The sequence below is a fragment of the uncultured Fluviicola sp. genome (genome assembly GCF_902168135.1).
Lineage (GTDB): Bacteria > Bacteroidota > Bacteroidia > Flavobacteriales_D > Crocinitomicaceae > Fluviicola.
The window spans coordinates 1-57,671 of record NZ_CABHOL010000046.1 but is presented as its reverse complement, the minus strand read 5'-3'; the positions used below and the strand labels follow the sequence as shown (position 1 = coordinate 57,671).

The following is a 57,671-nucleotide window of genomic DNA, read 5'->3' as shown; positions in this document are numbered from 1 at the left end:
AAGCGGTTTACCAGTTCGTCGGAAGTCAGATCTATATTTACGACCTCATCAGCGAGCTGCAATACGCTGTCAGGAATTCTCTCGGAAACTTCAATGCCGGTAATTTGCTTGATTTCTCCGTTCAGACTTTCAATGTGCTGGATATTTACGGCACTGATAACATTGATTCCTGCTTCCAGAATGTCCAGGATGTCCTGCCAGCGCTTTTCGTTTTTGGAACCTTCGATATTGGTGTGGGCCAATTCATCCACAATTACCACCTCCGGACGAAGGTTGATAATTGCCTGTAAATCCATTTCTTCGAGATTCTTGCCTTTATAAAAGAGTTGTTTTCTCGGGATAATAGGCAGTCCAATTACCAATTCCTCTGTTTCCTCACGTCCGTGGGTTTCAATGTAACCGATTTTTACATCAATTCCATTTCGTAGCAGGGAATGTGCTTCCTGGAGCATACGGTATGTTTTACCGACTCCGGCACTCATACCGATGTATACTTTGAACTTTCCTCGTCGGGAACGCTGGATGAGCTCTAAAAAGTGCTTTACATTGTTTTCCTTTTCTGTCATGACCGAGTGTAAACTTCAAAACAGCCGCACCGGAAAGATACGACTGTTTAAACCAATAATAACCTACTTTCGTTTAGATTCTGAACAGGATAGCAAATACCAGTCGAGTCTCTGATTTTACAAGATCAGGTCTCCAGTCTGAAGGAAGCGGTGTAGTGGTGTAACCTGTTGGAGAGGTTACACCTCCGTGCCCGGCAAAGTAAGGAACACTCGACTGACGATGAATCAACTCTGCGCGGAATGTAATACTCTGATTTGGCATCCAGTCGAAATTGGTTGAAATGTCCCAGCCTTTGAACTGATCTCCGGGATTCGCGCTGAAAGGATATGCTCCTGCAGTTTGGGTAGGATCGTTTGGATTAGGAAGCGGACTTGCTTGTCCGGTCGGGTAAAGTACCAGGTATCGCCCCGGGTTTGTCATAACACCACCACCGATTGTCCATGCAAATTTATTCTTTCCGAACCAGATTCTGTTGTAGAACATGAGACTGGCAAAGTACTGAGCTGGTCCTTCAATACTGTCTCCGTTTTTCAATCCGTTTACACCGCCTCCTTTTTCGAAACCAAAATCACCGGTCAGAGAGAACGCCATGCGGCTGATTCCTTTTGATTCCGGTCTGTTGTAGTACCTTACTAATAAACTATTGTCGGAATGGAAACGCTTACGGTCTTTCAATCCTGCTGCATCAGTTCCGTAATAATCATTGGTCAAAAGCTTCACGCTGCTGTTAGGAATCCAGGTAATATTTGCTCCGAATCCTGGCATGGCATTGAATTTTCCATAACTCTGCCAGCCGTTGATTAGCCACGGCTCGATCTTCAGTGTTTTTGACGGGTGGATTTGAACTCTCAATCCATTAAAGAACCACGGTGTGTTGTCTGAGGTAAAAGAAGCCTGGTATTCCCAGTTCTCATTCTGGTAGTAAGAGTTCAATCCGATGTAAGACATGAACATCCCCGCATCCACATTAATTCCGTACCATTTTTTAAAATGATAACCTGCGTAAGCTTCACTCAAATAACGGTAGACATTCGCCAATTCATACTGTCCTTTGTAAGGGCTGTAATCATTTCTTGGAACAACCGTTGATCTTGTGCCAAATTGGGTAACGATGCGTCCACGAGCACCCTTATAATTAAAATCCGCGCCCAAATTTGCAGATGATAACTGAACTTCATTGTGACGGGCCATAGCTGTAGAACCTACAACAGTGTTATCAATCGGGTTATTGAATGAATAATTGTAATTCACGTCAATCATGATAACCGGAGTGAAATATTTACTTGTCCAGATAGCGGAATCCCGACGATCTCCACCATTATGCCAGGTCATGTCGATCCCGTCGAAGGGAATTTTTTCTGCTGTTTCATTTTGCTGTGCAGCAAGTTGTAAACTGATTGCAACCGCAATACACGTAGTGATTTTTTTCATTTTGTTTTATTATTTGTGGTATCCGTTTTCTTGGATTATTTTACTGAAATTGTACAACTCCTCTGCTTCGAGAGTGTTTAATAGGTGAAATTTTATTGGTTATTCGTTTGATGCTTTTCCAATGCCAGGTTTAGCTCCAGGACATTGATTTTTTGTGGCCCGAAGACGTTTAGAAGAGGAGGTTCCATGTGTTTTTTGACCAGTGACCGAACTTCCTGTTCGTCCAATCCTCTTGCCCGGGCTACTCGTTTGATCTGCACTTCCGCTGCTTTTTGAGAAATATGCGGGTCCAGACCACTTCCGGAAGCTGTAACCATTTCCGCAGGCACCTCTTTTCGTTCCAGGTACGGATGACAGATTAGGAATGTGTCAATACGCTTTTCAACTTCCTCCAGATATACCGGGTTTGAAGGACCTTTATTACTGCCACCGCTTCCTGAACCATTATAACCAACAGCAGATGGTCTTCCCCAGAAATACCGGTTATCAGTAAATTGCTGTCCTTCCTGCGTGAATCCAACGGTTTTTCCTTTATAAGAAACAGTTCTGCCTTTTCCCTGGCCTGGAGTTAGTTTCCCGATTCCTGAAATGAGGAGCGGGTAGGCAACGGAAAGCAGGATCATACACCCGAAAGTAAAAATGTTAACAGAGATTATTTTCTTTATCATGATTTCTATTTTTTAAATGAAGAGTGAGATGAATAAATCGAGTAATTTGATCCCGACAAAAGGAATGACAACCCCTCCGAGCCCGTAGATCAACAAGTTGCGGCGAAGAATGGCGCTGGCTCCTATTGGTTTATACGCAACTCCTTTCAAAGCCAGTGGAATCAATGCCGGAATGATTAATGCATTAAAGATTACAGCAGAAAGAATAGCACTTTCCGGACTGTGGAGGTGCATGATATTTAATCCCTCTAACGATGGAATAGACACGATAAACAAGGCAGGAATTATTGCAAAATATTTTGCGATATCGTTTGCAATAGAGAAAGTCGTCAAAGTTCCACGTGTCATCAGCAGCTGTTTTCCAATTTCAACGATTTCGATCAGTTTTGTTGGATCATTGTCTAAATCCACCATGTTCCCGGCTTCTTTGGCAGCCTGGGTACCGCTATTCATTGCTACACCCACATCTGCCTGAGCCAATGCCGGAGCGTCATTGGTACCGTCTCCCATCATGGCAACCAGTTTCCCGCTTTCTTGTTCTTTCTTGATGTAAGTCATTTTGTCTTCCGGCTTGGCTTCTGCGATAAAATCATCTACACCTGCTTTTTCGGCAATGAATCTGGCAGTCAACGGATTGTCTCCTGTTACCATCACCGTCTTAACTCCCATTTTACGAAGTCTTTCAAAACGCTCCAGGATTCCTGGTTTGATAATGTCCTGTAATTCAACTACTCCGATTACCTGGTTATTCTCACAAACAACAAGGGGAGTTCCACCGTTACTGGAAATCGTTGTAACGGCTGTGATAGTCTCATTGGGAAAGATATTTCCTGCGGATTCTACGATGTTTCGAATAGCATCGAAAGCACCTTTGCGAATCGTGGTTCCTTCTAATTGTATTCCGGAGCTCCGGGTTTCTGCAGTGAATCGGATAAATGTTGCAGAAAATGCACTTTTGCGGAGCGTTTCTACATCTGTACCCAATTGCTGAGCCAGTTCAAGAATGGATTTCCCTTCCGGCGTATCATCTTTCAAGGAAGACAAAACAGCACATTTGATCAGGTATTTCTTGTCCCGGTCATTGGAAGGATGAAAAGCCGTTGCCTTGCGATTCCCGATGGTAATAGTACCGGTTTTATCAAGCAGCAGAACGTCTATATCACCGGCAGTTTCTACCGCTTTTCCGGATTTGGTTACAACATTAGCCCGCAGTGCACGGTCCATTCCGGCAATCCCTATGGCAGAAAGCAATCCGCCGATTGTGGTTGGGATCAGGCAGACAAACAGAGAGATGAATGCAGCGATTGTTATCGGTGTGTTAGCGTAATCGGCGAATGGTTTTAAAGTAACACATACAATGATAAAAATGAGTGTAAAAGCCGCAAGCAGAATTGTCAGTGCAATTTCATTGGGCGTTTTCTGACGGCTTGCACCTTCTACCAAAGCAATCATTTTATCCAGGAAGCTTTCACCCGGTTCTGTGGTCACTACCACTTTGATCTTATCCGATAAAACCTTTGTTCCGCCGGTTACACTGCTCTTATCTCCGCCGGCCTCCCGAATAACCGGTGCAGATTCACCGGTAATGGCGCTTTCATCGATTGTTGCAATTCCTTCAATGATTTCTCCGTCGGTTGGGATGGTATCTTCTGTTTCGCAGATGAAAATATCTCCTTTGCGCAGGGCGGAGGAATTGACCGAACGAATTTCACCGTTTTCCAATAGTTGTTTTGCCGGAGTTTCTTCCCTGGTTTTTCTCAGGCTGTCTGCCTGTGCTTTTCCGCGTGCTTCTGCCAGTGCTTCTGCAAAATTAGCAAACAACAAAGTGGCGAAAAGGATCAGAAAGATGGTAATGTTGTAACCGAAACTTCCCTGGTTTTGTGCTCCGGCAAGAATGGAAATGCAAACTGCAAGCATGACAGCTGTTCCAATCTCTACAGTGAACATGACCGGGTTTTTCCACATAATCTGTGGTTTGAACTTGATGAAAGACTCTTTGAAAGCATCTTTAACAAGTTGTCTGTCAAATAAAGCTATTTGTTGATTACTCATGATTTCTAATGAATTTGAGAGAAATATTCAGCGAATGGTCCTAATGCAAGTGCAGGAAAAAAGGATAGGGCAGCAACAATGAAAATCACAGCGAAAATCATAATTCCGAAAATCGGTGTGTCGGTTCGAAGTGTTCCTGCACTTTCCGGGATGTGCTTTTTGCCTGCCAGTAATCCGGCAATGGCCAGTGGCCCGATGATCGGTAAATAACGGCTTAACAGCAAGACGATCCCGGTGGTAATATTCCAAAAAGGATTATTATCTGACAAGCCTTCGAAACCACTTCCGTTATTTGCAGCGCTGGAAGTATATTCGTAAAGCATTTCCGAAAAGCCATGATATCCTGGATTGTTTAACCAGGCGGATGCATTTCCGTTGTACCAATATCCCATAGCTGTGTTGTGGGAAACCAGCCAGGATGAAAGTGCTGTTCCGGCAAGGATCAGCAGTGGGTGAAGAATTGCAATGAACGCTGCGATTTTCACCTCCCGGGCTTCTACTTTTTTCCCTAAGAATTCGGGTGTACGGCCTACCATTAACCCGGAAATAAACACCGCCAGAATAATGAAAATGTAGAAATTCAGGAATCCGACACCAACCCCTCCGTAAAAAGAGTTTGCCATCATCCCGAGCATGGCCATTCCACCGGTAATCGGGGTAAAGCTGTCGTGCATGGAGTTTACGGAACCGTTGGAAGTAACGGTGGTGGTAATTCCCCAATATGCAGACGCTTCAGCTCCGAGACGTACTTCTTTTCCCTCCATGCTTCCGGCTGATTGATCGATTCCCATTTCCGTGATTGCCGGATTTCCTTTGACCTCATTGGTAATGGATGGAAGGAACAATGCCAGAAATCCAACGGTCATAACTCCCATAATCATCCAAGCCATTCGCTTTCGTTTCAGGTAATAGCCCAATGCGAAAACCATAGCGATCGGGATCAATACAATGAGAATGTTCTCCACCATGTTTGTCAGGTAAGTTGGGTTTTCCAGCGGATGGGCAGAGTTGACCCCGAAAAATCCGCCTCCATTTGTACCGGCTTGTTTGATAGCGACCATTGCGGCCGCGGGCCCTCGGGAAACGATTTGTTCTTCTCCCTGCAGCGTTGTGATTGTTTGTTTTCCTTCCCAGGTCATGGGAGTACCGCTTACAACCAGGATAACCGAGGCAACAAAAGAAACGGGCAGTAGGACACGTGTACAACTTTTGATGAAGTAGTTGTAAAAATTGCCCAGCTGATTGCTTTGTCTGTTTCGCATGGCATTGAAAACCATGGCGCAGGCCGCCATTCCTGTTCCGGCTGTCACAAATTGCAGGAACATAATGCCGCCAATTTGTGAGAGGTAGGAAAGTCCTGTTTCACCTGAATAATGCTGCAGGTTGCAATTCACCAAAAAGGAAATGGTTGTATTGAATGCAAGGTCAGGTGACATCGAAGGATTGTGATCCGGGTTCAATGGAAGCCAGCCTTGGTTCAATAACACTAAAAAGCAGATAAAGAACCAAACCAGGTTAATGCCCAGGAGCGCGTAAATGTGCTGCTTCCAGTTCATTTCCCGGTTTCCGTCCAAACCGCTGATACGAAAGAGAAAGCGTTCAACCGGGTTAAAAACAGGATCAAGCAGGGTTTTCTCTCCCAGGTAAACCTTCCCGATATACCTTCCCAAAGGAATAGCGATCGCAACGGTAAGAATAAACATGGCAATAACGCCAAATAATTGGGTATTCATGGATTAGAATTTTTCAGGTTTGAGAAGTACATAGCCGAGGTAAATGAACACGGCTATCGCAAGAATAAATAATGCTGTCATGATTATACCTTTTCAAAAAATTGAACGGCTTTGTAACACAGCCAAAAGAGCAGGAGTGTTATTGTACAGAGTAATGTTGCTTCCATAAACAGCCGTTTAAACCCCGAAAGCATTTACTTGCTTTACGTACTCTTTCTCCAATAATTCCGGAAGAGGAATGTTTAAAGCTGTTCTGTTCATTTCCATAAAACAGCTGTAGGAAAACAGGAAACCGTTTATGACAGCATTTCTCATTTCTGCCGTTCCTGTGCGTAACTGGTGTTCAGCGATAGCAAGGCAATCATTTACGCGTTTGAAATTTCCTTTCAACACATACTGTTTGGTTAATTCAGCCAAATGGTTCATTCGTCTGTAATTGGTTCTATTGTGCATCATTTTTTAAAATTTTAAATGCGCAATGCCAATTGCCGTTCCAATTAATGGCACACAGATTCAATGAGCTGATAAATAGGAGTTTTAGAAAACGGAGGGGATTTTGAGTATAAAAAAAGCCTATCAAAATGATAGGCTCTTATCAAAATGATAGCTTATGACTTATAATTTGTATTCTTCAATTTTCCGGTACAGGGTTGCAATGCCGATTTCCAATAAGCGTGCTGCTTCGGCTTTATTTCCCTTGGTGTGATTGAGGACTTTTAAAATGTGCAATTTCTCAACGCTCGCCATGGAGAATGCGGATAAGGTGTTATTCTTTTGTTCGTGAACAAATTGAATTTCGGGTGGAAGGTCATCAACTGTAAGAACATCATTGTCGGCCAAAATAACCGCGCGTTCTACAATATTCTTCAATTCACGGATATTTCCCGGCCAGGAATACAAGCTCAGTTTTTCCAGGAAACTCTCGTCAATACCTAAGGTTTTTCGGTTAGACTTTGCAGAGAATTGCTCTACAAAATGCTTCGTTAGCAGCTTAAGATCCTTTACACGATTTTTTAAAGAAGGTAGTTCTACCTGAAAAACGTTTAGCCTGAAATACAGATCTGATCGAAAACGCTGTTCTTCCGATTCTTTTTTCAAGTCTCTGTTGGTAGCAGCAATCAGCCTGAAATTGGAGTGGCTTGGTTTGGTGTCACCAATCTTTAAATATTCGGAAGTTTCTAATAATCTTAAAAGTTTTGCCTGTAATTCCAAGGGCATTTCTCCGATTTCATCCAGGAAAAGTGTTCCGCCGTTTGCTTCCTCAATGAGTCCTTTCTGATCTTTGACAGCACCTGTAAATGATCCCTGTTTGTGCCCGAATAGCTCACTTTCAAGGATTTCCTTGCTAAAAGCACTGCAATTGAGTGCTACGAAGCTATTGTTCGACCGGCTGCTTGCCAAATGGATGGCTTCTGCGAAAACTTCTTTTCCGGTACCCGTTTCTCCTGTAAGTAAAACGGTTGCATCTGTTACAGAAACCTTTCGGGCCAGTTCGATTGCTTTTAAAATGGCAGAGGAATTCCCGATGATCGAATCAAAAGTGTATTTTTTACCGACACGCTTTTCCAGGTCGCGGACACGGTTTCTGAGTGCTACTTTCTCAAATGCACGCGACAGTAATGGAATAATCTTGTCGTTGTCATTTCCTTTGACGATATAGTCAAATGCGCCGTCTTTCATGGATTGTACACTATCAGCAATATTTCCGAATGCAGTCAGGAGAATGATTTCGGTATCCGGAAAGCGTTCCTTAATTTTCGGAACAAGCTCAATCCCATTTCCATCAGGGAGTTTTACATCACAAAGAATGACATTTATTGGTTTTTGGGCCAGCTTTTTTAGTCCGGAAGCACAATCGCCGGTTTCACAGACTTCATATCCTTCCGAACGGATAATTCGGGCAAGTAAAGATCGGTGCTTTTCTTCGTCATCTATAATCAGGATATTTTTCACGGCACAAAATTAACAGTACAAATTTACATCAATGTTCTGCATTTTTTCACAGTATCTCAATTATTGATTTGTGATCTCCGGATGATAAGCTTTACCTGGTTTCTTCCAGGAAACCAACTACAAAATTTAACGTATTCCAATTTGTCTTTGCCTCTTCAATCCGTAATTTTAACCCATGAAAAAAATCAAATATTCCGTCCTGGATTTATCCGTGATTACCAAGGACGGCAATGCCGCAACAGCCATTAAAAGAACAGTAGATTTAGCAAAAAAGGCAGAAGAATTAGGGTACGAACGCGTTTGGCTGGCAGAGCACCATAATATGGAGTTTATAGCCAGTTCTGCAACTTCTGTTCTGATCGGTCATGTGGCCTCTCAAACGAAAAGTATCCGGGTTGGATCAGGAGGAATCATGCTTCCAAATCATGCCCCGTTAGCAATTGCAGAGCAATTCGGAACACTAGAAACCCTTTATCCTTCGCGCATTGACCTGGGATTGGGAAGGGCTCCCGGAACGGATCAGCAAACAGCCACGGCTTTGAGAAGAGGAGATCTGAATACAGCATACCAGTTTCCAAAAGATGTGACTGCGCTGCAAACCTATTTTAGTGAAAGTAACAGAACGGCTTCGGTACGCGCTTTTCCCGGTGAAGGATTGAATATTCCAATCTGGATACTTGGTTCAAGCACAGACAGCGCTTATTTGGCTGCAGAAATGGGACTGCCGTATGCATTTGCCTCACACTTTGCACCCAGACAATTCAAAATTGCTGTGCAGATTTACCGCAATAATTTCCGACCTTCTCAATACCTGGATAAACCTTATGTATTGGCATGCGTGAACGGGATTGCCGCTGATAGCAATGAAGAAGCAGAATTGTTATCCATGAGCTTGTATCAAATGTTTTCAGGCATCCTGACAAATTCCAGAAAGCCACTGTCTCCGCCCATTCCAAACTTACTGGATTCCTGGCCGCAAGAGTTATTGGATGCCGTTCGGGAAATGACAGCCTGTACATTTGTCGGAGATAAAGACACGCTGATTGAAAAGTTTAGCCGTTTTATTGATGAACACGGAGTAGATGAACTGATGATCACCGGAAATATTTTCGACAACGAGAAACGATTGAGGTCCTACGGCATTTTGGCAGAAGTTTTTAACGCCATTAATTTGTCTTAGATTTCGGGAAAATTGGTTAGATTCGGAGCAAATCAATGTTCATGTTTAAAAATCAATTTCCCGTTATTCCTGTCATTTTTCTCTGCGGATTTTTAATTGCTTGTGGAGGTAAAAATAACTCTGAAAAGCAGCCGGAGAAAGAGGTAGTTGTCCAAAAAAACGATTCTTCTTTCAGGGAAAAAGAAAGTGCATATGCGGAATTCCTTAGTAAATTCAAACTTATTTCGTTCGATACGCTAAGAGTGGAATATTATTATGACAGCAAAGACAAGAGGTTCAAAGGAGAGGAATTAACGCTCAAAGAAGCCAAAATACTGCCTATTGGCTTGACAGATAATTATTTCGGAAAGTTGTCCGGAGCATATGCTTGTTATCAATTTCCGATTGATTCGTCCCATATAGGATTAATTGCACGAATTCCTGGCGAATATGAAGCAACAACGGTTGGGTTCTTTATTTTCGACCGCAAAAAAGATCAGCTGTTGAAAGAGTATTTTAATCTTTCAATAAGTTTTGGTGATGCTGGTGATGCGGCTCAGCGCACTTCCTGGCTTTTTAAAGCAAAAAACAAGCAATTCCAGTCTTTGGTTTACGATTATAGTTCATACAATCACGAAGTAGAAGATACCACCGATCACACAATTGATGAATGGAGAAGTTACTATTTGATAAACTGTTCGTCTCCGAAATTTGACACCCTTTCGAAGAATGAAACCAGGCTGAAAAAACAATTTCGGAACCTTTTAAGGGCAGTCAATTAATTTTACATGAAAATGGGATAAAATGCCTTTTAAGAGCCAAAGAAATGAAGAATTTCGAGAAACCCGCTCATAATTCAAGCGAATTGATTAAGTTCATGTTCGCAAACTAAACTCAAAACAATCAATGGAAACTGGACCTATTAACGAATTAGCGAATTTATTACACTTAGAAGCGAGAGAAGCCGGTCAGGCGGGAAATTATCAGGTAGCAGTTGAAAAATTGCTGGAAGCTATGAGGATCGAACCATTATGGGCTTATCCGGTTTATGATCTTGCATTTACCTATCTGTTGATGGGGGATTTTGACAACGCTTTAAAATATTACCGGGAAACGGATGCTATCGAACCGGATGGTTTCTTCACAACCAAAACAGCCATTTATACACTGGAAGGAGAGAAGGCGGGATTGTTCCCCGAAGGATTGTATACTTTTTACATGCAGATCGAGTGGACGGAGGAACCCGAAAAGAAATACAGCATTGCTAAACAGATTGTGGATAATGTGCCTTTGTTTGCTCCGGCCTGGAAAGAGATTGTCTATTTACAGACAGATCCTGAAGAACGTTTGTACGCTATTGAGCAGGGGCTTGCCGGAAATCCGGATCGTGAAACCAAGGGAATTTTACTGTTGAATAAAGCGATGGTTTTCAATGAAAGAGGAGATAAGGAAACTGCGAAGCAATTGCTTTCGCAAATTATCGATTCGCAGGAAACAACTGTTTCCAATAGTGCGATTGCTAAAGTGGCACTGAAATCGATTAAGGACAATTAATGGTAATCTCGTTTAAGAATCATTTTAAACGATGATTGGAAGTGTGAAAAAAAATTTCGCCCTTATGTTGTTTGGTAAAACCACGTATAATATCCTGCAAACAATTTCGTTTTTAGTAAAGGATTCATTCAGTGGGTGGTAGGTGCTTAACTAATTCGTAATTAGGCATTAGTAATTGGAAATTGTTTAATAACCTGTTCATAAACTTTCCTAAAACTTTTCACTAGGCCTCCGATTTTCGCTAATTTTATAGAAACACAACTACAGCGTATGTTTGATTGGGAAGACGATAACGACAATTTTGAAAACCACCTGAATGATGATTTGGCTAAATTCGAATCACAATTGGCTACCAACTCGGTGGGTTTTTTTGATAGTGATCGTTTAGAAGCGATCATCGATCATTACCTGATGAACGGTAATTATTCCAAAGGAGAATTGGCTGCCGAAATCGGAACACAACAATATCCATTCAATACTTTATTCCAGATCCGCAGAGCTCAGGCCATGTCGGGATTGGGAAAGCTGAAAGAAGCACTGGAATTGCTGGATGCCGCTGAGCAGATTGATTCGGAATCCATGGAGCTTTACCTGACCAAAGCAACTATTTTCAGTCAGCTGAGAGACAGTAAAAGGGCTGTGAATTTTTTCCGTCGTGCGTTGGAATTGGCAGACCGGGAAGAAAAAGACGAGATTTTCCTGGACCTGGCAACCGAATTAGAGCAGTTAAAAGACTTTAAAGGGGCTGTAGAAGTATTGGAAGAAGCCATGCGCTCGAATCCAAAGAACGAGGGAGCCTTATACGAATTGGCATTCTGTTTTGATCAGCTCGGGAATAATGCCCGTGCGATTCAAACTTACAGACGCTTTTTGGACGATAATCCGTATTCATTTACTGCCTGGTACAACCTCGGGAATACTTATTCGAAAGAAGAGAAGTTCAATGATGCTATTACGGCTTACGAATATTGTGTAGCAATCAATGACCGTTTTTCTCCTGCTTATTTCAATATGGGAAATGCCCAGCTAACGATTGAGCAATACAAAGAATCGATCGAATCGTTTGAACGCTGCATTGAAATTGACGGAGATGACCCTTTAACTTATTGTTACCTGGGGGAAGCAAATGAACAGTTGAATAATCTGACCATTGCCTGGGATTTTTATCAAAAAGCATTGTCTATGTCTCCGACTCTGGCCGAAGCATGGCTTGGACTGGGAATCGTGAAGGATTTGCAGGGACAGCCGAAGGAAAGCCTTCACTACATTGAAAGAGCTTTGGAGCTGGAACCAAATATGGACGGCTATTATCACGTTTATGCAGGTGCACTTGAAAACGCGGAACTTTTGCCCGAAGCGGAAGAAGCATACCTGGCGTGCCTCACTTTAGACCCGGAAAATGAGGATTGTTTCTTCGACTATGTGGATTTCCTGTTGGAACACAAGGTGGGTGAAGCGAGAACTTTCGTGGAAAATTACATTTTAAAGCATCAATTGTTTTTCTCCATCTTACCGATTATTTACCTGAATTGGGTAGCTGAAAATCAGGAAGGTGCTAAGCTTGTGTTAGTTGAGTCCCTGAATAAAGATCCTGAAAAAACAAAAGAAGTTTTTATTCGCTATCCTGAATTGGCAGATGTCCAAGAATTAGTAAATTTGACTCGCTCTTAGAGCTATAGTTTGACATTTGTCGATAGTACTCAATTTATCAAAGAATGAATTTTAGTTTACCACATATTCCGGAACGTACACAACAGCCGCGTAATAACGGGATTACAATGATGATGGATAAAGGCCTGAGCTTAAATGAAGCCGAGAACTTTATCCAGGCAAACGGTCACTTAACGGACATTGTAAAGTTTGGTTTCGGAACCGCATTTGTTACAAACAACCTCGAAGAAAAACTCAAATTATACCGCTCTGCAGGTTTAAGGCCTTATTTCGGAGGAACTCTTTTTGAAGCTTTCTATGCTCGCGGACGTTTTGAGGACTACCTGCGTTTATTGGATAAGTACAATTTGGACCTTGCGGAGATTTCGGATGGGTCCATAATCATCAATCACGATGAAAAGTTGGAATTGATCCAGCGTTTGGCTAAAACAAGAACAGTACTTTCAGAAGTAGGATCGAAAGATTCCGGAATTTTGATCAGTCCGGGAAGGTGGATCAAAATGATGAGCTCCGAATTGGAAGCAGGTTCCTGGAAAGTGATCGCAGAAGGTCGTGAGGCAGGGAACGTTGGTGTTTTCCGTCCTAACGGAACAGCTCATACCATGTTGATCAATAAGATCATTGCGAAAGTGAAACCGGAAGATATCCTGTGGGAAGCACCGCAAAAAAATCAGCAGGTTTGGTTCATCAAACTGTTCGGAGCAAATGTAAATCTTGGAAATATAGCACCGAATGAAGTAATTCCGTTGGAATGCCTTCGTTTGGGACTGCGCGGGGATACTTTCTTTGAATTCCTTCCGGACGATTACGCACAGCGCTTAAAACAGGTCGATTCAGACGATCCTGAAGAGGAAGAAGAAGCATAATGTTCCAGGCTAAAGTTGTATTGAACGGACATGCAGGACCGATTTATGCGGCTTCCTGGGATGGAAATTTTTTATACAGCTCTTCCGGTGATAAATATGTGACACGCTGGGATCTTACCGAAGGATTACAGGATTCTTCATTTACTGTAAAATTAGAGCATGCGGCTTATGCATTGAAGGCCGGTGAAGGGTTTTGCTTTATCGGATGTACTGACGGTACTTTGTTGGGGATTGACACCGAAACCAAAAATATGGCCTGGGAACACAATTTCTTCGGCAATGCGTGGTTTTCTTTATCAATTGATACAAAACATGGTTGGTTGGTAGCGGGCGATTCCGAAGGAAACCTGGTGGTTTTGGAACTGCAGACCGGAAAACGGATTTTGCACCTTCCTTTGGCTGCCGGAAAGATCCGGACACTGAGTATTGTAAACAATAATTGTTACGTCAGCACACAATTGATCGGTGTACTTGTTTTTTCCTGTGAGAACTGGAATGAACTGGCATCCTGGGAACCCAATGAACTAGGGAGCAATGTGCTTTATGCAGACATGCAAAAAAACGAATTGATTACCGGTGGGAGAGATGCGCATCTTGTAATCAGCAATTCAGTTTACGAGATCATTAAAAGAATCCCGGCTCATTATCAAACGATTTATGGATTGATTCGTGTTGGAAATCAATTTGTAACGGCTTCTATGGATAAAACGATAAAAATTTGGAGTCCGGATTTTTCAAAAGTGGATCAGCGCATTGAGTTCAAAGACGGCGGTCACAATCGCTCTGTTAACGGATTAGTATTTGTAGACAACCAAACCTTTGTCAGTTACGGCGATGATAAAAAAATCGTTGTTTGGAAAAAAGCCCCCGTAATTTTACATTCCGATAATTGATTCTGAGAAAGTTATTTTGTAAATTAGTGTCATTATGGACAACGACTTTAATTCTCTCTATCCGCCAAAACCATTTTTGGAAAAGGAGCCTATCAGGCAAGGACACATTGCCGTAACGGTATTCTCTTTGATGCTTTTTGTTTTGAGTTTCCTGGTTTTTTTCGATAACCAGTTTGTCTTCCTGATAGAATTAGTTGCTGTTCTGATCCTGCATGAAGGCGGGCATTACCTGTTTATGAAATTGTACGGGTATGAGAATGTTCGCATGCTGTTCCTTCCATTAATGGGGGCTTTTGTCCACGGACATAAAGAATCTTACCGCCAGCGGGAAAGTTTAATGGTGATACTGGCAGGACCGCTTCCGGGAATTATTGTCGGAATAGCTTTATGGCTTTTAGGGTTTCACTACGAAATTCATTGGATGGTCGAAACAGCCATGATTCTCTTTGCAGTTAATATTTTGAACCTGCTTCCGATTCTTCCTTTGGACGGCGGTCGTATGCTGAGTATTTTATTTTTTGAGCGCATTGAATTGTTCCAGGTCATTTTCTCATTCATTTCATCCATGGCTTTAATAGCGATCGGTTATTTCTTTGAATTCTATGTGATTATGTTATTTGGATTCCTGATGGGATTCCAGGTTAGAAGTCTGCACCGTCGTTACCTGATCCATAAAGGACTGAAAGAAGATGAAGTGAATTTTAATTCGACATACGATAATCTTTCGGACCGTTCTTATCATTTTGTAAAGAACCATGTACTTGAAAACACACCGGGACTTCGCCGTTTTGTAGAGAACATGGAAGGAGAGGATACCAAAACGGTTGTTGCCAATGAGGTTAAGAATATGTTGGTTCCTCCAATGACCCAGGATGTGAATGCGTTTATGAAAGTAATCGTAATTATTGCCTGGATTTTGGCTATTTTTGGCCCGATTTACCTGATGTGGAGTCGGGGAGTATTTAATGGTTTTTATGTTTAAGATCGGGCAGAAAGTTTCTTTTTTGTATGAAAAAGGAGATGGTGTAATTTTGAGTTTGGAGAAAAACCGTGCGCAGGTTACGGATGACTCCGGCTTTGACCGTTGGTTTCCTTTGAATGAATTGGTTTTTATCCATTCTGAAAAGTATGCAGATGATGAAATAACGATCTCCAAAGAAGACCTGGAGCCTGAAACAACTTTCCGGGTGATTCAGGAGCGCACTGGAGTAAAGAAACCACGTACCGTTTGGGAAATCGACCTGCACATTGAAGAAATCCTGGAGTCCACACAAGGCCTGTCGAATACGGAAATCCTATTAAAGCAAATGGCTGAATTTCGTGCGACTTTCAAGAAGGCAAAGAATCAATCCGTTCACAAATTAGTTGTTATTCATGGAGTAGGAGAAGGAGTGCTCAAAAATGAGATCCGTACCTATTTGGCACAGCAAGACCAAATTGAAGTCTATGATGCTGATTTCCTGGAATACGGCAAAGGAGCAACTGCTATTGAATTTCACCCGAATTGGTGATTTCTTATGGAAGAAAATCCGATTGATGATTTAAATGTGATTCATCCGACTGCACAGCAGAAAAGCGATCCTGTTGTTAAAGTCGTTGCCCGTTCACTTTTTCTGCTCGCATTTGTATTCAGTTTACTTTGTTTTTCAGATATTATCCATTTAATCAGTAAGTACTTTTCGTTCCGGACAAGGTATGTCATAGGTTTTGAATTACATTCCCTGATTGCAGCAATTTCGATTTCAAGTACTGCTATTACTGCATTCTATCTTTGGAAGAGGCGTTTTCAGCAACGTGGGTTTATCCCTTATTTGATGATATTAACCACAATGCTTTGTTTTTTAGTCCTGATTTGTTTGCTGGGTTTTGAATGGATGTTCTCATTACCAAGCTCATTAAAAGATGCTAATCCTTTTTTACCAGGCTATGCTGTTTTTCCACCTTTTAGGTTCTATTTCGATGTGCTGTTTATCCTGGCAGCGATACTTCCATTTTTAATCCTTCAGATCTTTATTCGAAAACCAAATAAAAGTTGAACTTTTATTTACACAAACAGTAAGTAGAGTCTTCCGTTCCAAAGCTAAACTCTCCCTGGTGCTCCCAGAAAATGTATTTTCCGTTTTTAGATACGTATTTCACACCACTTGCTGCAGGTGCTTGTTCCATTTGGTATTCTCCGTCTAATCGCGGACTCCGAACTCTTACGGTAATTTTACCGGTGCTGTCACCATTCAGGAAAGTAATATCTTCTGAAAAAGATACCTGAAAGTCATTGGTACATTCAAACTTCAGGTTACGTTTTTTTTTCACTACGTTGTTTCCCATGCAGGAGGCAAGAGCAAGGGACAATATGATTCCTGAAAACAGATAGTTCATGGTGTTCTTTTTTTAACAAGTTACAAAAATCAATTCAATTCTTTTACCATCACAAAATCATCCATCACATATCCGTTACCGATATCAAGGACTTCTTCGTGATCAGTAACAAAACCGTTCTTTTGATAGAATCCGACTGCAGTATTCCGTTTGTTCACGTTAAGGTGAAGTTTTGTACAACCGCATTTCAGCGCTTCTTTTGCCACGTGATCAACCAGGATTTTACCAATTCCGGAACCTTGTGTTTCAGGAAGGATGTACAACTTATGGATGCGTGTAACTCGGGATTCAGGGTATCCGTGTTCGATCCCGCAAAAACCAAGGACTTTCCCATTTTCTTCAGCAAGCCAGAAAGCCTGGGATGGATCGTTGATCGCCGCTTCAATTTTTTCTGCACTATACATGAGATCGAGCATATACCGGATTTGTTCCGCAGAAATAACATCTTTGTAAGAAACGGGCCAGGTTTTTTCAGCAACTTCCCATATGGAAGTAACATCCTTTTTTTCGGCTAAGCGAATGTGAATCATATTAGAGATCTTTTCCGAAAGAATACATATCGTTGTGATTGAATTCGATCTTGTCTTTTACATTTTTAATAGTTTTGATCAGCCCGAAAGTGAATTCATCGGTATTCAGGTTCAGCCATTTAAAACTGGTTTCTTCACCGTCTACAGCCATTGCGGCGTGGTATAGGAATTCAAATCCGTGAACCTGGAGCCAGTGCTGGGCGCTTTCATTTCCCTCGGCGGCATTTACGAAAGCCATTAAGTGCGGATATCCGTTTGCAAGCAGCCAATCCCGGGCTTCCTGTTTGAGAGTGAGTGCCTGATTTAGAAAGAAGATTTCTTCGTAACCGTTGTCGTAAAGAAATTTTTCCAGTTCCTTATGTCCTTCAAGTGCTTTGATCCAGGCAAGGATAATTTTGGTCGGATAATTAAACTCCGCGAACGCAATGTCTGCCTTTTTCACCTCCACCTTTTTCTTTTCCTCTAAAGGCTCTTTTCCAAATATGCGTTTAAACCAATTCATATTATGAGAAAAATAAATAAGCGATCAATACGGCTGCTATGGCACCTACTAAATCGCAGAATAATCCTGCTGTTGCCGCGTAGCGAGTCTTTTTGATCCCTACCGAACCGAAATATACGGATAAAACATAAAAAGTAGTCTCTGTACTTCCCTGGAAAGTTGCCGATAAGTTGCTGACAAATGAATCAGGCCCGAAAGCTTTCATGTTTTCTACCATCAATCCGCGTGCTCCGGATCCTGAGAAGGGTTTCATGAGTATTACAGGAAGTGCATCGACAAACTCCAGCGCTTTTATGCCAGCGATTGTTAGCAGGTACTTCGCGTTGTTTATCAGATCTTCCAGAGCTCCACAGGAACGAAACAGGGCAACTGCACAGAGCATCGCAACCAAATAGGGAACAATATTCAGCGCAACCTGAAATCCACCTTTTGCTCCTTCAATAAATGACTCATAGGCTTGAATTTTAGACTTAAGAGCCATAACGATAAAAAAGGTAATGAATCCGAAAATAATCGTTGTACTGAGAACTCTGGAAATAGTATCAATTTCCTTAGGGTGTCCGTTGAGGTACCAAAGCAATCCGATGATTAATGTTGTTAAACCTCCGATGTAGAGCAGGATATTTCTTTGAAACAGATTGATTTTTTGACGAATAGCAACGAAAATTAGCCCGCCTAACGTAGCAAAATAGGTTGTAAGCAAGATAGGAATGAAAACAGATGCCGGATTTTGAGAATTTTCAGCTGCACGCGTAGCAAGAATGGATACGGGTATGATCGTTAATCCGGAAGCGTTCAACACCAGGAACATGATTTGGGCATTCGATGCAGTTTCTTTTTCCGGATTGATATCCTGTAATTGTTGCATCGCTCTCAATCCTGCAGGTGTAGCGGCATTATCCAATCCGAGCATGTTTGCAGAGAAATTCAGCATAATACTTCCCATTGCAGGGTGATTTTTAGGGATGTCAGGAAATAATTTCGAAAAGAGTGGATAGACCATGCGTGAAAGTATGTTTACCGCACCACTATCTTCACCGATTTTCATCAACCCCATCCAGAGTGCAAGAATTCCTGTCATGTACAGTGCAAGTTCAAATGCAGACTTAGCGGCTTCAAACAGTGCATCCATCATTTTTTGAAGAATGAAAGTATCCTGCCAAAACAGAAGTTTTGAAAACCCCATAATGATTGCGATGACGAACATCCCAATCCAAACTCGATTCAATACCATGAATCAAAAATCGGAAATTATTGTGCTTCTATTTCGAATGGCGTTCACAAATATGAACAAAGTTTTCAAGAATAATAACGCCGTGATTCCCGGATACTTCCGGATGGAATTGTACGCCGTAAAGCGGAAGGCTTTTGTGCATCATTCCTTCGTTTACGGTCGCATCAGAAACGGCTGTGTGGATAAAATCCGCAGGAATACTGATTGCTTCGCAATGATCTTCCATCAATTCGATCTCCGTTGGAAGTTTGTCGAAAAGCGGGCAGTCTGTAATCACCTCGATAATTTGCCAGTCACGGTCTTCTCGCTGCCTGTTGGAAAGTGCTCCGAAAGTTAGTCCAAGCATCTGGTGGCCGAAACAAATTCCTAAAACGGGGAGTGTCTCTGTTTTCAGCCACTCGAATTGTTTCAGGTATGGTTCCGTATCAACTTCCGTAATAAGAATGGGAGCTCCGGAAATCACAAAGCCAAGCGCGTCGTTGTGAAGCTCTCTTTGGAATTCAAAAAGAGGAACAATCCGCGTGTCCATGAATTCATAAATGATGGATTCAATGAGAGGCGTTTTCGAACTTCCGCAGTCTATAATGACAATCATAAATCTATTTGGCCAACTCCCTGACGGATGATTTCAGCATTTCCGTTTGTGCAATCTACAATGGTTGAAGCATCCAGTTTCCCCGGACCGCCATCAATAATAACAGCTACTTCATCGTCGTAGCGCTCATAGATAGATGCCGGATCCACGAAATAATCCATGATTTCATCCTCGGAATCATGAAGTGAGGTAACAGCCATCGGATTTCCCAAACGCTCTACAATTGCCTGCACAATTTTATTGTCGGGAATACGAATACCGATCTCTTTTTTACTGGAATCAAACAGTTTGGAAACTTCGTTGGTGGCATCCAAAATGAATGTGAAAGGTCCGGGCAGGTAATGTTTCAATAAACGGAAAGTGTTTCTGTCTAGCTGCTTTACATATTCCGAAACCTGGCTCATGTCCGAACAAATGATGGAAAAGTTTGCTTTTGACAGTTTCACATCCTTCCATCGGGCAAGTTCTGCCAATCCCTTTTTGTTCATGACATCACAAGCAACTGCGTAAACCGCATCAGTAGGAATAATAATAATTCCTCCTTTTTTCAATTCGTCCACAACTTGCTGAATGAGACGGTTGTCAATATTATCCGGATTAATTTCTATGAACATCTTTGAATGATTTGTAAGTATAAATTTAACAAAATTCGCTGCCGAATGCAAATATTGAATCCCGGTGTGCCGGAGAACCGGCAGCATGCAGAAGTTTTTGGATCTTTCGTAGCTGGTTTTGGTGTAGTTTTTGCATTTAGAACTCATCATTCTGGAGTTAACAAAGTATCTTTGTACAAAATAAACGCTATGAAATTTCTGACTTTCATTTTCATTACTGTTCTAACATTGAATGCGCAGGCTCAATTGGATCGAAAAGCTATTTATAATGCACTTGCCAGTGATTCGAAAGATATTGTTCAGAAACAATTGGACGGGATTATAAACATGAAAGAGTCATCTGAGGTAAAGGCCTTTAAAGGTGCATTGCAAATGAAAGCAGCCCAATTCCAAAAAACGCCTAAGGACAAAATGAGCCTGTTCAGTATTGGTAAAAAATTATTGGAATCTGAGATCAAATCGAATGACGGGAATGCAGAATACCGGTTTTTGCGTTTACTGATCCAGGAAAACGCACCGAAGCAGTTGAAATACAACGGAAATATTGAGGAAGATGTTGTTAGTATTGTGAGCGGTTACAGCAAGTTGAAAGAATCTACAAAGGCAGCGATTGAATCGTATGCTAAGAAATCTGCTTCTTTGAAAAACCTATTATAATAAACATGTAGGGGGTGCGATTAATCGCACCCCCTACATGTTTGCATAAATTTCAATTATTGGACGTCTGCTTTCACTCTTACCACGGTAATTCGAGGATATGTGTTTGCAGTTATTGTAATTGTTTTTTCGCTGACTCCTTTTCCGCTGGGTTTGAAACCGACTTCAATCTTGTCTGATTTCCCCGGGGCAATAGGGCCTTCCGGCTTGCTTGGAGTGGTGCATCCGCAGCTTGCTTTTACATCTGATAGTACCAAAGGCTTGTCTCCGGTGTTTGTCACCGTAAACGTACAATGATTTTCTACTCCGTCCACTACCTTCCCGAAATCATGGATTTCTTTATCGATTTTCATCGATGTGCTGGATTCAGCTTCAATGCGCTGTTGTTCTTTTAATTCCTTTAATGCTTGTTCATTTGCTTTGATCGTTTCCGGATCGTCCGCAACTTCCATGATTGCAGTGCTTTCGCTTTCTGTTTTTTCGGTATTGCCTGAACAAGCAACGGTCAGTCCGCCTAAGAGTATAAGGCCGATAAAGAAACTTCTCTTTTTCATGTTTAGTTTAATGCCAGTTTTTGTTTGTCGTATTCATTTGATTCAAGCAATTGAATTGCTTTTTGCAGGATTTCATTCTTTTGGTTGTAGATCATATAAAAAGCTTCAATGCCATATAAATCATTGGCAATGGTTGCCTTTAATCTCAATTCCATAATGTCTTTACTCTGCTTATATTGCTCTTCGTTGAACTCAAAATCTTTGTTTTCTTTCTTCACATAAGCAAAGAATTCGTCCATCAGTTTTTTGTCGACATTAAAATTAGCGATGAACTGTTCTACAGTTTCATATTTTTTGTGTAATTCATCCCGGTTTTTATCCACATAAGTTAAAGGGAAGCTCGTGAAAGCTCCGTTTTGAACAGTATTTCGGTAAAGGTCCGTGATTTCGGAAGTATCAATCGGAACGAAGAAATCAGGCATGATTCCGCCGCCGCCATAAACAGGTCTTTTGGTTACGCGGGTTTCAAATTTCAAAGAATCCGGAAGTTTGATGCTGTCGATGTGAGAAAATTCACCGTGCATGAAGCGACGCATGTATTCGTTCTTGTAATCATCGATATTTTCATACGGACGTTGAATAAAGCGCCCGGAAGGAGTGAAGTAACGGGCAATTGTCAGACGCATCTGAGATCCGTCCGAAAGGTCGATCGGTCGTTGAACCAGCCCTTTCCCATAGCTTCGTCGGCCAACAATCAGTCCACGGTCCCAATCCTGGATTGCCCCGGAAAGGATTTCGGAAGCAGACGCAGAATTGTCATCGATTAAAACGATTACTTTTCCTTTTTCCCAGGAACCATTTCGTCCTGCACTTAGATCCTGGCGAGGCTGCGCGCGTCCTTCCGAGTATACGATCAATTTATTATCTGACAGGAATTCATCGGCAATTAATTGAGCGGCATAAAGCAATCCGCCTCCATTTCCCTGCAAATCCAGAATCAGGCTTTCCATTCCCTGGGACTTCAGTTTATCCAGGCCTTTTTTGATCTCGTCATGAGAACTGCGCGAGAAGGAAGTTAGTTTCAAATAACCGATTTTCGGGCTGATCATATATGAACAATCAACCGAATTTACCGGAACCTTGTCTCGTGTAATGACATAGTTTATTAATTTTTTCTGTGCTTTACGCATGATATCGACTTTCACTTTTGTGCCGGCTTCTCCAAGGAGTTTTTCGCGAACCTGGGCATTTTTCAAACCGATACCAGCAACACTTTGTCCGTCAATGGCAACAATTTTATCACCTGCACGGATTCCTAATTTTTCAGACGGACCTCCGACAATTGTTTCAACAACCATTAAAGTATCTTTCAGTATTTGGAATCGAACCCCAATTCCCACAAAGCTTCCGTCGATAGCCACGTTTGCAGCATCTACTTCATCTTTTGGGATATAAACCGTATGCGGGTCCAGTTTCTCCAGCATGCCTATAATTGCTGCATCCATTAATTCTTTGTCGTTAACCGGGTCAACGTATAATTTGTCTACATAAGTGAAGATTTCATCCAGGCGCTGACCGTTTGTAGGAGTTTTTGGTTCAGCAGGAACTTTTTGGGCGGAGGATGTAAAAGAGTTGAAGCTTAATCCAAGGATCAACAAAAAGACATGGTATTTCATACAATTTTCTTAAGAATACTAATATAAGGATAAAACGTTCAATCGACTTGTTAGAAACAGTCTAAGTTCACGTTTCATGTTAAAAAAAACAAAATGAGTACGAGAGCGGAGAATGAGTATATAGTTCCTTAAGAACAAATCCGGATTCGAATTAAGATCCATTCCTCATTCTCATTCCGTATCCCGTTCTCTTATCAACAATTCGCTGTTGGTCTTTTATTCATCCAACAAACAGGTGCTTTTTGTAATTTTAAAGCGTATAGTTCAGTTATGAAGCACTCGAAAATCTTTTTATTGACCGCCCTTATTTTTGTTTCACTCACTTCTTTCGGGCAGGTAAAAGCATTAGATAAGCTGGAAGTATTGTACGATCAGGGACATTATAATATGGTCCTGCGGAAAGCGAATAGACTATTGGATCAACCGGATTACGATTATTCATTCAAACCTGAATTTTACAAAAGCCTGGCGCTTTTTCAGTTGGCCGACAAGGGATTGTGGGGTGAGTTCCATCCGAAAGCATTACAGGAGGCACGTGAATTATTCAGCCAGGTATTGGCTTCTCCGGATGGAATCAAAGTATTCAATACGCATCTGAATCATGTTTCACAATTGAAACGCGACCTGGTTCAAAAAGCGCTGGCTTACAAATCCGAAGGAAAACAGGCAAAGTATGACGAGGTTCAGCAAATCCTGTTTGGACTGTTCGACCGCATTCCGGACCTGGATGTTCCCGGAGAAATTCAACCGCCGGCTGTAGACGCACCTGAAATTAAGGAAACGCCTGCTAGTTCTGAAGAGCGTGAGAAAATTGTTAAGTATGCCAAAAAATACATCGGAGTTCCATACAAATGGGCAGGAATTGATGCTAATGGATTTGACTGCAGCGGATTCACCAGTTTTGTGATGAAAGAATTTAAAGTTGCTTTAAGCAGAAGGGCAGAAGACCAATACAATGCGTCTGTGAAAGTGAAACAGAAAAATGCGCAAAAAGGAGATTTGGTGTTCTTTAATAATGGTTCGGGAATTTCACATGTTGGAATTATTGTTTCTGCAAAAGGAGAACCTCTGACGATGATTCATGCCAGTTCAAGTAAAGGTGTGATTATTACGAATATTGAAGATTCTGAATACTGGCTGAAGCGCTTGTATGCGATCGGGACGTATGTAAAAGGGGAATAATAATTATCAATTATCAAGGATAGGAAGACAAAGTCTTGATAATTATAAAATTTATAATTCCCTCTTCGGATTGAATAAAAAGATATTCATTAAAACCACCAAACCGGAAATAATTGCACTGATAAATCCGACGTTCATTAAGTACGGTGATTTCTCTATGAATAAGAATGCAACGAGGCTTATTACCAGTAAAATCAGGAGCAGCCATTTGGAAAAAAACCTTCTTTGAATAAAACGGTTATTCAGGTCTAATAGATAAACATGTGTTGCCGCGAGCAGGAACAGCATATTTAATTTCCAGATTTGTGAGATTTCTACCAATGAAAGTAAAAATGAAACCAGAAACAAAACCTGTATAATCAGTAAGGAAATGTTGATCAGGCGAAATGTTCCCGAACTGATCTTACTAACCGTCAATACCTGGAAAAACAGGAACAGGCAGCTTATAAAAAACGGAAGAACCCTGGTCAGTCTCCAGGAAAATTCACTCCATCCTAAAAAAAGTAAGATCATAAGTGCTAAAAACACCCATGCCAGTAATGCGGGCCATTTAGCTCTCATGCGAAGGGTTTATATATTTTACTGCAAATACACATACATCATCAACTTGGTCAACATCGTGTTTCCAGGTATCAAAAGTTCGTTGGATTTCTTTGTATTGTTCGTTCATATCCAGGTGATAGATCGTTGCCAGCAAGGACTTAAAAGGTCTGGATTTGAACTTTTTCAAACGGTCGCCCCCAAACTGGTCCACGTACCCGTCCGTATACAGATAAACGCAGTCTCCATGCTGCAATTGGAATTCTTCGGAAGTAAATGGTTTTGCATCGATGAATTGACCGATAGGCTGTTTGTTGGGTTTTAATTCAATGATTTCTCCCTGACGGATAATCACACATTCATTGTTTGCTCCTGAGAACTTTAAAATTCCCGTCTGCTGATCAATGGAACAAAGTGCAATATCCATTCCGTCTTTCACGTCCGATTGCCCTTCTGCACGGAAAGCGTCAATTACGATCTCACGCAGTTTGTTCAGGATGTCATTCGGTTCGGTCAGTTTAAACTCATTGATAGCACGAAGCAAGCCGTTGTTACCGACAATACTTACCAAGGCTCCGGGAACTCCGTGTCCGGTACAATCGACCGCTGAGAAAATTACTTTACCCTGAACTTCACGAGCCCAGTAAAAATCTCCGGAAACGATATCTTTCGGGCGGTAGAACACAAAGTGCTGTCTGAATAGTTCGTTCAAACGGGAAGTGGTAGGCAGGATGGTCGACTGGATACGTTTGGCGTAATGGATACTGTCCAAAATATCCATTGTTTTAGCGGTAATCTCCTCTTTCTGAATTTCCAGCTGGTGATTTTGTTCCGCAATTTCCTTGGTACGCTGCTGTACAATTTCCTCCAGTTTCTGATTTTGTCTTTTTACACGCTGGGTAGAAAGATGAACAACAAAATAGATCAGGAATATCAAAAGGATTACGTAGAAAATATAAGCCCAGACTGTTCTGTACCAGGGTGGGAGCACTACGATTTCGTAAGTCAGGATTTCACTTTCAATACCATATGCTGATTTCGCTTTTACTTTGAAAGTGTAAGTTCCTTCAGGGATTTTTTCGAAGTTGGCGAAGTTCAGCGGAGACCACTGTGACCATTGATCACTAAATCCTTCTAACTTGTAACTGAAAGTTGTTGGTCCCAAACAAGAGAAAGAATTCGCATGAAAGATCAGTTTGAAGGAGTTTTGAGCATAATCCAATCCTTCCAGTTTCTTGCTTTTGGAAACATCGAACAGGAAACTTTTCCCGTTTACTTCCAGGCGGTCGATCTGAACCTTAAACGGATTCCTGTTTTTACGGATCGCATCCAGGTTTAAAATAAACAAACCGTCGTTAGCTCCGATCCATACTTCATTTGCTAATGGATTTTTTTCCACTGCGAAAACCAATCCGGCATTTTTCAGGCCTGCTAGCGGCCAGGATGTCCATTTCCATTCGGAACCACGTTTTTCAAACCAACCGAAGATGTTTTCAAACTTCCCGTCTTTCTTATCCTGGTAAATAACCACCCAAAGCTGTTCATTATTAACGTTGACAATACGGTGAATGGTGTTCTTGTAATTCCTGGTTTTGAATACTTTCGATGGCTCAAACGGATCAATTTTACCCGTTTTCTCATTGTAAACGAACATCCCGTTTGCTGTTCCGACAAATAACTGGCCTTTAAACTCCTCTACATAAAAGTTATTGTTCTGATCCTCTTTGCTGAGACTTGGTATGGTTACCGTTTTAAACTTCTTTGCAGCCAGATCATAGATTCCAACTCCTTTTGAACGGATACTGAAGAAAACTTTATTATTCAAATAGGCTAAACTCACTGTTTCACCACCGGCATCTCCAACCAATTCTTCGTATTCCCATTTTCCGTTCGGAAGCAGGTTTAATTTTGCCAGACCGCCTTCCAGCGTGAGGTAAATGGAATTCGGGTCTTTTGGATTTTTTTCAAAGGCAATTGCGTATTGATAGGATGCCGAAATATGTTTGCCAGATAAAGTATTCAGATCGAAAACACCGTTATACCCGATAACCATGGATTTATTTCCTTCACGGGTTTTGATCGTTTCGATGTCGAAAATAATTTCATTCAATGATCCGAAAGGGACCAGTTTTGTTCCAGATTCGTTCCTTAGCGGAGAAATAACTCCATTATGGGTTCCGATCAAAGGAATTCCGGAGTTAAAATCAATGGTCTCAATCTGAGAGGTGACCCCTTCATTTTTATGGAAGTAGGAGAGAGGAGAACCTGTCTCGATAAACTGGATACCATTCCCAAGGCACAACCACAGGTTGAAATCGTTGTCGAAGAATGATTGATTGATCGTTAGGTTCGCCAAATCATCTTCCAGGTTGTATTCCCGGATAATTTTACCGGAAAGATCCCCGATCACCAAACCGTTGTTTTCCGTACTTACCAAAAGATAGTTGCCGGCTTTTGTTACGGTATTTACGAAATATTTACTCAAACAAGGGAATTTCGTTCGCGGCACGGAATCCCAGCGCTGTATGTTTCCGGCAGAATTGCTAACACTGTAAATTTTACTTCGCGCATCCACAACGTACCAAATGTTATCTATCTGGAAGCTTCCTCGGATATTTTTGATGTGCACCGAAAGCGGTAGTTTGATTTCTTTCAGCTTTGAGTTTACAACGTCGTAATACAGGTAATTCTCAACCCGCGATTTGAACTCGGCTTTTGATTGAAAAGTTAATAAAACACCATTTAGCACCCGGCAGGATGTTCTGCACTCCAATTCCTGGAAGGTATCTGGCAATTGAAGTTGAGTGGCTTTCCCGTTCTTGAAAACAAACAATCCTTTTTCGGCTGCGAAAAGAACGGAATTGTCTCCCAGCTCAAAAATATTCCATACCTGACCGATATTGTTTTTGAGTCCGCCGTAAAAAACCGGGTAATAAACCAATTCACCTTTGCTGGAGTAATCCAGGTAACCGAAATTGTTATCGCGCCCCACGTAAACGCGGTCGTCAGAAGCTAAATATAATTTGGAAACATAGGTGTCTGTGCAGCTTTCCTGAATGGCTTTCTTTGTTTTCTCCTTATCGGTTTTGATTTTAGACCATTCAATCCCGTTAAAAGAAAGGATATCCTGTCTGTTTCCGAAAAGCACATTCCCATTGGCTGACTGCAATCCCGTCCAGATCTGTCCGGCGCTTCCATAGTCATTGATCGAAAAGTGCTTCGTATTGATCCTTCCTTGTAAGGTAATGTTCTGAGCAGGGGAAAGTGCCGCAAAATGAACAGTAAAAAGAATCAATAAGAGTACCAGCTTGTTTTTCAACATTTCTTTCCTTTATACGATACGAATATATAAATAAAAAAACACCTGAAGCTTATTTTTCTTCAGGTGTTCCCTTCACTGTTTGAAGTGAAATATCAGTAGTTTAACTTACGGCTTTTTTCCGTTGCACAAACGAGATTCCACAAGGCTCTGGCGCCTACGTTAGCGTCCCAGTCACCCTCTTTTCCCGGGGCAACTTCGTTCAGGTCGAAACCAATGATCTTCCTTCCCGATTCTACAAGCTGGAAGAACAAGTAATTGATTTGCTCCAATTCGAATCCGCCTACAACCGGAGTTCCTGTATTCGGACAAAGAGAAGGAAGCAATCCATCTATGTCGAAAGAAATGTAAACCCGTTGCGGCAATTCGTTTAAGATCATGGCAACCTGTTCTTTCCATGTCTGGCCTTCAAACTGTCCTTTTTTCAGGTCCCAGTCGTAAAATGTCTTTACCCGCGGGTCTGAATCTGAGAGTTGTACTTCCGAATGTGCAATATCGCGAATTCCAACCTGCACTAACTTCTCAAGGTTGTTACAGGATTGTAATACATTGTACATGATACTAGCGTGTGATTGCTGGAAACCTTCGTATGCTTCTCTCAAATCGGCATGAGCATCAATTTGAAGAATGCCAAATGGTTGTCCCTGGTCATTTAAAGCTTCCATTAAACCTAACGGAGTACTGTGTTCCCCGCCCAAAACGGCCACAATTTTATGCTCACCAAGCAGTTTTTTTGCGCGTTCCTTCAGATTGTTTTTCAACAGGTCCGAAGTTGCATTTACTTTCTCAAGTACTTCATTAAACGGACTGTTTTCATCCAGTTCGCCACCTTCTTCCAGGAAACCGATGTACTGAACCGTATCAATACACATCTGGTCGTTGATCTGTTTCATTTCTACGGAAATCGGTGTCATGAAAACCTGCGTATTCCATGCTTCCGGCAACTGCGGATGGTAAAAGTCTAACTGCGTGCTGGCATCCAGGATAGCTTTTGGTCCGTCACTGGTTCCTTTTCCGTAAGATGCTGTTGCATCCCAGGGCACAGGAATAATGACAATATCCGCATGCTGTTCTTCAACCGGAAATCCGAAAATATTCCCGTTTGCAATACCAACTCCGTTCGGATCAAATTTCTTTGAATTATCCATTAATCAGATTTTTCACGAAATTAGGTAAAGCGAAACTTGCTTTGTGAATGTCAGCATTGTAGTATTTCAATCCTTTAGCGCTTACAAACTGGTCAATTTCCGTATCGTTTGTAATTGATTTCGGCTGAGCACTTCCTTTTAATCCGTATTGGAAGCTCCACATTCCTGTTGGATATGTTGGAACGAAGAATAAAGAAACAGGAGCGTTCTCTTTTCCGAAAATATGCTGTAATGTGATGTTTAATTCCGTGAATGCCTGCTCGTTGAATTTCGGTGATTCTCCCTGAGCTACCAAAATCCCGCCCGGTTTCATAATACGGTGACAGTTTCTGTAGAATTCTACGGAGAACAATCCTTCTGCCGGACCCACCGGATCCGATCCGTCTACGATTACCAGGTCATACGTTTCGTCGGCAGCTTCTTTTGCAAAAGCAATCCCGTCACCAACGATCAGGTTCAGTTTCGGATGGTCGAAAGAAGCAGCGATTCCCGGCAGGTGTTCTTTACATGCTTTGATTACTTCACCGTCGATTTCAACCATGGTTACTTTTTCAACGCTGTCATGACGTAAAAATTCACGCACAGTTCCACCGTCACCGCCACCGATCACCAAAATGTTCTTAGCATTCCCATGTGTAAACATAGCAGGGTGGGAGATCATTTCGTGGTAATGAAACTCATCTTTTTCAGTGGTCATGAACATATCGTCCAAAGTCAGCAACTTCCCGTATTTCGGAGATTCCAGGATGCGTACGCGCTGGAATGGCGACTGAACGTCATAGAATACTTCACCTGTGTAGCGAAGAGACAATGCCTGGTTGTCGTCCTTATCTGTAAACCACACGTTGCGTGTATACATTTCAGGATTTGTCCATTCGCCTGCTTTCTGGCGCATAGATGAAATATCGAAGTCATTTCTTGTTAATAACTGAACTGCTCCACGCTTCATTTCCAAAGCAGAATAGTTCTTGGCACCAAAACACTCCTTCAGATAATCAAATGAAATCCAGGCATCCATTTCCCCGCAAGTGAACAAATCCACTGCAGCATAACCGTATTCCGGCCATGTATGAATTGCCAAATGGCTTTCTTGAATTACCACTACACCGGAAACTCCATAGGGAGAAAAATGGTGGAATGTAGAGTTAATCACAGTTGCACCTGCTTTCAAAGCCGCGTCTACCATGTCGCGCTCGATCGAAGATACATCATTCATAATGTGCGGATCGCACCCCATAAACTCAACCAGAATATGGTTCCCCAATGCATTACTCATTAGCTATTCAGTATAAATTATAAAAACGAGCGCAAAGTTACTGGTTTTAGATGGTTTAGAGCATGTTTATTTGAAAAAATAACGATTCCGTAATAATTGCGAATTTTGAATTGCAAATTGCTATTGTCGGATCATTCGTTAAAAGGAGATTTTTTTGGTGGTAATGGAATTAAATCCTTTTTTTGATTTGGTTTGTTACTGCTTGAAAAGCATGGTGTTGATCCAGTTTTCAATCTCGGTAATAACCCAATCCTTCTTTTCCAAATGCGGGTGATGACCACAGCCGGGGATCATGCTTCCTTTTCGGTTTTTACGATCTGAAACTATCGAGTTGACTTGCTCTTCGGTTCCGTACTGGTCGTTTTTTCCCTGCATGGCCATTGCAGGAATTCGAAAAGATTGGATCTCATGGCGGATGTCCCAGCTTTTAAAGGATGGCTCCAGCCAGGTATCTGACCAGGCGTAGAATAGTTCTTTTGTTTTATCTCCGTGAATGCGGAATAATCCATCCAGTTTCCCGGCTTCAAATGCTTCAATTGCCGGATGAATTCCCGCCAACGTTTCCTCTTCTACAAAGGTATGTGCAGCTATTGTAACAACAGCCAGCAGGTTTTTTAGTTCCCGGGAAGCAAGAAGCAGGGCAATGCTTCCGCCGTCACTGTGCCCGATAAGAATGATTTTCTGGTCCGGATTCAGAATTTCTTTAAGAACTTCTTGTGTTTCGTCTGTATAATTGTGCAGGTAATGAATGTCACGTTTTCCGGATAATCCACTTGATTTCCCGTGTCCTGTTCGTTCAATAACGACTCCCGGAAGGTTTAATGAACGGCATAATTCGGTTGGGAAGCTCTTCCATTGGATAATACTGCCCAATGCCTCATGAAGGAATATCAAAACGGGTTTGGAATCAATGGCGGAACCCGGATTGATCCATTGGATATTGATTTCTTTGGCTCCTAAGCGAATGATTTTTTCCATTTTTCCATTTTGTTATGCAGGTAGGGGCGGAAAATTTTCCACCCCTACCGTAATCCATCTACAAAAAAAGGAAACCCGCAGATCTCCTTTTTCCTTAAAATTAAATATTCGTATCAGTTCTTTACACGCTCTACATAAACACCTGTTCTGGTGTCGATTTTAATAACTTCTCCCATATCGATGAATAAAGGAACTTTCACCTCTGCACCGGTTGCAATGGTTGCAGCTTTCATAGAGTTTGTAGCTGTATCTCCTTTAACTCCCGGCTCCGTGTAAGTTACTTCGGAAATCAAGTACATCGGTAATTCAACAACTAATGGAACTTCATCGTTTGCATCATATAAAATGTTACAGATCATTCCCTCCAATAAGAAAGCAGGTTTTTCCACCATTTTTGTAGGAATAGGAACTTGTTCAAACGTTTCGTTATTCATGAAGATAAAGTTGTCATCTTCCTGGTACAAGTACTGGTATTCGCGGTTTTCTACACGAACGATGTCAATTTTGTGACCGGCAGAGAATGTATTGTCAATTACTTTTCCGGATTCGATCACACGCATTTTCGTACGAACGAAAGCCGGTCCCTTACCAGGTTTTACGTGCTGGAATTCAATGATCTGACTGATTTTGTCGTTGAATCTGATACACAGTCCGTTTCGAATATCTGCGGTAGTTGCCATGCTTCTTTTTTAATGTTTTCGGGCGCAAATATAACCAAATTATCATCTAAAAAACGATTAAAAATTAACGTTTCCTAAGACAATCTGCTAGGATAGCTCAATTAAATCGATTACTTTTGTTGTCATTATGACAGTTTTACCCTTATTTCTTAGTGATGTCGGCGGTTCTGAAATCGTTTTGATCTTACTGGTTATATTGATGTTTTTTGGTTCTAAAAGCATCCCGGGAATCGCCCGTACTATGGGTAAAACGATGCATCAGATCAGGCAGGCTTCACAAGACGTTCAAAATGAGATTAAAAAATCAGCAGGTGACGTGAAGACTGATTTTGATCTTCAGAAAATGGTTCGGGAAACAACAGATATTATCGAAAAACCGCTTTTGGAAGAATCCGTGAAAATGGATCAGATTATTCAAACTCCAACCCAATTTTCCAAGCCTTTCGGGATGCCAAATCCCTCATCACCGGCAGTCGATGTACCGGATGAAAATCCAACACTGGACCAACCGGTTGAAGAACCGAAAAAAGATTTGGCGCAGGAATAAAATATTGCAACAATAAACAAGTAGGGGCGCGATTAATCGCGCCCCTACTTGTTTCTATTAACTTGTCATCTGGAATACCAGGTCCAGGTAAACCTGTGCGTTTCCTTTTTGAAGATATTCGACTTCTTCGGCTCCTCCGAATGCCAGAATGGGAACAAAAGTAAATACTTCGTTTTTTTCCAGTTTTCCAAGTTGTTTGAATGCTTCGGTAAAGAGTTTTTCGCGCAGCCAAACAGAGCGGTCTTCTTCGTCCGGTAAAAGATCTTCCAGGAAACCCTTCATGCTCCAAATCAGCGTTTTGATCTCACGGTACTGAATATCAATGATGCAGACATCTTCATCTACTTCCGTCAGTCTCCGGTAATAGAACAGTTCACCGAATGCGCTGATTGCAAACGGGACGTAATTCGAAACTTCTCTTCCCAGCCATGTCCATAAACTGTCTTCAAAATCTGCCGGGTTCACAAATTCGATCAGTCCGTTGTTGTATTTTCCGAATCCGCTGGTTTTCCAGATCTCAATCAAGGATTCCGGGACCTTGTCCTGGTAGCGTTCGATGGTTTCTGCGGATGCAGGAACACAATCTGCATCGGGCTGGTAGTAAGCGTTGAATTTTTCGAGCATGGTTTTATGAATTGCTAATATTTGGTTTAATACAGTAGGGGCGCGATTAATCGCGCCCCTACTGTATTATATAATTATTTCTTAGTCTTCGTCCTGGTAGGTGTTTTCCTTCAACTTGAAGTCTTTTCGGATTTCCGGGTGAGAAATCTCGCCGCCCGAATTCCCCACTTCTTTTGCAAAATAAGCTGCAATAACACCAATAATCAGCACAATAATAGATGCGGGCATTGCCATTGATTTCTTCTTAAATTCCAGGAATAGTGCAATAATGGATAAAGCCATGATTCCCCATATGATCGGCATTAGTTCTTCCGCATGTTCTTCGTGGATATGGATCAATGTTTCGGTTTCTTCGGTGTTTTCAAGAGTCTGCTGAATGGCATCCGGACAGTCCTGAGAAATGGTACGCTGTTCTACGGCTTCTTCCACAAAGTGTTCGGCACCTTCACCGGTTGCGTCCGAAATTTGGGCAGTGATCCCTGCTATGATAAAAAGCAATAACCCGACTCTCCTTGTAACGGTGGATTTTGCAAGTATTCCGATTAGAAGAACAATGATTCCAAGAATTAATCCGATAATCGGAAAATGGTTAATAATTAAGTGCGAATGTGCTGCGTTCATAAGAGTTTAATTTGGCTCGAAAATACAAGAATAAAATGAAAATCTGACTGACCATTTCGTTGAAATACATGGATTTTTCAGTCGTTCAGAATGTGGGCAAGTCTTTCGCCTATTAATGAGCCGATTGCAACGCCCATTCCGCCAAGACGTACACCAACAGCAGTGTTTTGTCCGATTTTCTCAATGATAGGCCCTTTTTCTGTTCCAACTCCCATTGTTCCGGACCATCTGTAGTCAATCGAAAACTTTGTATCCGGGATAATTTGCTCTCTGAGCAGTTTTTCCAAAGCGTTTTGGATCAGGTTTGACTGGTTTAAATCAAAGGTGTTTTCCGCTTTGAAGTCCAGGTTCCTTCCCCCGCCGAATAAAATACGGTTCCCAACATTCCGGAAGTAATAATAGCCTTTGTCTAAATGGAAGGTTCCTTTTACCGGAAGGTTCTGGATCTCAGAAGTAACTAAGACCTGTGCTCTCGCTGGTTCCACAGCTAATTGCGGCAACAGTTTTTTAGCGAATCCATTGATGGTAATTCCTGCTTTTTTTGATCGGATTTCCCCGTAATTTGTTTCAAGAATTACCTCGTTTTGATCGGAATGGATTTGAAGAACCTCAATTCCGTTTAATACAATAATCCCGTTTTTTGCCAGGTCTTTTTGGGTTGCTAAAAGTAGTTTTCCGGTATCAATCGCACCTTCCAGCCGATTGAAATAACCGCCTTTAAAACTTTTGAAACCAAATTTCCCGTTTACATTTTTCTCGAAGGAATAACAATTTTTTTGACCGGTTATAAATTCGATTTGCCGGTTCAAATAATCCAGTTTCGGATGATAAACGGCTAAATCTTCTTCTTCGGTAATCAGGTCATAAGAACCGCAATTCTCATAATTCAAATCTTCTTTTGAAAAGCGTTGGAGCAAGCGTTCCAAGCCTTCGTAGCGCAATTTTACCGTGTTCCAAACGCTTTCTTCAGAAACGTTTTCGAGGTCGTCCAAAAGTTCTGTTACACTTCCGAAGCACGCAAATCCGGCATTTTTTGTACTGGCCCCGAGGGGCAGATAACTGCGTTCAAGGACCGCAATTTTTGCATCCGGATTTCTCCTTCTCAGTTCCAGAGCACATGCAGAGCCTGCTATCCCGCTTCCAACTATCAGGAAATCAATATTTTCCAAAAGCGTAACTTTTTCCCAAAAACTGAGTTGTTTAAATTGAATCATTGCAGTGAAAATGAACTTTTTTTACCGATATTTGTATGAATATACGCAGCGAATTTAAACCAAAATCAATTTCGGTTGTACTACGACTAGAATAAACTAAAAACATGAGAGTGAAACTCCTTATTTTAATTTCCTTTTTCTTTCTGACCAACCTGGTTTTTGGACAGATTGATATGAATTTCTTCATTAAAACTACCAACTATACCACAGGTAAGAAGGAATCCGGTGTTACAGTAAAGCTAATGGAGGGCTCAAGTACTGTGTCAACCATGACTACAGACGCTTCAGGTGAAGTGAAGTTATTGCTCAAAGCCGGGAAGAAGTATAAAGTCGAAGTATCAAAAGCCGGTAAGGTTTCCCGCTTGTTGAATATCAACGTTTCCAATGTAAACGACGAATTACTCCAGGGAACATCCAAGCCGGAAGGTCAGGCACAAATTTCCCTGTTCGATGAACAACCGAATGTCGATTACAGCTACGTCAAAACCAACCCGATCACGGAATTCTACTTTGACGGTCAGAATACCGTTTTGCAGTACGACCAGATCCTTGCCGATAAAATGGCGAAGAAGATCGAGAAAATCATGAAAGATGCGGAAGGTGCTCAAAAACAGGGGGAAGCTAATTATAATTCGATTATCAAGCAGGCAGATGCCCTGTTTACAGCTAAGAAATACGAAGAAGCCTTAACTCAGTATGAGGCAGCTACAAAAATCAAAGGGAAAGAAGCTGAAAAACATCCGAATGATCGAATTATTGAAATTGATGGAATTTTAAAAGCTGCGAAATCCGCCAATCTTGCAAATGCGCAGTTGGATAGTGAGTACAAGGCTTTGATTGCTTCAGCTGATGCATTAAGAGACCAGAAAAAATATACGGAAGCTATTGCGAGGTACAATGAAGCACTGGGGAAAAAGCAGGAACAGTATCCGAAAGATGAAATTGTGAAAGCAGAACTAGCCATTGAAACTGCTAAGAAAGACGAAGAAAACAAAGCGAAATACGATGCAGCAATGAAAGCCGGAGACGGGTTTTATGGTCAAAAAAGCTGGATGGCTGCACGCGATAAATACAAAGAAGCGTTAAAGATCAGACCGGGTGATGCTACAGCTACTGCGAAACTGGCTGATTTGGAAGGTAAACTGAATGCACAAAAAGCAGAACAGGACAAGAAACAAAAATACAACGATGCAGTTGCAGCCGGTGATGCTTTAATGGGAGAAGAAAAATGGTCTGAGGCAGTTGCCAAATACCAGGAAGCTTTGACTTTTGAAGCTTCGGCAACTTACCCGAAAGATAAAATCGCAGAGGCAAAAGTCAAGCTGGATGAAATTGCGAAAGCAAATGCCCTGAAAGAGCAAATCACCAAATTACTGGCGGAAGGAAATACGGCTCTTACCGCAAAACAATATCCGGGAGCAAAAGCTAAGTTCGAGCAGGTTTTGACTTTGGATAAAGATAATGCTGAGGCGAAGGCAAAAATAGAAGAGGTTAATAAACAATTGGAATTTGAAAAGGCAAATGCGGAGAAAATTGCAAAAGCCAAACAATTGGTAGCAGAAGGTGATGCTTTAGACAAAACCATGAAGTATACCGATGCGAAAGCAAAATACCAAGAATCGATTGCTTTGATCCCGGATGCGGCTGTTCAGGCTAAGATTGATGCTGTGGATGCAAAAATTCTGGCAGAAAGCAAGAAAGCTGAGAATAAGGCGAAATTTGATCAGGCAATTGCGGATGGTGATGCTGCTTTGACGGCTTCGAACTTTGAAACAGCTAAAAAGAAGTATGAAGAAGCTCAACTGCTGGATGCCGCTTCACAAGTTCCAAAACAAAAACTGATCGAACTTGGTAAAAAAGAGGCCGCTGCGAATGCCGAGAAAGATAAGAACCAAAAATACCTGGATGCATTTAATGCGGGTATGGCAGCGTTGAGTTCAAAGGATTACACGACGGCTAAAGAGAAATTCCTTGCAGCAACTACGATTGATAATACGAAGAAAGAGGCAAAAGATAAGCTGGATGAAGTAACCAAGATCCTTGCTGATAATGCGCAGGCCGCTGCTCAGAAAGATAAATACGATGCCGCTGTGAAAGCGGGGACCGATTTATTGGGGCAAAACAAGCTGGCAGAAGCAAAGAAGAAATTTGAAGAAGCTTCTGTTTTAGATCCGGCACAAACACTTCCGAAAGAAAAAATCCAGGAAATTGACGGATTGATGGCAAAAGCAGACAAGGAAAAGCAAATTAACCAATTGTTGACGGAGGGTTCTGCTGCTTTGTCCAAAAAAGACCTGAACGGAGCAAGAGGAAAATTCCAGCAGGTACTGGCTTTGGATCCATCGAATAATACTGCTTCTGAAAAAATGACTGAGATCCTGAAGCTGGAAAATGATCAGGCAAGCGAAGCTCAAAAACAAGCTGCTTTTGATAAGCTTAAAGGGGAAGGAATGGCGTTCCAGAACCAAAATAAATATGTAGAAGCAAAGCAAAAATACCTGGAAGCGAAAGCAATCAAGGAAGACGACGAGGTAGCGAAAGCAATTATTTGGTGTGATAAGAAAATTGCAGAAGAGCTCAAAGATGCTGAACTCAATAAAAAGTACAACGCTGTTCTAACCGAAGCAAAAGAGTTGGAGGCAGCCAAAAAATACGACGAGGCAATCGTGAAATACGGGGAGGCTTTGGCGGTAAAGAGCAATGAGCAGGAACCGAAGAACCGCATTGAAGCAATCAAAGCATTAAAACTTCAAAATGCCGAGCAGCAGAAAGTGGAAGAAGAATACCAGGCTGCTTTGAAAAAAGGAGATGACCTGGTCCTGGCAAAAAAATATACGGATGCAATCCAGGCTTACAATTCTGCTTTGGTGCTCAAGCCTTATGAGAAACTACCGGTTGAAAAAGCAGATGCAGCGAAAAAGCTGGCTGAACAGGAAACATTCGATGGTGATCAGGCATATCAAAAGATTATTGATGTAGGAAATAGGGCTTTTGACGAAAAGAATTATGTGAAAGCGAAGGAAATGTTCAACCGTGCTATCAATTTCAGACCGGCTGACCAGTACCCGAAACAAAAATTGCAGGAAATTGCGGATATTGAAAAGGCAGAAAAGCAGGCTTTAGATCAACAAAACCTGTTTGCCAAAAAGATGGCCGAAGCTGATGGATTGGCGAAAGCTAATAAACTGGAAGATGCAATCAATGCTTACAAGGCAGCAAAAACGATCAAACCGGATGACATTGTTCCGGATCAAAAAATTGCCGAATTACAGGCATTACTTGCTAATAAAGTAGATCCTGCTGCGGAAGAGCAAAAACTATACGACGCGGCGATGTACAGAGGAAATAATGCTGCTTCAAATAAAGATTACAACGGTGCAATCACTCAGTATGAAGAAGCTTTAAGACACAAAGCAAAAGATCAGACTGCTCAGAATAAAATTGCTGAAATGCGTCAAATCCTGGATGATATTGCCAAAGAAAATGCGGTGAATAAAGAGCTTCAGGGGTTAATTGCTGCGGCCGACCAGGAGTTCAATAACAGTAAATGGTCTGCAGCTAAATCTGCTTATGATAATATTCTTACCAAATTCCCTTCGAATGCTTATGCGTATGAGCAGTCGAAGAAGTGTGAAATTAAACTGAGGGAAGAGGCAGATGCCGACAAGGAGCGTGCTTACAGAAATATTATCAGCGGTGCGGACGATAAATTTGATAACAAGAATTATACGAAAGCAAAAGAACTTTATGAGCGTGCTTCCGGACTAAGACCTTCTGATCCTTATCCGAAACAGCGTCTGAGAGAAATTCAGAATATTACGACTCAGCCGGTAGCAAGTAAGACGACAACTGAACCGAAGTCTAATAAAATTGAGTTAGCAAGTTTAGGTGAGGAAACGGACAATTCATTGATTGAGGGAGCTAAAAGATTGCAGAAAACATCTGAAACACGGAAAGCGAAACGTACGAATAAAATGACGGAGAAGCTAAGAGGTACTACGGATAGAACCGGTGAACTAAGTCAAAAACAAAATAGCCAGGCTTTATCGGCAGATAGTGTTTTGGGTGAAATCAGAGTTGATAACAGTGCTCGTGACGCTGCAGCGTATGTAAAAGTCCAGAATAACGTTGATTTGATGGTCGAAAAAGAGAAGACACTGACGAAAAGCAACGAGGAAAACAGCATGATCAATCAGTTGAATATCGTGAACCAGAAACAGCAACTGGAGGCAGCAACACAGGCTGTGATTGTTTCCAATAGTGCTTTGGACGGAGCTGCTGTTGATAATAATGAGGTGCTCAAAAAGTCTTCCGTAAATTTGAATGCTACTGAAGTCGAAAAGTCTAACGAATCCTATTCCGATATTACAAAAAATGACAAAGCCTTTACGGAAATTCGATTGGACCTGGAGAAAAACAGGATCGATGACTTCGAGGAACGCCTTGCTGAAGAAAAGAAAGTAAAAGATGCTTCTATTGTACAGTCTGATCTGATGCGTGAAAATTCGGAACAGGCCGCAGAAAGAACTGTTGAAACCAAGGAGATCCTGAAAGGTGTGGAGAATAATGTTGCACTTAAAACCGTTGAAGATAAAAAGCTTTCTTTTAACAATGATGAAAAAATGAAGGAGATCGAGAAGGTCCACTCTGAAAAGAAGCTTGATAATGATAAAGCTCATGCCGAGAATTTACAGCGTTTTGCAGATAAAAATGAAGAAACTACCAAGGTTGTTGCAGAGGCTGTCGCCAGCAGAGTAGACGCTCATAAAGACAATATTGAAATTGTTGAGCGTAAAAGAGATGAAAAAACAGAAATCGACAGAGCTGATTACAATAAAGCGTATGTGAAAAATATTGAGAATAAGAAGATTTTGAATGAGAAAGCCCTGGAGGTTGAAAAAAGAGCAGAACTGCCGTCTATTGCCGCGGCTGATAACAAAAAGAACTTTGTAGAAATTCAGAATGCGAACAATCAATCTCAGCAAGACCAGCAAAAAGTAAATGATCAGAAAATAGTTGAGAATAACAGCAAAATCGTCAGCGCCCAAAAACAGGTCAACGAGAATGCGGGTCAAAACAGTCATTCTACTGAAAATGATTTGTTGCTTAAGAATTCTGTTAAAGAATTAGGAACATCGAGTAAAATTATCGCTGAAAAAAGTGATGAGAGAGCTGTGGCAGCTAAAAAGTCGATTGATGAAATTGAGTCGAAACAACCTGTTAAAGTAACAACAGGAGCTTATGAAGTGGATTTGACTAAATACAAAGAAGGAGTTAACCAGGAGCAGTTTGATCAAATGGGATCGGACGGACTTGTTTCTGCAATTGTTACCAGAAGAGTTGTTGTGATTGACGGAAAGGCGAATGTTTACATTCGAACACAGACCATGAATATGGTAACATACCAAAAAAACGGTGAGCCTACTACGGAATTGGTTTGGCAAAAAGAGACACAGGACGCAAAATTGAAGCGTAATTATTAAAACAGTTATTATTATTATGAACAAGTAGGGGCGGAAAATTTTCCGCCCCTACTTGTTTTATTGTCTTTCAATTCCACTAATTTCGACCTAAATTTAAATAGCAGGTCTATGAATGTTCATTTTATTGCAATTGGAGGAAGTGCAATGCACAATTTAGCGATTGCTTTGTCCCGAAAAGGAGCGAAAGTAACCGGTTCCGATGATGAAATATTTGAACCATCAAGGACCCGATTGGAAAAACAAGGAATTCTGCCTGCTTCAATCGGTTGGTTCCCGGAAAAGATTACCGGAGATTTGGATGCTGTTATTCTTGGAATGCATGCCCGGGAAGATAACCCGGAGCTGTTGAAAGCAAAGGAATTGAACATCCCGATCTATTCTTACCCGGAATACCTGTATGAGCAAAGCAAAGACCAATACCGTATTGTAATTGGTGGAAGCCATGGTAAAACGACTATTACCTCTATGCTGCTTCACGTTGTGAATGAATTAGGCTTGAACGTGGATTATATGGTCGGAGCCCAGCTGGAAGGATACGACTGCATGGTGAGACTTTCAGAAGATGCTGCGTTTATGATCCTGGAAGGTGATGAGTATTTGAGTTCACCGATAGACAGAAGACCCAAGTTTCATTTATACAAACCGGATACTGCTTTAATTAGTGGGATCGCCTGGGACCATATCAATGTGTTTCCAACGTGGGAAAATTACGTGGACCAGTTCCGGAAATTCTGCGAAGTGATTGAACCAGGTGGAAAATTGGTCTACAACTCGGAAGATCCGGCGGTGAAAAGCCTTGGAGAAGAGTTTGCTTCTAAATTGGAAACCAAACCATATCAGACACCGGTATACCGGACAACAGAAACCGGAACAATTATGTCTTACGAAGGAAAAGAATATGAGTTGAACGTCTTCGGGGCGCACAACCTTCAAAACCTTGTTGGTGCGATGCATTTGGCTGAATCGATGCATATTCCCAATCACGATTTCCTGACAGCAATCAAAACATTCAAAGGAGCAGGGAAGAGGCTTCAGAAAGTAGCAGAAAATGGTTCTTTTACAATGTTTAAGGATTTTGCGCATTCTCCGTCTAAATTAAAGGCTACGACCTCTGCTGTTAAGGAACAATATCCGAATCGGAATGTAGTTGCCTGTATGGAACTTCATACTTTTTCTTCTTTGAGAAAGGAGTTTTTACCGTTATATGACGGCGCAATGAACGCTGCAGATGAAGCACTGGTATATTTTAGTCCGGCAGTTGTAGCGCATAAGAAACTGGAACCTTTGACGATCAAGCAGGTTCAGGACGCTTTTGGAGGAAATGTGAAGGTCGTAAACAACACACAGGAAGTGTTGGACTTTATTCGTGCTAAGAATTGGGATAATTCGGTGCTTTTGATGATGTCATCGGGGAATTTCGACGGGATTGATTATGAGAAATTGGGGGATGAGTTAATTGGATAACTAAACGAGCGGTAATTTCTAATTCATCGATTGAATTTAAAACAGTAGGGGCGGAAAATTTTCCGCCCCTACTGTTTTTCCGCAGATTAAGCGGATTATTAGTTGATCTTAAAAAGATACAGATACTACTGTTTGGGTTGTCTGAAAAGTACCCTGCGATAGATAATTGTTAGTACAAGCGCATTGATTACGGAGAGCATCAGCATTCCCAAAAGGGAGATGGTCATTACTGTGCTTGCCTGATACCACGGACGAATGCTTTCAGCAGATTTTTCGAGGATTTCTTCTTTTGAGAAAGCTTCGAATTCCGGTCTTTCCGCTTTGAATTTTTTCAGTTCTTCCGGGTTTTCAACCATTTTTTCCATGGATTCCTGGATTACTGCTATCTGGTTCTCATTGTATGCAGGATCAATTTTGGCATAATACAGGTAGATCAATCCGCCAACAACCAGGGTATAAATCATTCCAATTCCCAGAATGGATTTGATATCGCCCAAAGCGGTGCTTTCACTTCTGATTTCTTTTCTTTTCTCAATAATACTTCCGATAGACATTGCCAAAAGGAGGCAAAGGATATTCCACATTACCTGGATAGGATATTTTTCGGTAGTTTGAAGTACCTGGAAATAAAAGAAGCAGTATTTTCCTAAAAACCAAATACCTGCAAACAATAATGCAATTTTTGTTGATGTGCGCATGTGATAAAAGAAAAAATCCTTCCGGCTGGCCCGGAAGGATTCAAGATATTATGAATTCATTGATACTAAAAACTCTTCGTTGGAACGGGTATTGTCCATGTGTCCTTTTACGAACTCCATTGCTTCTACCGGGTTCATGTCTGCAATGAACTTTCGAAGTAACCAAACTCTTTGAAGTACATCTCTCCCTACCAGCAAATCTTCGCGGCGTGTTCCTGACGCAATGATGTCGATAGCCGGGTAAATCCTTCTGTTGGAGATCTTACGATCCAGCTGAAGCTCCATATTACCCGTACCTTTAAATTCTTCGAAGATTACTTCGTCCATTTTAGAACCTGTTTCCGTTAATGCAGTTGCAAGAATAGAAAGGGAACCACCGTTCTCAATTTTTCGCGCAGCACCGAAGAAACGTTTCGGTTTGTGTAATGCATTTGCATCAACACCACCTGAAAGCACTTTTCCTGAAGCAGGAGAAACCGTGTTGTATGCACGAGCCAAACGTGTGATGGAATCCAATAGGATCACTACATCGTGACCGCATTCAACCATTCGTTTTGCTTTTTCCAATACAATGTTGGCAACTTTTACGTGGCGGTCAGCCGGTTCGTCAAAAGTAGAAGCAACTACTTCTGCTTTTACACTTCGGGCCATATCCGTAACCTCTTCCGGGCGTTCGTCAATCAATAAAACAATCAGGTAAACTTCCGGGTGATTCGCAGCAATTGCATTCGCTACATCTTTCAATAACATGGTTTTACCTGTTTTAGGCTGAGCCACGATCATTCCGCGCTGACCTTTACCGATAGGAGCGAACAGGTCCATTACACGTGTCGACATGGATTCGTCCTTATGTCCCGTTAATTTGAACTTTTCGTCCGGGAACAAAGGTGTCAGGTATTCAAATGGAACGCGATCGCGGATGTAACCCGGATCTCTTCCGTTGATTGAATCTACTTTTACCAGCGGGAAGAATTTTTCACCTTCTCTTGGCGGACGGATTGTCCCTCTAACCGTATCTCCGGTCTTCAAACCGAACAATTTGATCTGGCTTTGAGAAACGTACACGTCATCCGGAGACGGCAGGTAGTTATAATCGGAAGAACGCAAAAACCCGTATCCATCCTGGATTACTTCCAAAACACCCTCAGCTGTAACAATCCCAACTAAGTTGTAAGCTTCTTCATCCACTTTTTCTTCTTGCTGAGCCTGATTTTGATGCTGCTGGCGATTTTGGTTCTGGTTCTGATTGCGCTGATTGCCATTGTTCTGGTTGCGCTGCTGATTATTATTGTTCTGACGCTCCTGGTTTTGAGGATTGTTCTGAGTATTTTGGTTTTCGCCCTGACTATTTTGATTTTGCTGATTCTGGCGATTTTGATTTTGGTTGCGCTGATTCTGCGGATTCTGCTGATTTTGGTTTTGCGGCTTTTTATTCAATAAACGTTCAAAAGGCTTGGGTTTATCGGCAGTTTTATCCTCCTGAGTTCCTGATTCTGCGACTTTCGGAGCTTCTGTTTTCTCTTCCGTTAGCGGTTCTGCTTTGATTTCCGTCGCGGCTGCCTCAGGTGTTGAAATGCGTTTGCGTTTTTCCTTTGATACCGGTGTTTCCTGCTTAACTTCCGTTGGTTCAGTTTTAGCGGTTTCCGGAGTCTCTGTAGAAAATAAATCAGTGGCAGGAGCTTGTGCTTTCGATTCAGCAGCTTTCTTTGCCTTCGGTTTAGCCGGAGCCTTTTCGGTTTCAGTAGTTGTAGTGCTTGCTGAATTTGCCTGGATTTGTTCGATCAATTCATTTTTCTTGAATGATTCTACTTTCTTTACTCCCAGAGATTTAGCAATTTCCCTTAATTCTGGTAATAACTTACCGTCTAAGTCTTTTTTATTCATATAAAATTTTGGACTAGTTGTTTGTATTCGACTGAATACTTGCGAAAATGCAATGTGATTTTAATAACGATGTTGCAATATTACAAATATTCCTTAGACAAGCACTATGAATTTGTTTTTTTTCAAAAAAAATGATCTTTTATAACTTAAATTAGGCTTTGAAGTGAATGCCGGATTGAAAAAAACCGTTTTGTTTTCTTCATTATACTGCTAAATTTGTGGTCACCGCGAAATTCGGTTTAAAGATTCTTCATGAAAAACAAGAAATTAATTACCCTGCTTCTTACGTTGGTTGTGTTTTATACCATCTTATTCCTGGTCCGAATATTTAATCATGAGGTAGATCCTGTCGGATTATTGATCCTTGGGACCTTAGTCGGGACTTTTGTTGGCGGCGTGGTTGCCGGATTGTACTTTTTCAGGGCCAAAAGAAATTTGGTTTACTACCTGGCAATGTATCTCGCCGTTGCCGGTTTGCTTTACCTGGAAAGAATGTTGGTGGATTCACTTGCATTTAGTGCATTCCTTTTGAAAATCATACTTATGGGCGGGTTGATTGCCTATTCCATGCGCAGCAAGAAACTGTCGCTTTGGATCTTCTCATCCATGATTATCGGTGTTTCTTTCGGTCTCGACTTCCCGGAAATGTCGTTGGAATTGAAACGTTTCGGAGACATTTTCCTGCGTCTGATCAAAACACTGGTTGCTCCATTGCTGTTCTCGACTTTAGTTGTAGGAATTGCCGGACACGGAAACTTAAAACAAGTTGGACGTATCGGTTTAAAGAGTATCATTTATTTTGAGATTGTAACCACTTTTGCGCTTTTCCTTGGATTGGCGGCAATCAATATTTCCCAGGCAGGGAAGGGAGTGCAGCAGGTTGAAGTCACTGAAAAAATGAAAGAAAAATCTGCTGATCTGCTAGCTCAATTGGAAAAACCGAAAGACCATTTGGTGGATATTTTCCCGGAGAACTTTGCCAAGTCAATTGTGGAGAACCAGGTGCTTCAGATCGTAATTTTCTCATTGATCTTTGCCATTGCTTTGAGTTTGGTACAAAACCTGAAGCATAAAGAAACAATGCTCAACTGGATGGAAAGTTTGTCGGAAGTCATGTTTAAGTTTACAGACCTGGTCATGTATGTGGCACCGCTGGCGGTCTTTGGTTCCATTGCTTATACGGTCGCCAATTCCGGAACGGAGGTGTTGGGGAATCTGATGAAACTGGTGGCAACATTATACGTAACGCTGATCATTTTTGTATTGGTGGTACTCCTTCCGATAGCATTGCTGTCAAAAGTACCGATACGCCAATTCCTCAAAGCCGTAACAGAGCCGATCTCTATTGCGTTTGCAACTGCCAGCAGTGAAGCAGCCTTGCCTAAAGCATTGGAGAATATGGAACGTTTCGGTGTTCCTAAAAAAATAGTAGGGTTTGTAATTCCGACGGGGTATTCGTTTAATCTGGACGGGACAACCTTGTACTTATCTATGGCAACCGTTTTCGTAGCTCAAATGAGCGGAGTGGACCTGACTATTGGCCAACAGATTGCGATTTGCCTCACCCTGATGCTTACGAGTAAAGGTGTGGCGGGAGTTCGCGGAGCCTCTTTTGTGATCTTGACTACAACTTTGATGGATTACAAGCATTTAGGGATCAGCGTAGAAAAGGCCGGTATTATTTTGGGTATAGATGCTTTGATGGATATGGCCCGGACTTCCGTTAATGTGCTTGGAAATTGCCTGGCATCAGCAGTTATAGCCAGAAGCGAGGGAGAACTTATTGTAGCAAAAAACGACGAATAACCCAAGTTATCCGTCGTTTTTTAATTCTTTGTGCCCATGCTGTTGCGTATGACACGGCTTGAAGTGACAAGCTCAGCACAAGCAATGGTTAAGGTTCTATTGATGCGCTTTACAACCGTGGAACTGCACTTTTAAATCTTCAGCCGAAGCTGTGTAATCATCGTTTTCTCCTTCGGCGATATAGTCCTTAACGGAAAGCGGAGAAACGTTCTGATCGTGCACTTCTGATTCAGTAGAACAGGATTGTAACCCGTTAATAATGAATAGTGTGAAGCAAAATATTTTTAACCTTGAAATCATACGACTAAGGTAAGCTATTCTCTTTTTTTTCTCAACAAGGTTTCTGTTTCTTGTAGTTTTCGTCGGGTAAAATACTTGTTTCATCGATTAATAAGTGTCACTTAAAGAAATGCTTTAAGTAATGATTTTGAATCGGTTCAAGCGCTGATTTTACTTCAATTTATGCTTTAAGTGCATTCCGGTATAATTGTCTTTTACTGCTGCCAATTCCTCCGGAGTACCTGTAAATTGAATGTTCCCGCCATTGATTCCACCTTCCGGACCAATGTCAATGATCCAGTCCGCTGCTTTAATTACATCCATGTTATGTTCGATTACGATAATGGAATGCCCGTCGTCAACCAGGCGATTGAAAGCGATCAGTAATTTCTCGATATCGAAGAAATGCAGTCCCGTTGTAGGTTCATCAAAAATGAATAAGGTCTTATTGCTTTTCTGTGCGCCTTTGATCAGGAAAGAAGCGAGTTTCACGCGTTGTGCTTCACCACCGCTCAATGAACTGCTGGATTGTCCCATTTGCAGGTAACCCAAACCAACATCTTCCAGCGGCTGGATTTTCTGCACGATCTTTTCTTCCAATTTGTCTTTTCCTTCCTTGAAAAATGCCAGGGCGGAAGATATATCCATATTCAGAATATCTGAAATATTCTTGTCACGGTAGAGGACTTCGAGGGCTTCCTGGCGGTAACGGCTTCCGCCACAGGTTTCACACACCAAATGTACATCGGCCATGAACTGCATGCTCACTGTTACAACACCTTCTCCTTCACACATTTCACAGCGGCCTCCTTCTACGTTAAAAGAGAAAAATCCGGGTTTGTAACCATTGTGCTTTGCTGCATTTTGCTTGGCAAATAATTCACGGATATCGTCGAATGCTTTTACATAAGTTACCGGGTTACTCCTGGAAGATTTCCCGATCGGATTCTGGTCGATCAATTCGATTTCGGCAATACTGGAAAGATCTCCCTCGATGCGTTTCACATTTCCCTGGTGGTCACCGAATTGTCCGAGGTACTTACGGATTCCCGGGTAAAGGATCTCTTTCACCAATGTGGATTTCCCGGAACCACTGACTCCGGTGACTGCTACAATTCGGTTCAACGGGAAGTCAACCGAAACATTTTTCAGGTTGTGCTCTTTTGCCCCGATAACAGAAATCTTGTTCTTTCCATTGCGGCGTTTTGCAGGAACAGGAATTTCACGCACTCCTGTTAAGTATTGAGTGGTAAGACTGGTGTCGTTTTTTTTGAGTGCATCAAATTTCCCCTGGAAAACGACTTCTCCACCGAACTTTCCGGCAGCCGGACCAATATCGATGATCTCATCTGCATGAAGCATCATGTCTTCTTCGTGTTCTACTACAATTACGGTATTCCCGATATCGCGCAGTTTTTTCAAAACCCCGATCAATCGCTCCGTGTCTCTTGGGTGAAGCCCGATACTCGGCTCATCAAGAATGTACATGGAACCTACCAAACTACTTCCCAGGGATGTTGCCAGGTTAATCCGTTGGGATTCCCCTCCCGAAAGCGTATTTGCAGCACGGTTCAATGTTAAGTAGCCAAGTCCGACTTCTGTCAGGAAGGAAAGCCGCTGAGTGATTTCCGGCAAAATACGGTTCGTTATTTTTAATTCCAGGGGATCGACTTCCAGGTTCTCAAAGAATTTCAAAGCGTTTTCTATGGGCATTAAAACCAATTCTTTGATGCTGATTCCGCCGACCTTTACGTAGTTCGCGTCTTCTCTCAGGCGTGTTCCGTGACATTCCGGGCAAAGCGTTTTTCCCCTGTAGCGGGAAAGCAGTACACGGTACTGAATTTTATAGGATTGGCTCTCCACGAATTTGAAGAAACCGTTGATTCCTGCGAAGTGACTGTTACCGTTCCACAGCAATTCCAATTGTTCTTCCGTTAATTCTTCCACCGGACGATGGATCGGGAAATCGAATTTCCGGGCATTTCTTACCAATTCGTCTTTGTATTCACCCATTACTTCGCCTTTCCAGGGAACAACCGCACCTTCGTAAACACTTAAACTCGGATCAGGAATCACTAAATTCGGGTCAATCCCGATAATGGATCCGTAGCCTTCGCAGGTTTTGCACGCGCCGAATGGATTGTTGAAGGTGAAGAGGTGAGGAGATGGTTCTACAAACGTCATGTTATCCAATTCAAACCGATTGGAAAAAGTTCGTTCTTCCATGCTTCCCATGTGGATCACCGAACAATCTCCGTGACCCTCCATAAAAGCAAGCTGAATGGAATCTCCTAACCGCCCGGAGAAATCATTATCCATTTCCTGGGTTACGATCCGGTCAATAACAATCTGAATAGCATCGGAAACTTTCAGGTCTTTTGCCTGGAGATCTTCCAGCTGCTTGAGTTCGTGGTTGTGCATGACACGGACATAACCTTGTTCTTTCAGTAGTTTTAACGTTTTTTCAACGCCATATTTTTCCAGGGAGGGAAAAGGAGCTGTAATCAACAAGCGGATGTCATTTTCCAGGCTGGAAATGTAATTGATGACATCTGTCACGGAATCTTTTCTGACTTCATTTCCGGAAATGGGAGAGAAGGTTTTTCCGATCCGTGCGAATAATATTTTCAGGTAATCGTAGATCTCTGTTGTTGTACCAACTGTTGATCGCGGATTATTAGTAATTACTTTTTGCTGAATAGCAATTGCAGGGGCAATTCCCTTGATGAAATCCGTTTCTGGTTTGTCTAATTTCCCAAGGAACTGTCTCGCATAGGAAGATAAACTTTCGATATACCGTCTTTGTCCTTCTGCATAAAGGGTATCGAATGCCAGGGAAGATTTCCCGGAACCGGACAGTCCTGTGATAACAGTAAACTTACCATGTTCGATCTTAACTTCCAGATTTTTAAGGTTATTGACGCGTGCGCCTTTGATGTGAATGTATCTCTCAGACATAGTACAAATTTCGGTAATTAATTCCGAATTACGAGTTCCGGAAGCCGAATTATACATGAATTTATTGGGTTCTATTTTTAGCAACAACACTAGTTATAGCCAGGATTAATAAACCTCAAATTCGTAATTAAGAATTCGGCATTCGTAATTTTTTAAGTTTTTTTTTGATATTAGTTGAAATAATTCTATCTTTCCGAAAATAATTCATAGAGCCTATAGAGAAAATTCTACTTTAAACTGTTAATAAACAACTGGGTTGCACCCGTATAAGAGTAGAATTATGGCTATGAAATTCCTAGACGATCAAGTCCTTATTCATTATTATTTAGAAGGAAACGAACAAGCTTTTGAAGTTTTGTTGATGCGTCATAAAGACAAAATATACCGTTCCATTTATCATAAGATCCGTGAGCGTGAGATCGCTGAAGATATTTTCCAGGAAACATTTGTGAAGATTATCCAAACTTTAAAGCTTGGGAATTACAACGAGGAAGGAAAATTCCTGCCCTGGGCCATGCGTATCGCACAAAACCTGGTGATCGATTATTTTCGTAAGCACGGAAGAATGAAACTGGTAAGTGAACGCAATGCGAAGAGCGAGGACTTTAATATTTTTTCTATCCTGAAAATGGAAGATCTGAATGTCGAACAGCGTATTTCCAAAACAGAATTGGAAAAACAAATGATCGAACTGATCCAGCATTTACCGGAAAGTCAAAAAGAAATCATTGAAAAACGCATTTTCCAGGATCTGTCCTTCAAGGATATTGCTGAAATGGAAGATATTTCGATCAATACTGCATTGGGAAGAATGCGTTATGCGTTAATTAATTTGAGGAAATTAATCGAGAAACATCAGTTAGTTACAGATCTCGATTAATTGTTAGCTACCACATAAAATAAAGTCCCTCTCGGTTATGCTGAGGGGGATTTTTAATTTACAGCTTCGCCAAGCTTATTTATATCTTCAAGTATAAAATTTCAAATAGACTGGTTGTTTAAAAAGCCCCTGATTTAAAACCAGGAGCTTTGGCTATTGGTATTTGTTCTTTTATTTCGCCGGCTGGAACAATCCGCTGATTGCGATCCGGTTCCAGGAGTTGATCCCTACAATAGCTACAATGATCTGCGACAAATAATTGGCGTCGAATGTTTCGCTGGCTTCTTTGTAAAGCCCGGAAGGAATTCCTTCATGACTGATTAACGTTACCGCTTCTGTCAATGCTAAAACAATGCGTTCTTCTTTGGTGTACAGGTCATTCACTTCTCTCCATGCATTTAATAAAACAATACGATCGATTGTTTCCCCATGTTTCAAAGCGTCTTTTGTATGCATGTCGATACAAAAAGCACAGCCGTTTATCTGAGAAGCTCTTATTTTGATTAGTTCCTGGTGTGTCTTCGTTAACCCGCTTTTCTCGATGTACCCCTGTAAACCGTACATGGCTTTTGTCGCTGCCGGTTCTGTCTCCAAAATGTTGATTCTCTTTTCCATGTGTTTGATCTTTAAATAATGATGGAGCAAAGTTCAGGAACAACCAACTGAAAAAACTTAAACTGGTTTAAGAACGCTTTTTTCTTCTGAGTTCACTGAGATATTCCGGAGTGAGTCCCAGGAAAGAAGCGAGCAGGTATTGAGGAACGCGTTGCACGAACTCGGGGTACAAATCGTAAAAATGGAAGAAATAGTCCTCTTTGGACATGGTGTACAGAAATTTGATCCGCATTTGATAAGCTGCGAATGCACGCTGATAAACAAACCGGAAATAACGTTCCATGATCGGAAAATCGGTGTATAGTTTCTCCATTGATTGAAAATCAATGGTCAATATTTCTGAATTTTCAACTGCCTGAATGCTGAATAAAGATTCCGTTTGGAATTCAAAAGCCCGGTTTTCGGAGATCCACCAGGTTTCAAGAGCGAATTCGGTGGTTACTTCGATGCCTTTTTCATTGAGCAGGTATTTTCTAAGGCATCCTGTAAGAACGAAATATTGATGTCTGCATAATTTTCCTTCGTGCTGCAGGATTTCTTTTTTCTTTACCTGTATAATCTTGAAATAGCCCAGGATTTTTTCAAACTCTTCGTCTGAAACGGAAATAAACTTTTGAAGGTGTTCTTTGAAGATTTGGGACATGGAACTAATGTTTTGCCTTTTTCTTATCCTGTTTCCGACCTTTGTATTTCTGCTTTGCCAATTTCAAGGTGTGCTTGAGGGCTTTTTTCCCGGGAGCGATTTTTTGATGTCCCGGAATCACAATTTTGACCTTCGGGTATTTTTTGATCAGTGTTTTGGCAGCAACAGGCCACATGCCAATATTGGCATCGGATAGATTTCCAAGGTCTTCTGCTTCCACGGATTTGATAAAACAGCCGCCGACCAGGATTTTATCAGCGGGAAAATAAACGACAATATTGTCTGAAGAATGCCCGGCTCCGGGGTAAAATGTTTCGAAAACGGTATTGTCGATGCGGAAAGTAGTGTCGCTCTCGAAAGTATATTCAGCCTGCGGGAAATGATTTTCAGCGCATAAATTTTTAGTGGCGTAAGTGCTGTAAGTTGCAATTCCCTTTTTCTTGTAAAACTCCAATCCGGCCGATCGGTCTTCGTGCCAATGCGTGCAGATCACCAATGATACTTTTTTATGGAATTTAAGGTCAATCGAATCGAGAAGGGGCTGAAATTGAGTAGTGTCCCAGGGAGTATCGATCATGACCAAACTGCCGGAAGTAATTTTCAATAAACCATGAGCCGAGATACGTACGTCTTTGTAAGTCTGATAAGTGGTAAAAACGTAAGAACTGTCGGATAATTTAGTGAAATCCAACTGTGCATTTACTCCGAATGAAACGATGCAAACCAGTGAAAAAAGAAGCGCTTTCATAGATGTAAACTTACAGATTTATCTCATGCGATTCATGCGTTTTTGCTGATTTTCTTCCAGTTTTAAAGCTATGTGATCCGTGATTTCAAAGGATTCAAGTTCCCGCATGTGTTTTACAAAGTTGAGAGCAAGTTTATAACTTAGGAATTCATAAAGAATGATCCACTGCTCATTTTTGGTCTTCACCATGATGTCGTAAGTAATAGATTTGGAAGTTGACCGACCATTTCCATTTCCATAATAATTGGGGCTTGCTCCCATTGCGTAAGTTCGGTAGGTATGACTTTCAACGGATAAGCGCAAATGAAAGCTGTCAGGATCCGGGATTTTCTTCCACTCGCCCCATTTTGAAGCAAATAACGATTTGTACTTGCGGTACTCCATTGTTTGCGGGTTAAATTCTAACCCGGTTTCGATCAATCCAAGTATGATAGCAATTGCCGAAAATAATATTCCCAGAGGCCAGAAAAGTACTAAGCTGATTAATGCGCCCAGGGCACAGAAAATTAACGGGATCAGGTAGTTTAAAGTTTTTCCCTCATTGATTACAAGGGTGGTTGAAGTTTGGTTCATTGAACGTTTAAAATTTAAGGATGGAAAATTAGCTGAAAGTTTGCTGTTAAATGAATAATTAAACTTTTTTATCAATTTCTAAAACATCTTCTTTGTGCTTTTTTAGAACTAACTTAACTGAGCTAACGAAGTTCTAATAATTCAAATTTCCGCGTAATCTGTGAGATGCGCCAACGCTTATGCTTACGCCGGAGCTTCAGCGTAGGCGCATAGCTAAGGCGTAAGCGTTCCGCGCGCAAAAAAACACCATGAGCTTCTCGCAATTAGTAGAACAAAGAAAAAAAAGCTCCCTCCGCCACAGCGGAAAGAGCCTTTAGCTAAATAATAAAACTAGATTAAACAGTAACCTTAGGAGCTGCTGCTAAAATATCTGTTGATGTTTCTGCCGCAAACTGTTCAAAGTTCTTAACGAACTGATCAGCCAAATGGTTGGCAGTTTTGTCATAAGCTGTTTTATCTGCCCAGGTTTCACGCGGATTCAGGATCTCGCTTGGAACTTCCGGACAAGAAGTAGGGAATGATAATTCGAATACCGGCAATGTTTCGTAAACTGCGTTATCCAATTTCCCTGTTAATGCAGCTGTAATCATTGCACGTGTGTAAGATAATTTCATACGGCTTCCAACTCCGTAAGAACCACCTGACCAACCTGTGTTGATCAACCACACTTTAATGTCTGTACCTTCTAATTTTTCACCCAATAATTTTGCGTATTTCGCAGGGTGAAGCGGTAAGAATGCTTTTCCGAAACAAGCAGAGAACGTTGTTGTCGGTTCTGTAATACCAACCTCAGTTCCTGCAACTTTAGCTGTATATCCCGACATAAAGTGGTACATAGCCTGCTCATTCGTCAAACGGGAGATCGGAGGCAATACACCGAATGCATCAGCTGTAAGGAAGAAAATATTTTTGGGTCCTGACCCGATAGACGGACTCATGATATTGTCGATGTAATCGATAGGGTAGGAAACACGTGTGTTTTCTGTGATAGAACCATCTGTGTAATCAGGAGTTGAAGTACCTTCGTGGAAACCGATGTTTTCCAAAATTGCTCCAAACTTGATTGCATCGTAAATCTGCGGTTCTTTTTCTTTGGAAAGATCGATTGTTTTTGCGTAACAACCTCCTTCGAAGTTGAATACCGTATTATCAGACCAGCCGTGCTCATCGTCACCGATCAAACGACGGTTCGGATCAGAAGATAAAGTTGTTTTTCCTGTTCCTGACAACCCAAAGAAAATTGCTGTATCGCCATTCTCTCCTACGTTTGCAGAGCAGTGCATGGAAAGTACATTTTTCTCGTGTGGCAATACGTAGTTCAATACAGAGAAAATACCTTTCTTGATTTCACCTGTATATCCCGTACCACCGATAATGATCATTTTACGAGTGAAGTTCAAAATTGCGAAATTCGACTGGCGTGTTCCGTCGATTGCAGGATCAGCTTTGAATCCCGGAGCACAAACGATGTTCCACTCAGCGTCAAAGTTTTCAATCTCAGCATCTGTCGGACGAAGGAACATGTTGTATGCAAACATGTTTGACCATGGGAACTCGGTTGTTACACGAATGTTCATTCTGAATTTGTCGTCAGCACAAGCATATGCATCACGCACATACAGGTCTTTCCCGATCAAATAAGCCTTCATGCGGTTGTATAACGCATCGAATTGTTCTGTAGAAACAGGAATGTTAACATCACCCCACCAAACACTGTTTTCTGTGTTAGCATCGCGAACAACAAAACGATCTTTCGGAGATCTACCAGTGAATTCACCTGTTTCAATAGCGATTGCCCCGGTGTCCGTTAACACACCCTGACCACTGATGATAGTGTCTTCTACTAGTTCTGCTGGCGTTAAGTTCCAAAATACGTTACCGAGATTTTCTAATCCGATAGTTGCTTTTAAATCGGCGTTTTTTCCTCGTTTACCAAATTCATTCATAAAATGTCTTTTTGTTTTGCCCTTGTGCCTTCGCTGAAGCTACTGCGAAAGCGTAAAGGCTAACTTATTTCGGTGCAAAAGTACATGTATCCGTCAAAAATTCACCCTTTTTTCAGTATAAATATTAACAGAATAAGAACAAATGCTTCGTTTAAACCTTCTTAACGCTTTGATTTGCTTGTTATTGCTTTGATTCAAAGGTTAATAACTTGTTAATCTGAAAGTGATAATTGAAAGGCGGGAATTGAAGAGAAACGGTGTTGATGCCTGATGTTTAACGGAAGCGAAGTTTTCTCTCTTTTTCAATTTTAACTTTTCACTTTTTAATTAAATCCCAGTCTTTTGCAATCTGGTAGGTGCTGAAAAAATCACCGTCCTTTGCATGTTTGGAAACTTCTCCACCCTGGTTGATACCGGGTCCCGGATCGATCATTAAATAATGCCCCCATTTGCTGGCTTTGTACAAAATAATCACCGAGCGGCCTTTTGTATCTTTGTAGTCGGTGCGCATGATGGTCGGTGTAGCTGGCCCGCCTGACATTTGTTTCATTGATTCGGAGGTAACATTGAATGCTGTTTTCCACTGTTTGATCAATACTTCTCCGTTCCCGTATTGAACTACTTTGTCATCGGTTCCGTGAACAACAATCAGTTGGGGGAATTCTCCTTTGTAAAGCGAATCCTGGGAGTACAAACGCTTACGAAGTATCGAGTCGCTGAACATGGTTGGCTGCTTCATTTCTGAAAAAGATTTTCCTACGGATTCAACCTGTTTGTAAGCGGTCCCTGCCAAAATTGCTCCCGATTTGATTGTATTCGGATAACAAGCCATGTAGTTAACACTCATTGCTGCACCTGCGCTGACACCGTAAATATAGATTTTCGCAGGATCAACAGAATAATGAGAAACCGCATAGTTTACCATTTCATGGATACTGGCAATTTCACCTTTGTCTTTTTCATGGTCCTCTTTTGAAAACCAATTGAAGCATCTTAGCATGTTGTTGGCGTTTTTTTGCTCCGGATAAAGGACAAAAAAGTTCAATGAATCTGCCAGTTTGTTCCAACCGGATCCGTTTGAGATTTCAGCGGCATCCTGGTTGCAGCCGTGAAGTACCAATACCAGCGGAACCTTCTTCGTTGGTTTATTGATCGGTTCATGAACATAGGCGTTCAGGTTCCCCGGATTTTGAGTGATCTGAGCTGTAATATCTGTTAATTGGGCATTTCCTAAAATAGGGAAGAGCAGCAGCGAAAGTATAAGTTTTGTTTTCAAATTACCTGGTATTTTTTCATGATGAATGTAGCACTTTTATTTTTACAAATTCCATCCCGGAGTTTATAGTCAAAAAACAAATCGTTGTCCCTGATTTCTACTTCGAAGCATTTGTTTTTTAAATACGCCGGATGTGAACGGGTGGTTTCACAAACCTCCAAATCGTGTGTAGCAATCATTCCAATTGCATTCAAACGCACCATTTGCTCCACGATTCCGATTGTACCGTTTTGCTTGTCGTCTGAGTTCGTTCCACGCAGAATCTCATCCAGCAGAACAAAAGCCGGACCCTGGTTCAGGTTATCGATGATCAATTTCAAACGCTTTACTTCGGAAAAGAAATAAGAAGTACTTTCTTCCAGTGAATCGCTCAAACGCATGGAAACCAATAATGGAATGGGGTAGAACCGCGCACTTTTAGCAGGAACAACCGAACCTGCATTGGAAAGAATCACTCCAATTCCAAGTGTTCTGAGGAAGGTACTTTTCCCCGACATATTTGATCCGGTAAGAATAACGAAGCGTTCCTGGTCGAAGGCAATGGAGTTGCAGACACGTTTGTCTTTTGAGATTAACGGATGTCCCAATTCTTCGAAAGAAATCTGATCGCTGTTTAAATCCGGGAAACAGTATTCAGGATTATTGACCCGGAAATTGCTAAATGAAAGTATGCATTCCACTTCTGCAATCTGCTCGATCCACTGACTGATCGATTCGCGGTGGTTCTTTTTCCATTTGACCAGCTGTCGGAAAATATGCACGTGGAATTGAATGGTGCCGTTCAATAAGAAAACAGCCATGCCATTGTTGATGCTGTCCATATTTTCATAGATTTTGGAAGCTTCTTTCAGTAATGCACTTGCTGCCTGGTTTTTCGAATGGACTTTTGAATGGATTTCTTGTAATCTGGCAGACTTCCATTCCCTGTTTTCGATCAACCGGAGCATTTCGCTGTAAGCCCGGAGAGCCGCACCAATTCGTTCGGTTTTTCCGATCTCATCACGGATTTTCCCTACAACTGCACCGAATAAAAGCATATTCACCACATAGAGTATCACTCCAAC

At 41.6% G+C, this 57,671-nt stretch carries 51 protein-coding genes and 1 pseudogene (1 of these 52 running past the window's edge); 16 read left to right on the top strand and 36 right to left on the bottom strand.

Going from position 1 to position 57,671, the window contains the following annotated elements:
• From QZT69_RS15870 to QZT69_RS15835, 8 genes are all read right to left on the bottom strand, one after another.
• Positions 1 to 566, bottom strand: the 5' portion of a protein-coding gene (locus QZT69_RS15870) for a sensor protein KdpD (protein WP_294677122.1). Its footprint begins 559 nt before the window's first position; the window shows 566 of its 1,125 coding nt (coding positions 1–566); the start codon lies at positions 564 to 566; its stop codon lies beyond the left edge, outside the window.
• 73 nt (positions 567 to 639) lie between these two features.
• Complete coding sequence (locus QZT69_RS15865) at positions 640 to 1,998, bottom strand: porin (RefSeq protein WP_294677121.1); 1,359 nt, start codon at positions 1,996 to 1,998, stop codon at positions 640 to 642.
• 92 nt (positions 1,999 to 2,090) lie between these two features.
• Positions 2,091 to 2,666, bottom strand: coding sequence for a K(+)-transporting ATPase subunit C (locus QZT69_RS15860; protein ID WP_294677120.1), 576 nt, complete (start codon positions 2,664 to 2,666; stop codon positions 2,091 to 2,093).
• Positions 2,667 to 2,678: 12 nt separating this feature from the next.
• Positions 2,679 to 4,718, bottom strand: coding sequence for a potassium-transporting ATPase subunit KdpB (gene kdpB, locus QZT69_RS15855; RefSeq protein WP_294677119.1), 2,040 nt, complete (start codon positions 4,716 to 4,718; stop codon positions 2,679 to 2,681).
• A gap of 5 nt (positions 4,719 to 4,723) precedes the next feature.
• A complete protein-coding gene (gene kdpA / locus QZT69_RS15850) occupies positions 4,724 to 6,451 on the bottom strand; it encodes a potassium-transporting ATPase subunit KdpA (protein WP_294677118.1) in 1,728 nt (575 codons plus the stop codon).
• A gap of 3 nt (positions 6,452 to 6,454) precedes the next feature.
• Positions 6,455 to 6,532, bottom strand: coding sequence for a potassium-transporting ATPase subunit F (locus tag QZT69_RS15845; RefSeq protein WP_071841688.1), 78 nt, complete (start codon positions 6,530 to 6,532; stop codon positions 6,455 to 6,457).
• Positions 6,533 to 6,628: 96 nt separating this feature from the next.
• The gene (locus QZT69_RS15840; protein ID WP_294677117.1) at positions 6,629 to 6,907 is read right to left on the bottom strand and encodes a hypothetical protein; all 279 of its coding nucleotides are present in this window, start codon (positions 6,905 to 6,907) and stop codon (positions 6,629 to 6,631) included.
• A 159-nt stretch (positions 6,908 to 7,066) separates the two neighbouring features.
• Positions 7,067 to 8,404: a sigma-54 dependent transcriptional regulator gene (locus tag QZT69_RS15835; protein WP_294677116.1), complete on the bottom strand. Its 1,338-nt coding sequence runs from the start codon at positions 8,402 to 8,404 to the stop codon at positions 7,067 to 7,069.
• A 175-nt stretch (positions 8,405 to 8,579) separates the two neighbouring features.
• Here QZT69_RS15835 and QZT69_RS15830 point away from each other — a divergent pair, with 175 nt between their 5' ends.
• From QZT69_RS15830 to QZT69_RS15790, 9 genes are all read left to right on the top strand, one after another.
• Complete coding sequence (locus QZT69_RS15830) at positions 8,580 to 9,584, top strand: LLM class flavin-dependent oxidoreductase (protein ID WP_294677115.1); 1,005 nt, start codon at positions 8,580 to 8,582, stop codon at positions 9,582 to 9,584.
• Between the two features lie 41 nt (positions 9,585 to 9,625).
• The gene (locus QZT69_RS15825; protein WP_294677114.1) at positions 9,626 to 10,345 is read left to right on the top strand and encodes a hypothetical protein; all 720 of its coding nucleotides are present in this window, start codon (positions 9,626 to 9,628) and stop codon (positions 10,343 to 10,345) included.
• Positions 10,346 to 10,469: 124 nt separating this feature from the next.
• On the top strand, positions 10,470 to 11,117 hold the full coding sequence (locus tag QZT69_RS15820) for a tetratricopeptide repeat protein (RefSeq protein ID WP_294677113.1): 648 nt from the start codon (positions 10,470 to 10,472) through the stop codon (positions 11,115 to 11,117).
• Positions 11,118 to 11,387: 270 nt separating this feature from the next.
• Complete coding sequence (locus tag QZT69_RS15815) at positions 11,388 to 12,788, top strand: tetratricopeptide repeat protein (RefSeq protein ID WP_294677112.1); 1,401 nt, start codon at positions 11,388 to 11,390, stop codon at positions 12,786 to 12,788.
• Between the two features lie 44 nt (positions 12,789 to 12,832).
• The gene (locus QZT69_RS15810) at positions 12,833 to 13,654 is read left to right on the top strand and encodes a phosphosulfolactate synthase (RefSeq protein WP_294677111.1); all 822 of its coding nucleotides are present in this window, start codon (positions 12,833 to 12,835) and stop codon (positions 13,652 to 13,654) included.
• Positions 13,654 to 14,547, top strand: a complete 894-nt coding sequence (locus QZT69_RS15805; protein ID WP_294677110.1) for a PQQ-binding-like beta-propeller repeat protein — start codon at positions 13,654 to 13,656, stop codon at positions 14,545 to 14,547. The genes QZT69_RS15810 and QZT69_RS15805 overlap by 1 nt, the downstream gene beginning before the upstream one ends.
• Positions 14,548 to 14,581: 34 nt before the next feature.
• Positions 14,582 to 15,529: a site-2 protease family protein gene (locus QZT69_RS15800; RefSeq protein WP_294677109.1), complete on the top strand. Its 948-nt coding sequence runs from the start codon at positions 14,582 to 14,584 to the stop codon at positions 15,527 to 15,529.
• Entirely contained in the window at positions 15,522 to 16,058 is a 537-nt protein-coding gene (locus QZT69_RS15795) for a Smr/MutS family protein (RefSeq protein ID WP_294677108.1), read from the top strand. The genes QZT69_RS15800 and QZT69_RS15795 overlap by 8 nt, the downstream gene beginning before the upstream one ends.
• Positions 16,059 to 16,064: 6 nt before the next feature.
• On the top strand, positions 16,065 to 16,583 hold the full coding sequence (locus QZT69_RS15790) for a hypothetical protein (protein ID WP_294677107.1): 519 nt from the start codon (positions 16,065 to 16,067) through the stop codon (positions 16,581 to 16,583).
• A gap of 4 nt (positions 16,584 to 16,587) precedes the next feature.
• Here the strand turns inward: QZT69_RS15790 and QZT69_RS15785 are convergent, their stop codons facing one another.
• From QZT69_RS15785 to QZT69_RS15760, 6 genes are read right to left on the bottom strand one after another with little or no spacing between them, the layout of a single operon-like run.
• Positions 16,588 to 16,923 (bottom strand): MliC family protein, encoded by a 336-nt coding sequence (locus tag QZT69_RS15785; protein ID WP_294677106.1) that lies wholly within the window; start codon positions 16,921 to 16,923, stop codon positions 16,588 to 16,590.
• A 29-nt stretch (positions 16,924 to 16,952) separates the two neighbouring features.
• Positions 16,953 to 17,453, bottom strand: a complete 501-nt coding sequence (locus tag QZT69_RS15780) for a GNAT family N-acetyltransferase (protein WP_294677105.1) — start codon at positions 17,451 to 17,453, stop codon at positions 16,953 to 16,955.
• A 1-nt stretch (position 17,454) separates the two neighbouring features.
• Complete coding sequence (locus tag QZT69_RS15775; protein ID WP_294677104.1) at positions 17,455 to 17,955, bottom strand: hypothetical protein; 501 nt, start codon at positions 17,953 to 17,955, stop codon at positions 17,455 to 17,457.
• 1 nt (position 17,956) lies between these two features.
• A complete protein-coding gene (locus QZT69_RS15770) occupies positions 17,957 to 19,189 on the bottom strand; it encodes a nucleoside recognition domain-containing protein (RefSeq protein WP_294677103.1) in 1,233 nt (410 codons plus the stop codon).
• 28 nt (positions 19,190 to 19,217) lie between these two features.
• Positions 19,218 to 19,784 (bottom strand): gamma-glutamyl-gamma-aminobutyrate hydrolase family protein, encoded by a 567-nt coding sequence (locus QZT69_RS15765; RefSeq protein ID WP_294677102.1) that lies wholly within the window; start codon positions 19,782 to 19,784, stop codon positions 19,218 to 19,220.
• A complete protein-coding gene (locus QZT69_RS15760) occupies positions 19,781 to 20,398 on the bottom strand; it encodes an L-threonylcarbamoyladenylate synthase (protein WP_294677101.1) in 618 nt (205 codons plus the stop codon). The genes QZT69_RS15765 and QZT69_RS15760 overlap by 4 nt, the downstream gene beginning before the upstream one ends.
• 189 nt (positions 20,399 to 20,587) lie before the next feature.
• On the opposite strand from QZT69_RS15760, the gene QZT69_RS15755 reads away from it, so the two are divergent.
• Positions 20,588 to 21,055, top strand: coding sequence for a hypothetical protein (locus QZT69_RS15755; protein WP_294677100.1), 468 nt, complete (start codon positions 20,588 to 20,590; stop codon positions 21,053 to 21,055).
• Between the two features lie 56 nt (positions 21,056 to 21,111).
• On the opposite strand, the gene QZT69_RS15750 is transcribed toward QZT69_RS15755, so the two are convergent.
• Together QZT69_RS15750 and QZT69_RS15745 are read right to left on the bottom strand one after the other, a co-directional pair.
• Positions 21,112 to 21,609: a DUF1573 domain-containing protein gene (locus QZT69_RS15750; protein ID WP_294677099.1), complete on the bottom strand. Its 498-nt coding sequence runs from the start codon at positions 21,607 to 21,609 to the stop codon at positions 21,112 to 21,114.
• A gap of 2 nt (positions 21,610 to 21,611) precedes the next feature.
• Positions 21,612 to 23,225: a S41 family peptidase gene (locus QZT69_RS15745; RefSeq protein ID WP_294677098.1), complete on the bottom strand. Its 1,614-nt coding sequence runs from the start codon at positions 23,223 to 23,225 to the stop codon at positions 21,612 to 21,614.
• A 270-nt stretch (positions 23,226 to 23,495) separates the two neighbouring features.
• Here QZT69_RS15745 and QZT69_RS15740 point away from each other — a divergent pair, with 270 nt between their 5' ends.
• Positions 23,496 to 24,407: a C40 family peptidase gene (locus QZT69_RS15740; protein ID WP_294677097.1), complete on the top strand. Its 912-nt coding sequence runs from the start codon at positions 23,496 to 23,498 to the stop codon at positions 24,405 to 24,407.
• Positions 24,408 to 24,458: 51 nt separating this feature from the next.
• Here QZT69_RS15740 and QZT69_RS15735 read toward each other — a convergent pair whose 3' ends face one another.
• The 6 genes from QZT69_RS15735 to efp form a co-directional block, all read right to left on the bottom strand.
• Positions 24,459 to 24,968 (bottom strand): hypothetical protein, encoded by a 510-nt coding sequence (locus QZT69_RS15735; protein WP_294677096.1) that lies wholly within the window; start codon positions 24,966 to 24,968, stop codon positions 24,459 to 24,461.
• Positions 24,958 to 28,269 carry a SpoIIE family protein phosphatase gene (locus QZT69_RS15730; RefSeq protein ID WP_294677095.1) on the bottom strand — a complete coding sequence of 1,104 codons (3,312 nt, stop codon included), beginning with the start codon at positions 28,267 to 28,269 and terminating at the stop codon, positions 24,958 to 24,960. Before QZT69_RS15730 ends, QZT69_RS15735 begins: the two co-directional genes overlap by 11 nt.
• Positions 28,270 to 28,361: 92 nt before the next feature.
• A complete protein-coding gene (locus QZT69_RS15725) occupies positions 28,362 to 29,414 on the bottom strand; it encodes an agmatinase family protein (RefSeq protein WP_294677094.1) in 1,053 nt (350 codons plus the stop codon).
• On the bottom strand, positions 29,407 to 30,690 hold the full coding sequence (speE, locus tag QZT69_RS15720) for a polyamine aminopropyltransferase (RefSeq protein WP_294677093.1): 1,284 nt from the start codon (positions 30,688 to 30,690) through the stop codon (positions 29,407 to 29,409). The genes QZT69_RS15725 and speE overlap by 8 nt, the downstream gene beginning before the upstream one ends.
• 195 nt (positions 30,691 to 30,885) lie before the next feature.
• Positions 30,886 to 31,668 (bottom strand): alpha/beta hydrolase, encoded by a 783-nt coding sequence (locus QZT69_RS15715; protein ID WP_294677092.1) that lies wholly within the window; start codon positions 31,666 to 31,668, stop codon positions 30,886 to 30,888.
• Between the two features lie 113 nt (positions 31,669 to 31,781).
• Positions 31,782 to 32,348: an elongation factor P gene (efp, locus tag QZT69_RS15710; RefSeq protein WP_294677091.1), complete on the bottom strand. Its 567-nt coding sequence runs from the start codon at positions 32,346 to 32,348 to the stop codon at positions 31,782 to 31,784.
• A gap of 127 nt (positions 32,349 to 32,475) precedes the next feature.
• Between efp and QZT69_RS15705 the strand changes: the two genes are divergently transcribed.
• Entirely contained in the window at positions 32,476 to 32,895 is a 420-nt protein-coding gene (locus QZT69_RS15705; RefSeq protein WP_294677090.1) for a twin-arginine translocase TatA/TatE family subunit, read from the top strand.
• A 57-nt stretch (positions 32,896 to 32,952) separates the two neighbouring features.
• Here the strand turns inward: QZT69_RS15705 and QZT69_RS15700 are convergent, their stop codons facing one another.
• From QZT69_RS15700 to QZT69_RS15690, 3 genes are all read right to left on the bottom strand, one after another.
• On the bottom strand, positions 32,953 to 33,519 hold the full coding sequence (locus tag QZT69_RS15700; RefSeq protein ID WP_294677089.1) for a T6SS immunity protein Tdi1 domain-containing protein: 567 nt from the start codon (positions 33,517 to 33,519) through the stop codon (positions 32,953 to 32,955).
• Positions 33,520 to 33,600: 81 nt separating this feature from the next.
• Positions 33,601 to 34,140 (bottom strand): hypothetical protein, encoded by a 540-nt coding sequence (locus tag QZT69_RS15695; RefSeq protein WP_294677088.1) that lies wholly within the window; start codon positions 34,138 to 34,140, stop codon positions 33,601 to 33,603.
• A gap of 77 nt (positions 34,141 to 34,217) precedes the next feature.
• A complete protein-coding gene (locus tag QZT69_RS15690) occupies positions 34,218 to 35,354 on the bottom strand; it encodes an FAD-binding oxidoreductase (RefSeq protein WP_294677087.1) in 1,137 nt (378 codons plus the stop codon).
• Positions 35,355 to 35,458: 104 nt separating this feature from the next.
• Here QZT69_RS15690 and QZT69_RS15685 point away from each other — a divergent pair, with 104 nt between their 5' ends.
• Complete coding sequence (locus QZT69_RS15685; protein ID WP_294677086.1) at positions 35,459 to 40,837, top strand: hypothetical protein; 5,379 nt, start codon at positions 35,459 to 35,461, stop codon at positions 40,835 to 40,837.
• 108 nt (positions 40,838 to 40,945) lie between these two features.
• Positions 40,946 to 42,301: a Mur ligase family protein gene (gene murC, locus QZT69_RS15680; protein ID WP_294677085.1), complete on the top strand. Its 1,356-nt coding sequence runs from the start codon at positions 40,946 to 40,948 to the stop codon at positions 42,299 to 42,301.
• Between the two features lie 125 nt (positions 42,302 to 42,426).
• Here murC and QZT69_RS15675 read toward each other — a convergent pair whose 3' ends face one another.
• Positions 42,427 to 42,999, bottom strand: a complete 573-nt coding sequence (locus QZT69_RS15675; RefSeq protein WP_294677084.1) for a DUF4199 domain-containing protein — start codon at positions 42,997 to 42,999, stop codon at positions 42,427 to 42,429.
• Positions 43,000 to 43,047: 48 nt separating this feature from the next.
• Positions 43,048 to 44,883 carry a transcription termination factor Rho gene (gene rho / locus QZT69_RS15670; RefSeq protein ID WP_294677083.1) on the bottom strand — a complete coding sequence of 612 codons (1,836 nt, stop codon included), beginning with the start codon at positions 44,881 to 44,883 and terminating at the stop codon, positions 43,048 to 43,050.
• A gap of 252 nt (positions 44,884 to 45,135) precedes the next feature.
• Between rho and QZT69_RS15665 the strand changes: the two genes are divergently transcribed.
• Complete coding sequence (locus QZT69_RS15665; RefSeq protein ID WP_294677082.1) at positions 45,136 to 46,689, top strand: cation:dicarboxylase symporter family transporter; 1,554 nt, start codon at positions 45,136 to 45,138, stop codon at positions 46,687 to 46,689.
• Positions 46,690 to 46,785: 96 nt separating this feature from the next.
• Here QZT69_RS15665 and QZT69_RS15660 read toward each other — a convergent pair whose 3' ends face one another.
• Positions 46,786 to 46,989, bottom strand: a complete 204-nt coding sequence (locus tag QZT69_RS15660) for a hypothetical protein (RefSeq protein WP_294677081.1) — start codon at positions 46,987 to 46,989, stop codon at positions 46,786 to 46,788.
• A gap of 150 nt (positions 46,990 to 47,139) precedes the next feature.
• Complete coding sequence (uvrA, locus tag QZT69_RS15655) at positions 47,140 to 49,926, bottom strand: excinuclease ABC subunit UvrA (protein WP_294677080.1); 2,787 nt, start codon at positions 49,924 to 49,926, stop codon at positions 47,140 to 47,142.
• Between the two features lie 280 nt (positions 49,927 to 50,206).
• Between uvrA and QZT69_RS15650 the strand changes: the two genes are divergently transcribed.
• Positions 50,207 to 50,806 carry a sigma-70 family RNA polymerase sigma factor gene (locus QZT69_RS15650; RefSeq protein WP_294677079.1) on the top strand — a complete coding sequence of 200 codons (600 nt, stop codon included), beginning with the start codon at positions 50,207 to 50,209 and terminating at the stop codon, positions 50,804 to 50,806.
• 171 nt (positions 50,807 to 50,977) lie between these two features.
• On the opposite strand, the gene QZT69_RS15645 is transcribed toward QZT69_RS15650, so the two are convergent.
• From QZT69_RS15645 to QZT69_RS15615, 7 genes and pseudogenes are all read right to left on the bottom strand, one after another.
• Entirely contained in the window at positions 50,978 to 51,421 is a 444-nt protein-coding gene (locus QZT69_RS15645) for a carboxymuconolactone decarboxylase family protein (RefSeq protein ID WP_294677078.1), read from the bottom strand.
• A gap of 67 nt (positions 51,422 to 51,488) precedes the next feature.
• The gene (locus QZT69_RS15640) at positions 51,489 to 52,064 is read right to left on the bottom strand and encodes a Crp/Fnr family transcriptional regulator (RefSeq protein ID WP_294677077.1); all 576 of its coding nucleotides are present in this window, start codon (positions 52,062 to 52,064) and stop codon (positions 51,489 to 51,491) included.
• 4 nt (positions 52,065 to 52,068) lie between these two features.
• Complete coding sequence (bla, locus tag QZT69_RS15635; RefSeq protein ID WP_294677076.1) at positions 52,069 to 52,812, bottom strand: subclass B1 metallo-beta-lactamase; 744 nt, start codon at positions 52,810 to 52,812, stop codon at positions 52,069 to 52,071.
• Between the two features lie 18 nt (positions 52,813 to 52,830).
• Entirely contained in the window at positions 52,831 to 53,385 is a 555-nt protein-coding gene (locus tag QZT69_RS15630) for a hypothetical protein (RefSeq protein ID WP_294677075.1), read from the bottom strand.
• A gap of 335 nt (positions 53,386 to 53,720) precedes the next feature.
• Positions 53,721 to 55,331: a phosphoenolpyruvate carboxykinase (ATP) gene (pckA, locus tag QZT69_RS15625; RefSeq protein WP_294677074.1), complete on the bottom strand. Its 1,611-nt coding sequence runs from the start codon at positions 55,329 to 55,331 to the stop codon at positions 53,721 to 53,723.
• A gap of 316 nt (positions 55,332 to 55,647) precedes the next feature.
• Positions 55,648 to 56,607, bottom strand: a complete 960-nt coding sequence (locus QZT69_RS15620) for a PHB depolymerase family esterase (protein WP_294677073.1) — start codon at positions 56,605 to 56,607, stop codon at positions 55,648 to 55,650.
• A pseudogene (locus QZT69_RS15615) lies at positions 56,604 to 57,671 on the bottom strand (DNA mismatch repair protein); the annotation flags it as partial. The gene QZT69_RS15620 and the pseudogene QZT69_RS15615, both read right to left, overlap by 4 nt.

Coding starts and splice junctions, on each gene's coding strand:
- QZT69_RS15810 (WP_294677111.1), top strand. CDS start 12,833: ATGAATTTTAGTTTACCACATATTCCGGAACGTACACAACAGCCGCGT.
- QZT69_RS15695 (WP_294677088.1), bottom strand. CDS start 34,140: ATGAACGCAGCACATTCGCACTTAATTATTAACCATTTTCCGATTATC.
- murC (WP_294677085.1), top strand. CDS start 40,946: ATGAATGTTCATTTTATTGCAATTGGAGGAAGTGCAATGCACAATTTA.
- QZT69_RS15760 (WP_294677101.1), bottom strand. CDS start 20,398: ATGTTCATAGAAATTAATCCGGATAATATTGACAACCGTCTCATTCAG.
- QZT69_RS15825 (WP_294677114.1), top strand. CDS start 9,626: ATGTTTAAAAATCAATTTCCCGTTATTCCTGTCATTTTTCTCTGCGGA.
- QZT69_RS15730 (WP_294677095.1), bottom strand. CDS start 28,269: ATGTTGAAAAACAAGCTGGTACTCTTATTGATTCTTTTTACTGTTCAT.
- uvrA (WP_294677080.1), bottom strand. CDS start 49,926: ATGTCTGAGAGATACATTCACATCAAAGGCGCACGCGTCAATAACCTT.
- QZT69_RS15630 (WP_294677075.1), bottom strand. CDS start 53,385: ATGAACCAAACTTCAACCACCCTTGTAATCAATGAGGGAAAAACTTTA.
- QZT69_RS15735 (WP_294677096.1), bottom strand. CDS start 24,968: ATGAGAGCTAAATGGCCCGCATTACTGGCATGGGTGTTTTTAGCACTT.
- QZT69_RS15820 (WP_294677113.1), top strand. CDS start 10,470: ATGGAAACTGGACCTATTAACGAATTAGCGAATTTATTACACTTAGAA.
- kdpA (WP_294677118.1), bottom strand. CDS start 6,451: ATGAATACCCAATTATTTGGCGTTATTGCCATGTTTATTCTTACCGTT.
- QZT69_RS15690 (WP_294677087.1), bottom strand. CDS start 35,354: ATGATTCAATTTAAACAACTCAGTTTTTGGGAAAAAGTTACGCTTTTG.
- QZT69_RS15775 (WP_294677104.1), bottom strand. CDS start 17,955: ATGAATTGGTTTAAACGCATATTTGGAAAAGAGCCTTTAGAGGAAAAG.
- QZT69_RS15750 (WP_294677099.1), bottom strand. CDS start 21,609: ATGAAAAAGAGAAGTTTCTTTATCGGCCTTATACTCTTAGGCGGACTG.
- QZT69_RS15675 (WP_294677084.1), bottom strand. CDS start 42,999: ATGCGCACATCAACAAAAATTGCATTATTGTTTGCAGGTATTTGGTTT.
- QZT69_RS15640 (WP_294677077.1), bottom strand. CDS start 52,064: ATGTCCCAAATCTTCAAAGAACACCTTCAAAAGTTTATTTCCGTTTCA.
- QZT69_RS15860 (WP_294677120.1), bottom strand. CDS start 2,666: ATGATAAAGAAAATAATCTCTGTTAACATTTTTACTTTCGGGTGTATG.
- QZT69_RS15715 (WP_294677092.1), bottom strand. CDS start 31,668: ATGGAAAAAATCATTCGCTTAGGAGCCAAAGAAATCAATATCCAATGG.
- QZT69_RS15790 (WP_294677107.1), top strand. CDS start 16,065: ATGGAAGAAAATCCGATTGATGATTTAAATGTGATTCATCCGACTGCA.
- kdpB (WP_294677119.1), bottom strand. CDS start 4,718: ATGAGTAATCAACAAATAGCTTTATTTGACAGACAACTTGTTAAAGAT.
- QZT69_RS15785 (WP_294677106.1), bottom strand. CDS start 16,923: ATGAACTATCTGTTTTCAGGAATCATATTGTCCCTTGCTCTTGCCTCC.
- pckA (WP_294677074.1), bottom strand. CDS start 55,331: ATGAATGAATTTGGTAAACGAGGAAAAAACGCCGATTTAAAAGCAACT.
- QZT69_RS15845 (WP_071841688.1), bottom strand. CDS start 6,532: ATGACAGCATTATTTATTCTTGCGATAGCCGTGTTCATTTACCTCGGC.
- QZT69_RS15780 (WP_294677105.1), bottom strand. CDS start 17,453: ATGATTCACATTCGCTTAGCCGAAAAAAAGGATGTTACTTCCATATGG.
- rho (WP_294677083.1), bottom strand. CDS start 44,883: ATGAATAAAAAAGACTTAGACGGTAAGTTATTACCAGAATTAAGGGAA.
- QZT69_RS15745 (WP_294677098.1), bottom strand. CDS start 23,225: ATGAAATACCATGTCTTTTTGTTGATCCTTGGATTAAGCTTCAACTCT.
- QZT69_RS15800 (WP_294677109.1), top strand. CDS start 14,582: ATGGACAACGACTTTAATTCTCTCTATCCGCCAAAACCATTTTTGGAA.
- bla (WP_294677076.1), bottom strand. CDS start 52,812: ATGAAAGCGCTTCTTTTTTCACTGGTTTGCATCGTTTCATTCGGAGTA.
- QZT69_RS15665 (WP_294677082.1), top strand. CDS start 45,136: ATGAAAAACAAGAAATTAATTACCCTGCTTCTTACGTTGGTTGTGTTT.
- QZT69_RS15865 (WP_294677121.1), bottom strand. CDS start 1,998: ATGAAAAAAATCACTACGTGTATTGCGGTTGCAATCAGTTTACAACTT.
- QZT69_RS15740 (WP_294677097.1), top strand. CDS start 23,496: ATGAAGCACTCGAAAATCTTTTTATTGACCGCCCTTATTTTTGTTTCA.
- QZT69_RS15660 (WP_294677081.1), bottom strand. CDS start 46,989: ATGATTTCAAGGTTAAAAATATTTTGCTTCACACTATTCATTATTAAC.
- QZT69_RS15700 (WP_294677089.1), bottom strand. CDS start 33,519: ATGCTCGAAAAATTCAACGCTTACTACCAGCCCGATGCAGATTGTGTT.
- QZT69_RS15650 (WP_294677079.1), top strand. CDS start 50,207: ATGGCTATGAAATTCCTAGACGATCAAGTCCTTATTCATTATTATTTA.
- speE (WP_294677093.1), bottom strand. CDS start 30,690: ATGAGTAATGCATTGGGGAACCATATTCTGGTTGAGTTTATGGGGTGC.
- QZT69_RS15705 (WP_294677090.1), top strand. CDS start 32,476: ATGACAGTTTTACCCTTATTTCTTAGTGATGTCGGCGGTTCTGAAATC.
- QZT69_RS15840 (WP_294677117.1), bottom strand. CDS start 6,907: ATGATGCACAATAGAACCAATTACAGACGAATGAACCATTTGGCTGAA.
- QZT69_RS15795 (WP_294677108.1), top strand. CDS start 15,522: ATGTTTAAGATCGGGCAGAAAGTTTCTTTTTTGTATGAAAAAGGAGAT.
- QZT69_RS15725 (WP_294677094.1), bottom strand. CDS start 29,414: ATGGATAATTCAAAGAAATTTGATCCGAACGGAGTTGGTATTGCAAAC.
- QZT69_RS15805 (WP_294677110.1), top strand. CDS start 13,654: ATGTTCCAGGCTAAAGTTGTATTGAACGGACATGCAGGACCGATTTAT.
- QZT69_RS15645 (WP_294677078.1), bottom strand. CDS start 51,421: ATGGAAAAGAGAATCAACATTTTGGAGACAGAACCGGCAGCGACAAAA.
- efp (WP_294677091.1), bottom strand. CDS start 32,348: ATGGCAACTACCGCAGATATTCGAAACGGACTGTGTATCAGATTCAAC.
- QZT69_RS15770 (WP_294677103.1), bottom strand. CDS start 19,189: ATGGTATTGAATCGAGTTTGGATTGGGATGTTCGTCATCGCAATCATT.
- QZT69_RS15685 (WP_294677086.1), top strand. CDS start 35,459: ATGAGAGTGAAACTCCTTATTTTAATTTCCTTTTTCTTTCTGACCAAC.
- QZT69_RS15755 (WP_294677100.1), top strand. CDS start 20,588: ATGAAATTTCTGACTTTCATTTTCATTACTGTTCTAACATTGAATGCG.
- QZT69_RS15815 (WP_294677112.1), top strand. CDS start 11,388: ATGTTTGATTGGGAAGACGATAACGACAATTTTGAAAACCACCTGAAT.
- QZT69_RS15765 (WP_294677102.1), bottom strand. CDS start 19,784: ATGATTGTCATTATAGACTGCGGAAGTTCGAAAACGCCTCTCATTGAA.
- QZT69_RS15830 (WP_294677115.1), top strand. CDS start 8,580: ATGAAAAAAATCAAATATTCCGTCCTGGATTTATCCGTGATTACCAAG.